This window comes from Mycobacterium celatum (genome assembly GCF_002101595.1).
GTDB classification, from domain to species: Bacteria; Actinomycetota; Actinomycetes; order Mycobacteriales; family Mycobacteriaceae; genus Mycobacterium; species Mycobacterium celatum.
On the sequence record NZ_LQOM01000011.1, the window covers coordinates 55,993 to 112,638 of the forward strand.

The 56,646-nt window shown below is 67.4% G+C and carries 53 protein-coding genes, 3 pseudogenes and 1 riboswitch (2 of these 57 cut by a window edge); of the genes and pseudogenes, 27 read left to right on the top strand and 29 right to left on the bottom strand.

The window, feature by feature from the left end; genetic code table 11:
- Positions 1-100: the start of a PaaI family thioesterase gene (locus AWB95_RS01700; protein ID WP_062539536.1), read on the bottom strand. Its footprint begins 335 nt before the window's first position; only the first 100 of its 435 coding nucleotides appear in the window; the start codon lies at positions 98-100; its stop codon lies off the left edge, out of view.
- A gap of 57 nt (positions 101-157) precedes the next feature.
- Here AWB95_RS01700 and AWB95_RS01705 point away from each other — a divergent pair, with 57 nt between their 5' ends.
- The 3 genes from AWB95_RS01705 (at position 158) to AWB95_RS01715 (ending at position 2,667) form a co-directional block, all read left to right on the top strand.
- On the top strand, positions 158-1,279 hold the full coding sequence (locus tag AWB95_RS01705; RefSeq protein WP_085167506.1) for an NAD(P)H-dependent flavin oxidoreductase: 1,122 nt from the start codon (positions 158-160) through the stop codon (positions 1,277-1,279).
- Entirely contained in the window at positions 1,276-1,902 is a 627-nt protein-coding gene (locus AWB95_RS01710) for a TetR/AcrR family transcriptional regulator (RefSeq protein WP_062541638.1), read from the top strand. Before AWB95_RS01705 ends, AWB95_RS01710 begins: the two co-directional genes overlap by 4 nt.
- Before the next feature lie 105 nt (positions 1,903-2,007).
- Positions 2,008-2,176: riboswitch (M-box (ykoK) riboswitch) on the top strand.
- 257 nt (positions 2,177-2,433) lie between these two features.
- Positions 2,434-2,667 carry an Rv1535 family protein gene (locus AWB95_RS01715; RefSeq protein ID WP_085167508.1) on the top strand — a complete coding sequence of 78 codons (234 nt, stop codon included), beginning with the start codon at positions 2,434-2,436 and terminating at the stop codon, positions 2,665-2,667.
- Positions 2,668-2,719: 52 nt separating this feature from the next.
- Here the strand turns inward: AWB95_RS01715 and AWB95_RS01720 are convergent, their stop codons facing one another.
- The gene (locus AWB95_RS01720) at positions 2,720-3,409 is read right to left on the bottom strand and encodes a TetR/AcrR family transcriptional regulator (protein ID WP_062541050.1); all 690 of its coding nucleotides are present in this window, start codon (positions 3,407-3,409) and stop codon (positions 2,720-2,722) included.
- Between the two features lie 120 nt (positions 3,410-3,529).
- Here AWB95_RS01720 and AWB95_RS01725 point away from each other — a divergent pair, with 120 nt between their 5' ends.
- Positions 3,530-3,808, top strand: coding sequence for a hypothetical protein (locus AWB95_RS01725; protein WP_062541051.1), 279 nt, complete (start codon positions 3,530-3,532; stop codon positions 3,806-3,808).
- On the opposite strand, the gene AWB95_RS01730 is transcribed toward AWB95_RS01725, so the two are convergent.
- Positions 3,799-4,560, bottom strand: a complete 762-nt coding sequence (locus tag AWB95_RS01730) for a lipase family protein (RefSeq protein ID WP_062541052.1) — start codon at positions 4,558-4,560, stop codon at positions 3,799-3,801. The genes AWB95_RS01725 and AWB95_RS01730 overlap by 10 nt on opposite strands.
- Before the next feature lie 63 nt (positions 4,561-4,623).
- On the opposite strand from AWB95_RS01730, the gene AWB95_RS01735 reads away from it, so the two are divergent.
- Complete coding sequence (locus AWB95_RS01735) at positions 4,624-4,998, top strand: amino acid-binding protein (protein WP_062541053.1); 375 nt, start codon at positions 4,624-4,626, stop codon at positions 4,996-4,998.
- Positions 4,999-5,005: 7 nt separating this feature from the next.
- Here AWB95_RS01735 and AWB95_RS01740 read toward each other — a convergent pair whose 3' ends face one another.
- Complete coding sequence (locus tag AWB95_RS01740) at positions 5,006-5,854, bottom strand: class I SAM-dependent methyltransferase (protein ID WP_062541054.1); 849 nt, start codon at positions 5,852-5,854, stop codon at positions 5,006-5,008.
- Between the two features lie 61 nt (positions 5,855-5,915).
- Between AWB95_RS01740 and AWB95_RS01745 the strand changes: the two genes are divergently transcribed.
- The 3 genes from AWB95_RS01745 (at position 5,916) to AWB95_RS01755 (ending at position 10,601) form a co-directional block, all read left to right on the top strand.
- Positions 5,916-6,374, top strand: a complete 459-nt coding sequence (locus AWB95_RS01745; RefSeq protein ID WP_062541055.1) for a winged helix-turn-helix transcriptional regulator — start codon at positions 5,916-5,918, stop codon at positions 6,372-6,374.
- Positions 6,375-6,578: 204 nt separating this feature from the next.
- A complete protein-coding gene (gene ileS, locus AWB95_RS01750) occupies positions 6,579-9,686 on the top strand; it encodes an isoleucine--tRNA ligase (RefSeq protein WP_085167537.1) in 3,108 nt (1,035 codons plus the stop codon).
- A gap of 72 nt (positions 9,687-9,758) precedes the next feature.
- Positions 9,759-10,601 carry a DUF559 domain-containing protein gene (locus AWB95_RS01755; RefSeq protein WP_062541056.1) on the top strand — a complete coding sequence of 281 codons (843 nt, stop codon included), beginning with the start codon at positions 9,759-9,761 and terminating at the stop codon, positions 10,599-10,601.
- 65 nt (positions 10,602-10,666) lie between these two features.
- Here AWB95_RS01755 and AWB95_RS01760 read toward each other — a convergent pair whose 3' ends face one another.
- Complete coding sequence (locus tag AWB95_RS01760; protein WP_062541057.1) at positions 10,667-11,233, bottom strand: class I SAM-dependent methyltransferase; 567 nt, start codon at positions 11,231-11,233, stop codon at positions 10,667-10,669.
- 34 nt (positions 11,234-11,267) lie between these two features.
- Here AWB95_RS01760 and AWB95_RS01765 point away from each other — a divergent pair, with 34 nt between their 5' ends.
- Positions 11,268-12,644: a DNA polymerase IV gene (locus AWB95_RS01765; RefSeq protein ID WP_085167510.1), complete on the top strand. Its 1,377-nt coding sequence runs from the start codon at positions 11,268-11,270 to the stop codon at positions 12,642-12,644.
- Here the strand turns inward: AWB95_RS01765 and AWB95_RS01770 are convergent.
- Entirely contained in the window at positions 12,609-13,514 is a 906-nt protein-coding gene (locus AWB95_RS01770) for an asparaginase (RefSeq protein WP_085167512.1), read from the bottom strand. The two genes, AWB95_RS01765 and AWB95_RS01770, sit on opposite strands and share 36 nt — an antisense overlap.
- 6 nt (positions 13,515-13,520) lie before the next feature.
- Here AWB95_RS01770 and lspA point away from each other — a divergent pair, with 6 nt between their 5' ends.
- Positions 13,521-14,111, top strand: coding sequence for a signal peptidase II (lspA, locus tag AWB95_RS01775; protein ID WP_062541893.1), 591 nt, complete (start codon positions 13,521-13,523; stop codon positions 14,109-14,111).
- Positions 14,111-15,037, top strand: coding sequence for an RluA family pseudouridine synthase (locus AWB95_RS01780; protein WP_085167514.1), 927 nt, complete (start codon positions 14,111-14,113; stop codon positions 15,035-15,037). The genes lspA and AWB95_RS01780 overlap by 1 nt, the downstream gene beginning before the upstream one ends.
- Positions 15,038-15,168: 131 nt before the next feature.
- Here AWB95_RS01780 and AWB95_RS01785 read toward each other — a convergent pair whose 3' ends face one another.
- On the bottom strand, positions 15,169-15,576 hold the full coding sequence (locus AWB95_RS01785; protein WP_062539352.1) for a group I truncated hemoglobin: 408 nt from the start codon (positions 15,574-15,576) through the stop codon (positions 15,169-15,171).
- 120 nt (positions 15,577-15,696) lie between these two features.
- Between AWB95_RS01785 and AWB95_RS01790 the strand changes: the two genes are divergently transcribed.
- Both AWB95_RS01790 and AWB95_RS01795 read left to right on the top strand, forming a co-directional pair.
- Entirely contained in the window at positions 15,697-16,713 is a 1,017-nt protein-coding gene (locus AWB95_RS01790) for an SDR family NAD(P)-dependent oxidoreductase (protein ID WP_062539351.1), read from the top strand.
- A 6-nt stretch (positions 16,714-16,719) separates the two neighbouring features.
- Entirely contained in the window at positions 16,720-17,511 is a 792-nt protein-coding gene (locus tag AWB95_RS01795) for an SDR family NAD(P)-dependent oxidoreductase (protein WP_062539350.1), read from the top strand.
- On the opposite strand, the gene AWB95_RS01800 is transcribed toward AWB95_RS01795, so the two are convergent.
- Positions 17,508-17,723 (bottom strand): dodecin family protein, encoded by a 216-nt coding sequence (locus AWB95_RS01800; protein ID WP_062539349.1) that lies wholly within the window; start codon positions 17,721-17,723, stop codon positions 17,508-17,510. The two genes, AWB95_RS01795 and AWB95_RS01800, sit on opposite strands and share 4 nt — an antisense overlap.
- A 111-nt stretch (positions 17,724-17,834) precedes the next feature.
- On the opposite strand from AWB95_RS01800, the gene dnaE reads away from it, so the two are divergent.
- A complete protein-coding gene (dnaE, locus tag AWB95_RS01805) occupies positions 17,835-21,374 on the top strand; it encodes a DNA polymerase III subunit alpha (protein WP_062539348.1) in 3,540 nt (1,179 codons plus the stop codon).
- Positions 21,375-21,457: 83 nt separating this feature from the next.
- Here the strand turns inward: dnaE and AWB95_RS01810 are convergent, their stop codons facing one another.
- Positions 21,458-21,898, bottom strand: a complete 441-nt coding sequence (locus AWB95_RS01810) for a PPOX class F420-dependent oxidoreductase (RefSeq protein ID WP_084707023.1) — start codon at positions 21,896-21,898, stop codon at positions 21,458-21,460.
- Between the two features lie 51 nt (positions 21,899-21,949).
- On the opposite strand from AWB95_RS01810, the pseudogene AWB95_RS01815 reads away from it, so the two are divergent.
- Positions 21,950-22,334 (top strand): annotated as a pseudogene (locus tag AWB95_RS01815) (MerR family transcriptional regulator).
- Here the strand turns inward: AWB95_RS01815 and AWB95_RS01820 are convergent.
- Complete coding sequence (locus AWB95_RS01820) at positions 22,313-23,551, bottom strand: metal-dependent hydrolase family protein (protein ID WP_062539346.1); 1,239 nt, start codon at positions 23,549-23,551, stop codon at positions 22,313-22,315. The pseudogene AWB95_RS01815 and the gene AWB95_RS01820 sit on opposite strands and share 22 nt — an antisense overlap.
- A 66-nt stretch (positions 23,552-23,617) precedes the next feature.
- Here AWB95_RS01820 and fadD11 point away from each other — a divergent pair, with 66 nt between their 5' ends.
- Complete coding sequence (fadD11, locus tag AWB95_RS01825) at positions 23,618-25,432, top strand: fatty acid--CoA ligase FadD11 (RefSeq protein WP_062539345.1); 1,815 nt, start codon at positions 23,618-23,620, stop codon at positions 25,430-25,432.
- Here fadD11 and AWB95_RS01830 read toward each other — a convergent pair.
- The gene (locus tag AWB95_RS01830) at positions 25,429-25,620 is read right to left on the bottom strand and encodes a hypothetical protein (protein WP_180276009.1); all 192 of its coding nucleotides are present in this window, start codon (positions 25,618-25,620) and stop codon (positions 25,429-25,431) included. The two genes, fadD11 and AWB95_RS01830, sit on opposite strands and share 4 nt — an antisense overlap.
- Before the next feature lie 90 nt (positions 25,621-25,710).
- On the opposite strand from AWB95_RS01830, the gene AWB95_RS01835 reads away from it, so the two are divergent.
- Entirely contained in the window at positions 25,711-26,148 is a 438-nt protein-coding gene (locus tag AWB95_RS01835; RefSeq protein WP_062539343.1) for a nitroreductase family deazaflavin-dependent oxidoreductase, read from the top strand.
- Positions 26,149-26,176: 28 nt separating this feature from the next.
- Complete coding sequence (gene ilvA / locus AWB95_RS01840; RefSeq protein ID WP_062539342.1) at positions 26,177-27,466, top strand: threonine ammonia-lyase; 1,290 nt, start codon at positions 26,177-26,179, stop codon at positions 27,464-27,466.
- On the opposite strand, the gene AWB95_RS01845 is transcribed toward ilvA, so the two are convergent.
- The 9 genes from AWB95_RS01845 to AWB95_RS01885 all read right to left on the bottom strand — a co-directional run bounded on the left by AWB95_RS01845 (position 27,467) and on the right by AWB95_RS01885 (position 38,211).
- Complete coding sequence (locus tag AWB95_RS01845) at positions 27,467-27,877, bottom strand: PIN domain-containing protein (protein WP_062539341.1); 411 nt, start codon at positions 27,875-27,877, stop codon at positions 27,467-27,469. It lies immediately after the preceding gene.
- Positions 27,864-28,103, bottom strand: coding sequence for a hypothetical protein (locus tag AWB95_RS01850; protein WP_062539353.1), 240 nt, complete (start codon positions 28,101-28,103; stop codon positions 27,864-27,866). The genes AWB95_RS01845 and AWB95_RS01850 overlap by 14 nt, the downstream gene beginning before the upstream one ends.
- Positions 28,104-28,139: 36 nt before the next feature.
- The gene (locus AWB95_RS01855; protein ID WP_062539340.1) at positions 28,140-28,565 is read right to left on the bottom strand and encodes a hypothetical protein; all 426 of its coding nucleotides are present in this window, start codon (positions 28,563-28,565) and stop codon (positions 28,140-28,142) included.
- 36 nt (positions 28,566-28,601) lie between these two features.
- Positions 28,602-30,332: a malto-oligosyltrehalose trehalohydrolase gene (gene treZ / locus AWB95_RS01860; RefSeq protein ID WP_062539339.1), complete on the bottom strand. Its 1,731-nt coding sequence runs from the start codon at positions 30,330-30,332 to the stop codon at positions 28,602-28,604.
- The gene (gene treY, locus AWB95_RS01865) at positions 30,325-32,622 is read right to left on the bottom strand and encodes a malto-oligosyltrehalose synthase (protein ID WP_062539338.1); all 2,298 of its coding nucleotides are present in this window, start codon (positions 32,620-32,622) and stop codon (positions 30,325-30,327) included. Before treY ends, treZ begins: the two co-directional genes overlap by 8 nt.
- Positions 32,623-32,625: 3 nt before the next feature.
- Positions 32,626-34,803 (bottom strand): glycogen debranching protein GlgX, encoded by a 2,178-nt coding sequence (gene glgX, locus AWB95_RS01870; RefSeq protein WP_062539337.1) that lies wholly within the window; start codon positions 34,801-34,803, stop codon positions 32,626-32,628.
- Positions 34,804-34,832: 29 nt separating this feature from the next.
- Complete coding sequence (locus tag AWB95_RS01875; protein WP_062539336.1) at positions 34,833-36,998, bottom strand: acyltransferase family protein; 2,166 nt, start codon at positions 36,996-36,998, stop codon at positions 34,833-34,835.
- Positions 36,999-37,056: 58 nt separating this feature from the next.
- The gene (gene ripD / locus AWB95_RS01880; protein WP_062539335.1) at positions 37,057-37,638 is read right to left on the bottom strand and encodes an NlpC/P60 family peptidoglycan-binding protein RipD; all 582 of its coding nucleotides are present in this window, start codon (positions 37,636-37,638) and stop codon (positions 37,057-37,059) included.
- 192 nt (positions 37,639-37,830) lie between these two features.
- On the bottom strand, positions 37,831-38,211 hold the full coding sequence (locus AWB95_RS01885; protein ID WP_085167516.1) for a hypothetical protein: 381 nt from the start codon (positions 38,209-38,211) through the stop codon (positions 37,831-37,833).
- Positions 38,212-38,332: 121 nt separating this feature from the next.
- On the opposite strand from AWB95_RS01885, the gene AWB95_RS01890 reads away from it, so the two are divergent.
- The 4 genes from AWB95_RS01890 to AWB95_RS01905 are packed head-to-tail and all read left to right on the top strand — an operon-like array spanning position 38,333 to position 41,963.
- On the top strand, positions 38,333-39,625 hold the full coding sequence (locus AWB95_RS01890) for an adenosylmethionine--8-amino-7-oxononanoate transaminase (protein ID WP_085167518.1): 1,293 nt from the start codon (positions 38,333-38,335) through the stop codon (positions 39,623-39,625).
- Positions 39,626-39,631: 6 nt separating this feature from the next.
- Positions 39,632-40,777 carry an 8-amino-7-oxononanoate synthase gene (locus tag AWB95_RS01895; protein WP_085167520.1) on the top strand — a complete coding sequence of 382 codons (1,146 nt, stop codon included), beginning with the start codon at positions 39,632-39,634 and terminating at the stop codon, positions 40,775-40,777.
- Positions 40,774-41,454 carry a dethiobiotin synthase gene (gene bioD / locus AWB95_RS01900; RefSeq protein WP_062538202.1) on the top strand — a complete coding sequence of 227 codons (681 nt, stop codon included), beginning with the start codon at positions 40,774-40,776 and terminating at the stop codon, positions 41,452-41,454. Before AWB95_RS01895 ends, bioD begins: the two co-directional genes overlap by 4 nt.
- A complete protein-coding gene (locus tag AWB95_RS01905) occupies positions 41,454-41,963 on the top strand; it encodes a 2'-5' RNA ligase family protein (protein ID WP_062538203.1) in 510 nt (169 codons plus the stop codon). Before bioD ends, AWB95_RS01905 begins: the two co-directional genes overlap by 1 nt.
- Position 41,964: 1 nt before the next feature.
- Here the strand turns inward: AWB95_RS01905 and AWB95_RS01910 are convergent.
- From AWB95_RS01910 to AWB95_RS01935, 7 genes and pseudogenes are all read right to left on the bottom strand, one after another.
- Positions 41,965-43,358, bottom strand: a pseudogene (locus AWB95_RS01910) (mechanosensitive ion channel family protein).
- Positions 43,355-45,528, bottom strand: a pseudogene (locus tag AWB95_RS01915) (adenylate/guanylate cyclase domain-containing protein). Before AWB95_RS01915 ends, AWB95_RS01910 begins: the two co-directional pseudogenes overlap by 4 nt.
- 51 nt (positions 45,529-45,579) lie before the next feature.
- The gene (locus AWB95_RS01920) at positions 45,580-46,911 is read right to left on the bottom strand and encodes a hypothetical protein (protein ID WP_062538204.1); all 1,332 of its coding nucleotides are present in this window, start codon (positions 46,909-46,911) and stop codon (positions 45,580-45,582) included.
- A 46-nt stretch (positions 46,912-46,957) separates the two neighbouring features.
- The gene (locus tag AWB95_RS01925) at positions 46,958-47,320 is read right to left on the bottom strand and encodes a cupredoxin domain-containing protein (protein ID WP_062538205.1); all 363 of its coding nucleotides are present in this window, start codon (positions 47,318-47,320) and stop codon (positions 46,958-46,960) included.
- An 8-nt stretch (positions 47,321-47,328) separates the two neighbouring features.
- Entirely contained in the window at positions 47,329-49,137 is a 1,809-nt protein-coding gene (locus AWB95_RS01930) for a hypothetical protein (protein WP_062538209.1), read from the bottom strand.
- A 154-nt stretch (positions 49,138-49,291) separates the two neighbouring features.
- Positions 49,292-49,468 carry a hypothetical protein gene (locus AWB95_RS23180; protein WP_169714622.1) on the bottom strand — a complete coding sequence of 59 codons (177 nt, stop codon included), beginning with the start codon at positions 49,466-49,468 and terminating at the stop codon, positions 49,292-49,294.
- A 17-nt stretch (positions 49,469-49,485) separates the two neighbouring features.
- On the bottom strand, positions 49,486-50,103 hold the full coding sequence (locus AWB95_RS01935) for a TetR family transcriptional regulator (RefSeq protein ID WP_062538206.1): 618 nt from the start codon (positions 50,101-50,103) through the stop codon (positions 49,486-49,488).
- Positions 50,104-50,146: 43 nt separating this feature from the next.
- Here AWB95_RS01935 and bioB point away from each other — a divergent pair, with 43 nt between their 5' ends.
- From bioB to AWB95_RS01950, 3 genes are read left to right on the top strand one after another with little or no spacing between them, the layout of a single operon-like run.
- Entirely contained in the window at positions 50,147-51,181 is a 1,035-nt protein-coding gene (bioB, locus tag AWB95_RS01940) for a biotin synthase BioB (RefSeq protein ID WP_062538207.1), read from the top strand.
- A gap of 13 nt (positions 51,182-51,194) precedes the next feature.
- Complete coding sequence (gene bsaP / locus AWB95_RS01945; RefSeq protein ID WP_062538208.1) at positions 51,195-51,422, top strand: biotin synthase auxiliary protein BsaP; 228 nt, start codon at positions 51,195-51,197, stop codon at positions 51,420-51,422.
- Positions 51,419-52,045: a DUF2567 domain-containing protein gene (locus AWB95_RS01950; protein ID WP_180276008.1), complete on the top strand. Its 627-nt coding sequence runs from the start codon at positions 51,419-51,421 to the stop codon at positions 52,043-52,045. Before bsaP ends, AWB95_RS01950 begins: the two co-directional genes overlap by 4 nt.
- Here AWB95_RS01950 and AWB95_RS01955 read toward each other — a convergent pair.
- Positions 52,011-53,348 carry a lipase family protein gene (locus tag AWB95_RS01955; RefSeq protein WP_062541835.1) on the bottom strand — a complete coding sequence of 446 codons (1,338 nt, stop codon included), beginning with the start codon at positions 53,346-53,348 and terminating at the stop codon, positions 52,011-52,013. The genes AWB95_RS01950 and AWB95_RS01955 overlap by 35 nt on opposite strands.
- 42 nt (positions 53,349-53,390) lie before the next feature.
- A complete protein-coding gene (locus tag AWB95_RS01960; protein WP_062541834.1) occupies positions 53,391-54,083 on the bottom strand; it encodes an NUDIX hydrolase in 693 nt (230 codons plus the stop codon).
- A gap of 50 nt (positions 54,084-54,133) precedes the next feature.
- Between AWB95_RS01960 and nadA the strand changes: the two genes are divergently transcribed.
- Both nadA and AWB95_RS01970 read left to right on the top strand, forming a co-directional pair.
- The gene (gene nadA / locus AWB95_RS01965) at positions 54,134-55,186 is read left to right on the top strand and encodes a quinolinate synthase NadA (RefSeq protein ID WP_062541833.1); all 1,053 of its coding nucleotides are present in this window, start codon (positions 54,134-54,136) and stop codon (positions 55,184-55,186) included.
- Positions 55,183-56,646, top strand: the 5' portion of a protein-coding gene (locus AWB95_RS01970; protein ID WP_085167524.1) for an L-aspartate oxidase. 105 nt of this gene lie beyond the right edge of the window; the window shows 1,464 of its 1,569 coding nt (coding positions 1-1,464); it begins with the start codon at positions 55,183-55,185; its stop codon lies beyond the right edge, outside the window. The genes nadA and AWB95_RS01970 overlap by 4 nt, the downstream gene beginning before the upstream one ends.

Here is a 56,646-nt window from a genome sequence, read left to right on the forward strand (position 1 = left end):
ACACGATGCCCAACCCGGCCAGAAACGGCGTCGTGGGCATCAGATCCCGGACCGCCAGACGGTGCTTATGCTGCTGCTCGTCGGTCAGCTGGTCCGCCATGACCCGCACCCTACGTGTGATTGACACGTCAATCAATAACTCGGTAGCGTCATCGCCGTGCGAACCAGAGTCGCCGAACTGCTCGGCGTGGAGTTCCCGATCTGCGCGTTCAGCCACTGCCGTGACGTGGTGGCCGCGGTGACCAATGCGGGCGGCTTCGGTGTCCTCGGCGCCGTCGCACACAGCCCGCAGCGGCTGGACACCGAGTTGGCGTGGATCGAAGAACAAACCGGCGGCAAGCCCTACGGTGTCGACCTGCTGCTGCCGCCCAAATACGTCGGCGCCGAATCCGGCGGCATCGACGCGCAGCAGGTGCGGGAGCTGCTTCCCGACGAACATCGCGCCTTCCTCGACGAGCTACTGGACCGCTACGGAATTCACGGTCCCGCAGGGTCTTTGCCGCCCACCGCGGGCCTCAACGTCTCGCCGAAGGGCTACCAGCCGCTGCTCGACGTCGCCTTCGACCACGACATCCGCCTGGTCGCCAGCGCACTGGGCCCGCCGCCACCCGACCTGGTCACGCGCGCCCACGACAACGACGTGCTGGTGGCCGCGCTGGCCGGCACCACCGAGCATGCCCGGCGGCACGCTGCCGCGGGGGTCGACCTGGTCGTCGCGCAGGGCACCGAGGCCGGTGGCCACACCGGCGAGGTGGCGACGATGGTGCTGGTCCCCGAAATTGTGGACGCCGTTGCGCCGACGCCCGTTCTGGCCGCCGGCGGGATCGCCCGCGGGCGGCAGATCGCCGCGGCGCTGGCGCTGGGCGCCGAGGGGGTGTGGTGCGGATCGGTGTGGCTGACCACCGAGGAGGCCGAGACGCTGCCGGTGGTGAAAGACAAATTCCTGGCCGCCTCGTCGTCGGACACCGTGCGGTCGCGGTCGCTGACCGGCAAGCCCGCCCGCATGCTGCGCACCGCGTGGACCGACGAATGGGAGCGGCCTGAAAGCCCTGCGCCCCTTGGCATGCCATTGCAAAGCGCGCTGGTCGCCGAGCCGCAGCTGCGGATCAACCAGGCCGCCACCCAGCCCGACGCCAAGGCACGCGAGCTGGCGACGTATTTCGTCGGCCAGGTCGTCGGCTCGCTGGACAAGGTGCGTCCGGCGCGGTCGGTGGTGCTCGACATGGTGTCGGAATTCATCGATGCCGTCGCGCGCCTCGACGAGTTGGTCGATCGGTGAGCCCGGCCGTCACCCGCACCCGCCGGCGCCGTGCGGTCAGTGATGAGGACAAGTCGGCCAGGCGCGACGAGATCATGGCCGCGGCCAAGAAAGTCTTCGCGCGCAAGGGTTTTCATGCCACCACGATCGCCGACATCGCCAAGCAGGCGGGACTGGCGTACGGGTCGGTGTACTGGTACTTCGACTCCAAAGACGAGTTGTTCCATGCGTTGATGGCCGTCGAGGAGCAGGCTTTGCGCGCTCACGTGTCGGCCGCGGTGGCGGCCCCCGCCGACGGCGTGGAGCCGTTTCGCACCGCCGTGCAGGCCACGCTGGAGTTCTTCGAAGCCGACAAGGCCACCGTCAGGCTGCTGTTCCGCGACGCCTACGCGCTGGGCGACCGGTTCGAGAAGCACCTCGGCGGCATCTACGAGCGGTTCATCGACGACATCGAAACCTTCATCGTCGTCGCCCAGGAGCGCGGCGAGGTGGTGCCCGCGCCGCCGAGGATGGTGGCCTACACGCTGGCGGCGCTGATCGGTCAGCTGGCGCATCGACGGCTGTCGACGGACGACGGCGTCACCGCGGCCGAAGTCGCGGATTTCGTTGTCGCGCTTGTCCTCGACGGGCTGCGCCCGCGCTAGCCGTATGCCTTGCGTTGCCCGCTGGTAAACCTACAGCGGCCGTTCAGTGAATTCACAGGTGTGGTGAATTGACCCGTTCCAGTTCTTCGTGCATCATCGGTTTCGTAAGCACCTCGTTAGGCGAGGCGTCTACACGGATACAGGCCACTGACCCCGAACGTCGAGAGACGCCCAGGGTCAGGACAGCTCCTCCCGGCTTAAGGGTTGAGCCCAAGTGGCTTCCGGGTTCCGGATACGCCGTGTAGTGCCGAAGCTCTGACGAGTGGGGTGCGGCTTCCCGAATCTATTCGGGTTCTGTACTCCTGCTTGCGTGCAACCAGCGCGGACAACCGCGCGTGACGTAGCCGTGAGGAGGTGAGGGACGCATGAGTTCCAGTGACAGTCCGGACCGATATCCGGGCTCTGTTTCGTCCCGATCCGGCCTCCGGCACGCCGCTCTTCGCTGAGCCAGCGCCTACGCCCCGACGGTCCGGTTCGGACGGGACATACGAATCCTGTTGTGCCCGTTTGATTTCCGCCTAGGAGGCGACCATGACCGCTGTACTGTACGACGACGTGGTAACCGCGACGCCGACGCCGAAGCTGCGGGTAGTTCCTGCCCCCAAGCCGGCGGCCGCGCCGGCGTCGAAGCAGGCCTCCCGGCGGCCCGATCGCCCGTTCGGCGGCGACCCGCTGGTCGACGGGGCTGCCCGGCTGTTGTGTGTTCCGCTGCGGCAGCTCTACGCCGCGCTGTGGCGGGCGGGCATCCTGGAAGTCAGCGCCTGACGACTCTCGCTCCCGGGTACCGAGGTGATTTCACCTCGGTCCCGGGAGCGTTCTATGTCCGGGCCGCGGCGATCTCCGCCGGTTTCGCCAGCGGCTCGTGGGGGTCGAGGTGCACTCCGCCGGCCTTCAGCGTGGTGTCCAGCAACAGCCAGACCCACTCGGCCAGCTGGCCGATCAACTCCTCCTGCGAATACGCCCCCGGCTGCTGTAACCACTGCCGTGCGGCCGAATCGACGAAGCCGACGATCCCGAACCCCAACGGCTCCGCCGGCCGCGGGTCGAGCCCGAAGGCGTTCAGATAGTCGGCCAATAGCTGGGCCAGCAGAGCGCCGACGGCGGTTCGGATGTACGTGATCGCGTCGGGAGCATCGGCCTCGTCGGTCAACAAGTGGCAGGCCAAATACAGATACAGGTTGGTGTGGGTTGTCAGCCAGCGGATATGCGCCCCGACACCGATCGACACCATTTCGAGCGGGCTGCCGCTGGGCTTCCACACCGGTTCCAGCTCGGTGATCAGCATCCCCGCCGCCCGTCGCGCCACCTCGCGATGCAGGTCGCCGGCGCCGTCGAAGTAGCGGTACAGCTTGGTCCGGGTGACCCCCACCTGCGCGGCGATCTGCTCGATGGACGTCGCGGGCCCGCATTCCGCGATCGTGTGCAGTGCCGCCTCCACGAATTCGGCGCGACGCCGCTCCCGTTGCCCGGCCCAGCGAACCGCCCGGCCGTCGACGGCTTCAGACACTGAACGGCTCACCTTAAAGCCCAGTCTTTACAGGGACGTGATGTACCCCTATTCTACCTGGTACGCCGCGTACCGCGAACCAGAGGATCCGAGGATGCATCAGCTGGGGGTGGGTCTGCAATGACCGATACGACGCCGACACTGTGTTCTCTGCTCGCCTCCGACGTCGGTGACCCTACCGTCGCGGCTGACGTCGCCCTGGCAAGGACTCACCTTCAGGGCCCCGGCCTTGCGGTGATGACCGACACCGACGGTGCATACGTCCACCGCTGCGACGGCAACGCGTTGGTTCAGGACCTCTCGGACGTGGGTTACCTTGGCATGCAAGGCATTCAGGCGTTGCTGGCGCTGGCGGAAGACTGTGCGAGGGCCGGCGTGGGGTGGCTGCGTCACGCCTGAGCCGCGATGAGCGCGGATAACCCGTCTTTGTAGGCGGCGAGGCTGTGCCGCCAGCCGATGTCGATCGGGCCGCCGCTGTCGACCATGATCTCGGTGCCCACGTGCACGTAGGGCGACGGTGGCACGTGCGGCACGATGTCGAGGAAATTGACCACCCGAAAACAGCTTTCGATGGCGGCGTTGAACGCGGCGGCGAAGTCGGACAGGCCGACGCGCGGGCTGGCGAACGTGATGAGCCGCGGTTCGATCGTGTTCGGCGGCATGCCGCGGAAGATGTCCGGCGCGGCGAGCACGGCCAGCGCCGCGCCGAGGCTGTGCCCGGTGATCAGGATCTGGTCGCAGCCGCTGCTTACGGCGGCGAGGTTCGCGGCGATGCTGGCGCGGACGAGCTCGTAGACCTCCTGAAAGCCGCTGTGCACCTGCCCGAATCCGCTGACCGGGCGGTAGTCCTCGGGAACCGCGTCGAAGTCGGCCACCCAGTCGGCAACATCGGAGCTTCCGCGAAACGACACAAACGCGGTGCGCGTGGCCGCGCTGTGGCCCATCAACCCGAAGATGTTGGTGTCCTTGGTCATTGCCTTGACGGCGGGATGCGGGTCGGTCATCGCGGCAAGCACGGCGGTCTGGACCTGGATCAGCGCGCTCTGGGTGAATCCCGATGGCAGCACGGCGGGGCTGCCGTCCATCACGGTGTAAGCCGCCGCCGCCAGCGGCAGGGCCACGTCGCGAGCAAACGACGCATCGAATGCCACAGCCGCAGTCTAGGGACGACATCGCAGGTTCCGTGTGGCTTTCACGACGGCTAGCGTTAGCCCATGGCGACCGATCTGACGCTGTATGTCGACGACGACCCAGGCGAGCTCGCCCGGGTCGGCGACGTGCTGGGCGAGGCAGGAGTGAACATCGCCGGTCTGTGCGCCGTCACCAGCGGCGGGGGACAGGCCAAGATCCACATCCTGGTGCAGGACGCGACGCCCGCGTTCGAAGCGCTGCAGGGCGCGGGGATTGAAATCGCCGAGGAGCAAGAGGTGATCGTGCTCGACGTGGAGGACCGGCCCGGCGGGCTGGCCGAGGTGGTCCACAAATTAGGCGCCGCGCAAGTCAACCTGGAGACCGTGTATCTCGCGACCAACACCCGGCTTGTGCTGGCCGCCGACAACCTCGCCGACGCCAAGGCCGCACTCGGCTGAGCGGCTGCTACGGAGCCAGCCGGGTGACGGCACTCCAGCGCTTGTTTCCCGGGTTACGGGGGTCAGGCGCGGGCATGCACGCGGCGAAGCGATATGGAAAAGGCAGCCTGCCGAAGCGGTACGCGGCCTGCAATATCGGCTCGGTCTCGACGGGGTTCCAGCCGAGGTCTTCGAAGTAAGCCAGCCCGTTTTCGGGACCGAATCGAAACGGCGCGTTGGCCATGATGCCCCTGGTCTTCCTGCCCATCCACTTCTTCAGGCCCGCACCCCAGAATTCGAGCACCCACCAGGCGATCTCGGGACGCCTCAACGCCCGTGCCAACGCGGCGACGTCGTCGGGCTCCAGGTACATCAACAGCCCCTCCGTCAAGACCATCGCCTTGTGGGTACCCTCGAGCGCCTCCGTCAAGAACTCGTCGCGGGCTGCGGGGTCGGCGAGGTCGACCGCCCGTCGGCTCAGTTGGCACCGCGGTGTCTGGTCGGCGAGCAACTGCTCCTTCTCCGCCAGCAGCGCCGGCAGGTCCGCTTCTATCCAGGTGAAATCCGGCGGCAGGTCCAGGCGGTACGGCCGGGTGTCCAGTCCGGCGGCCAAATTGAGTACGCGATCGCAGCCTTCGCCGATGGTCTTGGCGACGATGTCGTCGATCAGCTTGGTGCGGGCCACCAGCGCCCAGCTGACTCGCGGGGCTGCGGCCACGATGGCATGGCCGCGCTCACCGGCGAGCCGCTCGGCGAGGTGGTCGTGGAACAGCGCGTCGGGGCGGACGGACTCGGTGGCTCGATAGGCCGCGATCCAGCGGGCGGTGTCGGAGACATTGGCGATCAGGGTGTCGGCCCCCGCCTCGGGTCGTGTCATGCAACCGACCTTACGGTGGTCAGTCGCATCACACAACTAACGGGGCTAGCATGGACTGATCATGCTGGACCGCGACTACCCCGACCAGGTCTGCTCCATTGCGCGCGCCCTCGAGGTCATCGGGCAGCGATGGTCAGTGCTCATCGTCCGCGACGTCTTCCTGGGCCGGCACCGGTTCGACGACCTGTGCGCCGGCACCGGTATCACCCGCAGCATGCTCGCCGCACGGCTCGCGCACCTGGTCGACGAGGGCGTGCTGGAGCGGCGGCGCTACCAGAGCCGGCCCGAGCGATTCGAGTACCACCTCACCGAGAAGGGTCGGGCGCTGTTGCCGGTGCTCACGCAGCTGATGCTGTGGGGTGACCGCTATTACGGCGAACCCGGTGGACCGCCGCTGACGCTGGAACACCACGACTGCGGAGGCCATCCGCAGGATGGCCTGCAGTGCGACCGCTGTGGTGCCGCGCTCACCGTCGACGATGTGCGGGCTCGCCCGGCTGGATTTGCGCGCCGCCCGTAGAATCGACCCAACGGCGTCGATCCGGCCATCACCGGGGAGCCTTCGGAAGAACGGCCACTGGCTCAGTAGAACCGAACGGGCAGGCCCGTCACAGCCTGTAATGAGCGGCCACGCCTCGGCGTGGCAAGCGGGGTGGTACCGCGGCGCTCGCGCACAGCGCGTTCGTCGTCCCCGGCCAGAGCAGTGGCACAGGGAGACGACGCTTTGACTTACCCGAAGTCGGCCGGCGGGGCGCCCGACTTTCCAGGGCTGGAGCTCGAGGTCCTCGAGTACTGGGACCGCGACGACACCTTCCGTGCCAGCATCGCGCGCCGCGCCGAGGCGCCGGAGTACGTGTTCTACGACGGGCCGCCGTTCGCCAACGGCCTGCCGCACTATGGGCATCTGCTCACCGGCTACGTCAAGGACATCGTGCCGCGGTATCGGACGATGCGCGGCTACAAGGTGGAGCGCCGCTTCGGCTGGGACACTCACGGGTTGCCGGCCGAACTCGAAGTGGAGCGCCAACTCGGCATCACCGACAAGTCGCAGATCGACGCGATGGGCATCGCGGCGTTCAACGAGGCGTGCCGCGAATCGGTGTTGCGCTACACCGACGAGTGGCAGGCCTATGTCACCCGCCAGGCCCGCTGGGTCGACTTCGAGCACGACTACAAGACGCTCGACTTGTCTTACATGGAGTCGGTGATCTGGGCGTTCAAGCAGTTGTGGGACAAGGGTTTAGCCTACGAGGGCTACCGGGTGCTGCCGTATTGCTGGCGCGACGAGACACCGCTGTCCAACCATGAGCTGCGGATGGACGACGACATCTACCAGAGCCGCCAGGATCCTGCGATCACGGTCGGATTCGTTGTGCCCGAGGGGGAATTGGCCGGCGCGCATCTGTTGGTGTGGACGACGACGCCGTGGACGCTGCCGTCCAACCAGGCGGTCGCTGTCAACCCGGACGTGACGTATGTGCAGGTGCGGGCGGGGGATCGGCGTTATGTGTTGGCGGAGGCCCGGCTGGGTGCCTACGCCCGTGAGCTCGGCGACGAGCCGGAGGTGCTGGGCCGCTACCCTGGCGCGGATCTGCTGGGGCTGCGGTACGTGCCGCCGTTCCCATATTTTATGGACTCCGCCAACGCTTTTCAGGTGCTGCCCGGCGAGTTCGTGACCACCGAGGACGGTACCGGGATTGTGCACATGGCGCCGGCCTACGGCGAAGACGACAAGGACACCGGCGACCGGGCGGGCATCGTGCCGGTCACCCCGGTCGACGCCAAGGGCCGCTTCGACGCCACCGTTCCGGACTACGCGGGTCAGCACGTCTTCGACGCGAACCCCCACATCATCCGCGACCTGAAGAACGGCACCGGTCCCGCGGCGGCCAACGGCGCGGTGCTGCTGCGGCATGAAACCTACGAGCACCCGTATCCGCACTGCTGGCGCTGCCGAAACCCGTTGATCTATCGGGCGGTGTCGTCGTGGTTCGTCAAGGTCACCGAATTCCGGGACCGCATGGTCGAACTCAACCAGCAGATCACCTGGTATCCCGAGCATGTCCGGGACGGGATCTTCGGCAAGTGGCTGACCAACGCGCGCGACTGGTCGATCTCGCGAAACCGCTACTGGGGCACACCGATTCCGGTGTGGGTATCCGACGACCCGGCATATCCGCGGATCGACGTCTACGGAAGTCTCGACGAGCTGGAGCGCGACTTCGGTGTGCGCCCGGACAACCTGCACCGGCCCTACATCGACGAGCTCACCCGGCCCAACCCGGACGACCCCACCGGCCGCTCGATGATGCGGCGCATCCCCGACGTGTTCGACGTGTGGTTCGACTCCGGGTCGATGCCGTACGCGCAGGTGCACTACCCGTTCGAGAACCGCGAGTGGTTCGACAGCCACTACCCGGGCGATTTCATCGTCGAATACATCGGGCAGACCCGCGGCTGGTTCTACACCCTGCACGTGCTGGCCACTGCTCTCTTCGACCGGCCGGCATTCAAAACCTGTGTGGCACACGGCATTGTGTTGGGCAGCGACGGGCAGAAGATGAGTAAGTCGCTGCGCAACTATCCCGACGTGACTGAGGTGTTCGACCGCGACGGCTCCGACGCCATGCGGTGGTTTTTGATGGCCTCGCCGATCCTGCGCGGCGGGAACCTGATCGTCACCGAGCCCGGGATCCGCGAGGGTGTGCGCCAGGTCATGCTGCCGTTCTGGAACGCCTACAGCTTTTTGGCGCTGTATGCGCCGAAAGTCGGTACCTGGCGCACGGATTCACCGCACGTGCTGGATCGCTACATTCTGGCCAAGCTGGCCGCGCTGCGGGAGGATCTCACCGCCGTGATGGACGTCTGCGACATCTCGGGTGCCTGCGAGCAGTTGCGCCAGTTCACCGAGGCGCTGACCAACTGGTATGTGCGACGTTCTCGCCAACGGTTCTGGGAGGAGGACGCCGACGCGATCGACACGCTGCATACCGTGCTGGAGGTGACGGCCAGGCTGGCGGCGCCGCTGCTGCCGTTGACCACCGAGATCATCTGGCGTGGCATCACCGGCGAGCGCTCGGTGCACCTGACCGACTGGCCTCAGTCCGGGGATGTGCCGGCCGACCCCGAGCTGGTGAACGCGATGGACCAGGTGCGCGAGGTGTGCTCGGCGGCGTCGTCGCTGCGCAAGGCGAAAAAGCTGCGGGTGCGCCTGCCGCTGCCGAAACTGACTGTCGCCGTGGACGACCCGGCGCAACTGGAACCGTTCACCGATCTGATCGCCGACGAGCTCAACGTCAAAAGCGTCGAGCTCACCGACGACATCCCCCGCTACGGCCGTTTCGAGTTGACAGTCAACGCCCGCCTCGCCGGACCGCGGCTGGGCAAGGACGTGCAAGCGGCCATCAAGGCGGTCAAGGCGGGCGAGGGCGTCGTCAACAACGACGGCACACTGACCGCCGGGCCCGCCGCGCTGCAGCCCGACGAGTACAGCTCGCGGCTGGTGGCCGCCGACCCGGAGTACACCGCGGCGCTGCCCGACGGCGCCGGCCTGGTGGTGCTCGATGGCACGGTCACACCTGAGCTGGAGGCCGAGGGCTGGGCCAAGGACCGCATCCGCGAGCTGCAGGAGCTGCGCAAGTCGACCGGGCTGGACGTCTCCGACCGGATCAGCGTGGTGATGTCGGTGCCCGCCGAGCGCGGCGCCTGGGCCGAAGCGCATCGCGACCTGATCGCCCGCGAAATCCTGGCTACCAGTTTCGAATTCGGTGAGCCGGGACCGGAGGCTGTGGAAATCGGTGACGGTGTGCGCGTGAGGATCGCTAAAGTCTGACCCGCGAAAGTGCATTCCGCGACGCATTTCTCGAGTACATGCGTCGCCAGTTGCACTTTCGCGGAGGGGGTTATGACGACAAGACCGTTCGTCGGCACCGAAGCGCTCATCGCGGGCGCGTTCACTGAGCGTGAGCTGCGTCGGTCGTGCACCCGCATCTACCGCAACGTCTACCAGCGCCGTGGCGCTGAGTTCACCGCAAAAGACCGTGCACTCGCCGCGTGGCTTTGGTCGGGTAAGCAAGCCGTCGTCGCGGGTAACTCCGCGGCTGCACTGCTCGGTGCGAAGTGGGTCGACCCGCAGGCGCCCGCCGAACTCATCTCCGATCGCAAACGTCCGCCACCATTGATCATCACTCGCAATGAGACGTTGCTTGCCGGCGAGACCACGACGGCCGCCGGTGTGCCGGTGACCTCGCCAGCTCGTACCGTGTTCGACCTCGGTCGGCGGCGGGGCCTGATAACCGCTGTCATCCGCATAGACGGATTGATGCAGGCGACGGGCGTGACGGTCGATGATGTTCAGCCGCTAATCGACGGCCACCGCGGCGCTCGCGGTATGAGGCAGCTGCGACGCGTGCTCCCACTGGTCGACGCCGGCGCCGAGTCACCGCAGGAGACCCGGACCAGGCTCGTGCTCATCGCGGGGGGTCTACCCAGACCGCAGACCCAGATCGTGGTGGGCAACTACCGCATCGACATGGGTTGGGAGAAATGGCTTGTCGGCATCGAATACGACGGTCCCCAACACTGGACCGATCCACGCATCCGTGCCGCTGACATTGAGCGCACCGCTGAGCTACAGCGCCGGGGGTGGATCCTGGTCAGGGTGAGCGCAGACCTGCTGCGTTATCGGCGTGACGTCATCGTGGCCCGAGCCGTCGATGCATTGCGCGCCCGAGGCTATCCGATGTAGGCCGCGAGAGTGCAACGGCCGACACATTTCCCGAGTGGACCCGTCGGCAGTTGCACTTTCGCGGGTTAGGGTTTGACGGCACGCCACCGCACGCGGGAGTCTCGCGCGTCGACTTCGATATCGCCAAAACCCGCTGCGCGCAACTTTTCTGGGAGCGTATTGGGCGACACAGGGTTACACGTGTCGCGGAAATGCACGAGCCGGAATCGAAGCGACCCCACACTGTCGCTGCCGGCGAATGTTCCGCCGCGCCGCAGCACCCGGAACGCCTCGGCGAACAGCTGGTCCTGCAGCGCCGGCGTGGGAACGTGATGCAGCATCGTGAAACACACCACGGAGCTGAACTCGTCGGAGGGCAGTCCGGTGGCGGTGCCGTCGCCGTTGATGATCTGCGCCCGGTCGCCGTAGCGGGCCCGCAGCCGCTGCGCCATCGGTGGGTCGATCTCGACGGCGGTGTAGTGCGGCGCCTTGTCGATCAGCACCCGGATGTTGGCGCCGTAGCCGGGCCCGATCTCGAGCACGTTGTCGCCCAGCTCTACATCGGCGAGTACCCATGGCAGCAGTTGGTTTTCGACCGTCTGCGCCCAGCGGTCCGAACTACAGCACAACCGGTGACACAGATTCATCGCCATGAATCAAGACATTAGCGCAATAGCATCTGCGGGTATGGACTCGCGGTGGGTGCTGCATTTCGACATGGACGCGTTCTTCGCGTCGGTCGAGCAGCTCACCCGGCCCACGTTGCGGGGCCGCCCGGTGCTGGTCGGCGGGCTGGGCGGGCGCGGCGTGGTGGCGGGCGCCAGCTACGAGTCGCGAGTGTTCGGCGCCCGGTCGGCGATGCCGATGCATCAGGCGCGCCGCCTGGTGGGCATCCACGCGGTGGTGCTGCCGCCGCGCGGCGTCGTCTACGGGGTGGCCAGCCGCCGGGTTTTCGACGTCATACGCGCCGTGGTGCCGGTCGTCGAACAACTGTCGTTCGACGAAGGATTCGCCGAGCCGGCGCAACTGGCCGGGGCCTCGGCGGCCGACGTCGAGCAGTTCTGCGAGCAGCTGCGGCGACGGGTGCGCGACGAGACCGGCCTAGTGGCCTCCGTCGGCGCCGGGTCGGGTAAGCAGATCGCCAAGATCGCCTCGGGCATGGCCAAACCCGACGGCATCCGGGTGGTCCGGCGCGTCGACGAAACACAGCTGCTCGCCGGCCTTCCGGTGCGAAGGCTGTGGGGGATAGGGCCGGTCGCCGAGGAAAAGCTGCATCGGCTCGGCATCGAGACCATCGGGCAGCTCGCGGCGCTGAACGAGGCCGAGGTGGCCAGCATCCTGGGCGGCACGATCGGGCCGGCGTTGCACCGGCTGGCCCGCGGGATCGACGAGCGCCCGGTTACCGAACGCGCCGAAGCCAAGCAGATCAGCGCCGAATCCACCTTCCCCGCCGACCTGACCACGCTGGAGGAACTGCAGGAGGCGGTCGGCCCGATCGCCGAGCACGCTCATCAGCGACTGACCCGTGACGGCCGCGGCGCCCGCACCGTCACGGTGAAATTGAAGAAGTCCGACATGAGCACGTTGACCCGCTCGGCGACGCTGCCGTATGCGACAGCAGACGCGGCCGCGCTGATCGCGCTGGCCCGCCGGCTGCTGCTCGACCCGCGCCAGATCGGGCCGATACGCCTACTGGGCGTGGGGTTTTCGGGTTTGTCCGATGTGCTTCAGGAGTCGCTGTTCCCCGATTTGGACCTCTCAGCCGAGACGTCGCAGGCCGACCACGCGGCAGAGGCACCAGCACAGCCGGACGCCGCGACGTGGCGGATCGGCGACGACGTCACCCACCGCGACTTCGGGCACGGCTGGGTGCAGGGCGCCGGCCACGGCGTGGTCACTGTGCGGTTCGAGACCCGCAGCACCGGGCCGGGTCCGGCGCGCACGTTCGCATCCGACACCGGCGACCTGGCCGCCGCCAACCCCGTCGACAGCCTCGACTGGCCGGATTACGTTGCCGGGCTTGTCGAATCAGCCCCAGCGGCCGACGACGTCGCCGACCGGTAGACCGGCCGCCAGCGCCGCCATCAGCAGCACCCGCACCTGGCTCGGCGGCAGCGTCGGCACCATCACCGCGCCCGCGTCAGCCAGCTCGCGGCCGGGGCCGTATCCCGGACTGACCCGCGCGCCCGCGACCCGGCTGGACACCGCGACCACCACGCCGTCGGCGCAATGCCGGCGCGCCCCGTCGATCACGGCGGCGCCGGCGTTGCCGGAGCCGAGCGCCTCCAGCACGATGCCGCGGGCGCCGGCGGCCACGCAGGCATCCAGTGCCACCGCGTCGCCGCCGGGATAGGTCGCGACGATGTCGACGCGCGGCGCCCGGCCCGCGCTCAGCTCGCCCAGGTAGGGCCGGGCTTTGTCGCGGACGACGTCATCGACCGTTCCCAGCGGCTCGCCGGCGAAGCCCGTCGCCACTTTGCGCAGGCCAAGCGGCTGTAACAGCCGACCGCCGAAACACACCAGCACGCCCAGCTCGCGGGCGTCGGCGCTGGCAGCGACCGACAGCGCGTCGCGCAGGTTGGCCGGACCGTCGGCGTCGGGCGCGTCGGCGCTGCGCAGGGCGCCGGTGATGACAACCGGAGCCGCGCCGTCGTAGGTGAGGTCGAGCCACAGCGCCGTCTCCTCGAGGGTGTCGGTGCCGTGTGTGACGACCACCCCACGCGCGCCCCGGTCCACTGCTGTGTGCACGGCCGCGCCGATCACGTCCCAGTCGGCGGGCGTCAGTTGCGAGCTGTCCAGGGACAACACGTCGACGACGTCCACGTCCAGACCAGCGGTCAGTTCGGCGCCGCCGCGGGTCGGCCGTCGCACCCCGTCGGCGTCGGTGCTGGTGGCGATTGTCCCGCCGGTGGTGACGACGGTGAGGCGGCCCATGGGTGGATGCTAGGGGATGATGTAGCTGTGACCGACGAATCTCCTGTGGGAACGAGCGAAGCTCCTGCCCCGCCGCGACGGCTGCGCCTGCTGCTCTCCGTCGCGGCGGTGGTGCTGGCGCTCGACATCGTCACCAAGGTGCTCGCCGTCAGGCTTTTGACTCCCGGCCAGCCAGTGTCGATCATCGGCGACACGGTCACCTGGACGCTGGTGCGCAATTCCGGGGCCGCGTTTTCGATGGCGACCGGATACACCTGGCTGCTGACCCTGATCGCGACCGGCGTGGTGGTCGGGATCTTCTGGATGGGACGCCGTCTGGTGTCGCCGTGGTGGGCGATCGGGCTGGGCATGATCCTGGGCGGCGCGATGGGCAACCTGGTCGACCGGTTCTTCCGGTCGCCGGGCCCGCTGCGCGGTCATGTCGTCGACTTCCTCTCGATCGGCTGGTGGCCGGTGTTCAACGTCGCCGACCCGTCGGTGGTGGGCGGGGCGATCCTGCTGGTCGCGCTGTCGGTGTTCGGCTTCGACTTCGACACCGTCGGCCGGCGCAAACCCGGCGACGAACTGTTGGCTCCCGGTAAGCCCGACCAGACCTGATGCCTGACCGGTCGATGCCCGTGCCTGAGGGCTTGGCGGGCATGCGTGTGGATGCCGGGCTGGCGCGGCTGCTGGGCCTGTCCCGCACCGCCGCCGCGGCGCTGGCCGAAGGTGGCGACGTCGAGTTGGACGGCGCGCCGGCCGGCAAGTCCGATCGGCTGACCCCGGGTGCCCTGCTGCATGTGCGGCTCCCCGATGCGCCGGCCCCGCTGGAGAACACGCCCGTCGAGATCGAGGGCATGAAAGTTCTCTACTCCGACGACGACATCGTCGCGGTCGACAAACCCGCGGGGGTGGCCGCGCACGCGTCGGTGGGCTGGACCGGGCCGACGGTGCTCGGCGGACTGGCCGGCGCCGGCTTCCGGATCACCACGTCCGGTGTGCACGAGCGCCAGGGCATCGTGCATCGCCTGGACGTCGGAACCTCAGGGGTGATGGTGGTGGCCATCTCCGAGAGGGCCTACACGGTCCTGAAGCGGGCATTCAAACAACGCACCGTCGACAAGCGTTATCACGCTCTGGTGCAAGGACATCCGGATCCGTCGAGCGGCACCATCGACGCGCCGATCGGCCGCCATCGTGGCCATGACTGGAAGTTCGCCGTCACCGCGAACGGCCGGCACAGCCTGACCCATTACGACACCATCGAAGCGTTCGTGGCGGCCAGCCTGCTCGATGTACACCTGGAAACCGGCCGCACCCACCAGATTCGAGTGCATTTCGCCGCGCTGCATCATCCCTGCTGCGGCGACCTGACCTACGGCGCCAACCCGAAGCTGGCGAAAAAGCTTGGGCTGGAACGGCAATGGCTGCACGCGCGGTCGCTGGCATTTGCTCATCCGGCGGACGGCCGACGCATCGAGATCGTCAGCCCCTACCCGCCGGATCTGCAGCACGCGCTGGACGTGCTGCGGGCCGAGGGCTGATCAGCCCGTTTTACGCGCCTCGACCAGCGTTCGGGTGGAATGCGCTCGGATGACGATGCGCCGAGCGTGTAACCAGGGCGCGAAATCGTCAAGAAAATCGCCGCCAGTACACGCTCGGTGAAGGTCGCGACTCAAACCTGCGCGGTCTCGGCGTCCGAGGCGATGTCGCCGGCCAGCGGCGCCAGCACGCCGAGTATCTCATTGACCGTCTCGGACGGCACTCCGGCCGCTGACAGCGAGTCGGTCAGATGCCCGGCCACCAGGTTGAATTGGTGCATGGTGATTCCGCGGCCCTGATGCACCTGCTTCATCGACGCACCGGCGTACGGCTCCGGCCCACCCAGCGCCGCGGCCAGAAACGCGGCCTGCTTGCCCTTCAGCCGACTCATGTTGGTTCCCGCGAAGAAGCCGGCGAGATCGTCGTCGGCGAGCACCCGCGCGTAGAAGTCCTCGACAACCACTTCCAGCGCCTCATGGCCGCCGATCTTGTCGTAGATGCTGGTCGCTTTGCGTTTGCGAAACGGTGAAAGCATGCCCATGCGTCTAGGGCATCATTTCCCGGTTGCATGCCCGTTAGACGGTCATCACGGGCGGATTACTCGACGTAACAACCCGATTGCCCGCGAATCACCCGCTGTGGTGTAGGACACTGTAAATCCATGAATCTCGGTGACCTCATCAACCTTGTCGAAAAGCCGATCGCCGCCGTCTCCAGCATCGTCAACACGCCCAATTCGGCCGGGCGATACCGGCCGTTCTATCTGCGGAACCTCCTCGACGCGGTCTCCGGCCGCACGCTGGCCGAGGCCGTCGACGGCACGATCACACTGATCACCGGGGGATCGTCGGGCATCGGGGAAGCAACCGCCAAGAACATCGCCCGCGCCGGCGGCGAGATGGTGCTGGTCGCCCGGACCCCCGAGAAGCTGGAGAAAGTCGCCGACGAAATCCGCGCCGACGGCGGTACCGCCCACGTCTATCCCTGCGATCTGTCCGACATGGACGCGGTTGCCGCGATGGCCGACCAGGTGCTGACCGATCTCGGCGGCATCGACATCCTGATCAACAATGCGGGCAAGTCGATTCGGCGCTCACTGGAGTTGTCCTACGACCGGATTCACGATTACCAGCGGACCATGCAACTGAACTACCTCGGTGCCGTACAGCTGATTCTCAAGTTCATCCCCGGCATGCGGGAACGCGGTTTCGGTCAGATCATCAACGTGTCGTCGGCCGGCGTGCAGACCCGCGCACCGCGCTTCGGCGCCTACATCGCCAGCAAGGCCGCGCTCGATACGCTGTGCGACGCGCTGCAGGCCGAAACCGTCAACGACAACGTCCGGTTCACCACTGTGCACATGGCGCTGGTCCGCACACCGATGATCAGCCCAACCACCATGTATGACCGGTTCCCGACGCTGACGCCCGATCAGGTGGCCGGTGTGCTCGCCGACGCGATCGTGCACCGACCGCGGCGAGTCAGCCCCCCGATCGGGCAGTTCGCCGCCGTCGCCGACGCGGTCCACCCGATGGTGATGGACTACGTCCGAAACCGAGCCATCGCCATGTTCGACGACTCCGCCGCGGCCCAGGGCGGCGAAAAAGCCGAGGAGGCAAAGGAATTCGACAAAGGCAGCGAGACGTTTGTGCGGGCCACCCGCGGAATTCACTGGTGAGCCATCATGAGCCTTCCGAAACCGAGCAACCAGGCAACCGTCGTCGTCACCGGCGCCTCCTCGGGCATCGGCACTGAATTGGCCCGCGGCCTGGCCTGTCGCGGTTACCCGCTGCTGCTGGTCGCGCGCCGTCGGGAACGCCTCGACGAGCTCGCCGCCGAACTGCGCAACCAATACTCCGTCCGCGTCGACGTGATGCCGCTCGACCTCGCCAAGAGCCGGGGACGGGCCGCGTTGGCCGACTTGATTCGCCAGGACCCGATCGCGGGGCTGTGCAACAGCGCCGGTTTCGGCACCAGCGGAGCGTTCCACGAGTTGCCGATCGAGCGGGAAACCGAGCAGGTCACGCTCAACGCGCTGGCACTGATGGAACTGACCCATGCCGCGCTGCCCGGCATGATCGAGCGCGGGGCCGGCGCCGTCCTCAACATCGCCTCGATCGCCGCGTTCCAGCCGCTGCCGGGCATGGCGGTCTATTCGGCCACGAAAGCCTTCGTCCAGACCTTCTCGGAGGCCGTGCACGAGGGACTACACGGCACCGGAGTTTCGTGCACCGTCTTGTGTCCGGGGCCGGTACCCACCGAGTGGGCCCAGATCGCCGACGCCGAACACGTGAATGTCGGCTTCGCCCAAGTCTCGCCGCACGACGTCGCCGAAGCCGCGATCGCCGGGATGCGCGACGGCAAGCGCAGCGTCGTGCCCGGGCTGGTGCCCAAAGTCGCCAGTATGGGCGGGCGGTTCGCGCCGCGCAGCGTGTTGCTGCCCGCACTGCGAATCGTCCGGGACCTGCGCCGCTAGGACGTCTTGCGCGGCCTGATCTTGAACGAGATCCGCAGCTTCGTGCGGTAGGTGATCCCCCCACCCGAGTCCAGGGCCAGGTCCTGCTCGACGACCTCGGCGACCCGGATGTCGTCGATGGTCTCCTGCGCCCGACGCACCGCCTCCGCCGCGGCGTCCTCCCAAGACACGGTGCTCGTCCCGATCAAGTCGGTGACCCGGTACACGCTCATGCCTGTCAAGCTAGAGCAGCCGAGCAGCAGCTGTGGCGAAAAACGGACTTTCCAGACACGCATGCCGACACGCCGAGACTCGTCGGTGCCCGGTCATAGACTGGCGTCTCTATGAACCAATCCTTCGTGCACCTGCATAACCACACCGAGTATTCGATGTTGGACGGTGCTGCGAAGATCACCCCGATGCTCGCCGAGGCGGAGCGGCTGGAAATGCCCGCGATCGGGATGACCGACCACGGAAACATGTTCGGCGCCAGCGAGTTCTACAACGCGGCCACCAAGGCCGGAATCAAGCCGATCATCGGCGTCGAGGCGTATATCGCGCCCGGCTCCCGGTTTGACACCCGCCGCATCTTCTGGGGAGACCCCGGGCAGAAGAGCGACGACGTCTCCGGCAGCGGGTCCTACACCCACCTGACCATGGTCGCCGAGAACGCCACCGGCCTGCGCAACCTGTTCAAGCTGTCGTCGCTGGCCTCGTTCGAGGGCCAGCTCAGCAAGTGGTCCCGGATGGACGCGGAGCTGATCGCCGAGCATGCCGAGGGCATCATCGCCACCACCGGCTGCCCGTCCGGTGAGGTGCAGACCCGGCTGCGGCTCGGGCAACGCCGCGAGGCGCTGGAAGCCGCGGCTCGGTGGCGGGAGATCTTCGGACCGGAGAACTACTTCCTGGAGCTGATGGACCACGGGCTCGACATCGAACGCCGGGTCCGCGACGGCCTGCTGGAAATCGGCCGCACCCTGAACATCCCGCCGCTGGCCACCAACGACTGCCACTACGTCACCCGCGACGCTGCACACAACCACGAGGCGCTGTTGTGCGTGCAGACCGGCAAGACGCTGTCGGACCCTAACCGGTTCAAGTTCGACGGCGACGGCTACTACCTCAAGTCGGCCGCCGAGATGCGCGAGATCTGGGACGACGAGGTTCCCGGCGCCTGCGACATGACGCTTTTGATCGCCGAGCGGGTGGGCTCCTACGCCGACGTGTGGGCGCCGCGCAACCGGATGCCGGTGTTCCCAGTGCCCGAGGGCCACGACCAGGCGTCCTGGCTGCGTCACGAGGTCGACGCCGGGCTGCGGCGACGCTTCCGCTGTTACTCCCAAGGGATACCCGACGTCTACGCGCAGCGGGCCGCCTACGAGATCGAAGTCATCTGCGACAAGGGATTTCCGTCGTACTTCCTGATCGTCGCCGACCTGATCAACTACGCCCGCTCGGTCGACATCCGGGTGGGGCCGGGCCGCGGCTCGGCGGCCGGCTCACTGGTCGCCTACGCGCTCGGCATCACCGACATCGACCCCATCCCGCACGGGCTGCTGTTCGAGCGCTTCCTCAACCCGGAGCGCACGTCGATGCCCGACATCGACATCGACTTCGACGACCGTCGCCGCGGCGAAATGGTGCGCTACGCCGCAGAGAAGTGGGGCCAGGACCGGGTCGCCCAGGTCATCACCTTCGGCACCATCAAAACCAAAGCAGCGCTGAAGGATTCGGCTCGTATCCACTACGGGCAGCCCGGCTTCGCGATCGCCGACCGGATCACCAAGGCGCTGCCGCCGGCGATCATGGCCAAAGACATTCCGCTGGCCGGCATCACCGACCCCAACCACGAGCGCTACAAGGAAGCCGCCGAGGTCCGCGGCCTGATCGACACCGACCCCGACGTACGCACCATTTACCAAACGGCCCGCGGCCTGGAGGGCCTGATCCGCAACGCGGGCGTGCACGCATGCGCGGTCATCATGAGCAGCGAGCCGTTGACCGAGTCGATTCCGTTGTGGAAGCGGCCGCAGGACGGCGCGATCATCACCGGCTGGGACTACCCGGCATGCGAGGCCATCGGCCTGCTGAAGATGGACTTCCTCGGGCTGCGCAACCTGACGATCATCGGCGACGCGATCGAGAACATCAAGGCCAACAGGGGAATTGACCTCGACCTGGAATCGGTGCCGTTGGACGACAAAGCGACGTACGAGCTGCTCGGCCGCGGCGACACTCTCGGGGTGTTCCAGCTCGACGGCGGGCCGATGCGTGACCTGCTGCGCCGCATGCAGCCCACCGGCTTCGAAGACGTAGTCGCCGTCATCGCGCTGTACCGGCCCGGCCCGATGGGGCAGAACGCCCACAACGATTACGCCGACCGCAAGAACGGCCGCCAAGCCGTCAAGCCCATCCATCCCGAGCTGGCCGAGCCGCTCAAGGAGATCCTGGCCGAGACCTACGGTCTGATCGTCTACCAAGAGCAGATCATGCGCATCGCGCAGAAGGTGGCCGGCTACTCGCTGGCCCAAGCCGACATCCTGCGCAAGGCGATGGGTAAGAAAAAGGCTGACGTGCTGGCCGCCGAGTACGAAAGCTTCTCGGCGGGGATGCAATCCAACGGTTTCTCGGCCGCTGCCATCAAGGCGCTGTGGAACACGATCCTGCCCTTCGCCGACTACGCGTTCAACAAGTCGCACGCCGCGGGCTACGGCATGGTGTCGTACTGGACCGCCTACCTGAAAGCCAACTACCCCGCCGAATACATGGCTGGGCTTTTGACGTCGGTGGGCGACGACAAGGACAAGGCCGCGGTGTATCTGGCCGACTGCCGCAAGCTCGGCATCACCGTGCTGCCGCCGGACGTCAACGAGTCCGGGCTCAACTTCGCCTCGGTGGGCGCCGACATCCGTTACGGGCTCGGCGCAGTTCGCAACGTCGGCGCCAATGTCGTTGCCTCCTTGATCAATACCCGTACCGAGAAGGGCAAGTTCACCGACTTCTCCGACTACCTCAACAAGGTCGACATTGCCGCCTGCAACAAGAAGGTCACCGAATCGCTGATCAAAGCGGGTGCGTTCGACTCGCTGGGCCATCCGCGCAAGGGCCTGTTCCTGGTGCACACCGACGCCGTCGACTCGGTGCTGGGCACCAAGAAAGCCGAGGCGATGGGCCAGTTCGACCTGTTCGGCGGCGACGACCCAAGCGCCAACGCCGTTTTCACGATCAAGGTGCCCGACGAAGAATGGGACGACAAGCACAAACTCGCCCTCGAGCGCGAGATGCTCGGCCTGTACGTGTCCGGGCATCCGCTCAACGGGGTCGCGCACCTGCTGGCCACCCAGGTCGACACACCCATCCCCGCGATTCTCGACGGCGATGTCCCCAACGACACCGCGGTCAAGGTGGGGGGCATCCTCGCATCGGTCAACCGGCGGGTGAACAAGAATGGGATGCCCTGGGCGTCAGCGCAATTGGAGGACCTCACCGGTGGCATCGAGGTGATGTTCTTCCCGCACACCTACTCCGCCTACGGCGCCGACATCGTCGACGACGCGGTGGTGCTGGTGAGCGCGCGGGTCAAGATCCAAGACGACAGGGTCTGCCTGATCGCCAACGAGCTTGTGGTGCCGGACTTTTCCAGCGCACAGGTGGACCGGCCGCTGGCGGTGAGCCTGCCCACTCGGCAATGCACCATCGACAAGGTCAGCGCGCTCAAGCAGGTGTTGGCGCGGCACCCCGGCACGTCGCAGGTGCATCTGCGGCTGATCAGCGGAGACCGGATCACCACCCTGGAGCTCGACTCGTCGCTGCGGGTGACGCCGTCGCCGGCGCTGATGGGCGACCTCAAGGCGCTATTGGGCCCCGGCTGCCTGGGCGGCTGAACCCAAAGCAGGCGCCGAATGGCCACTTAATGCACGCATCCGTCCAAAAGCCGTGCCACAATTGGCCACTCGGCGAGGGCGGATTAGTCCAACTCCACCCGGACGATGACACTGTCGGGCCACACGGTGCGCTGGCGACTGCGCCGTAGTTTCTCACGCCAGGACAGATCCTGGTGCACGTTGGTGACGCCCGGGACTTTGATCATCGGCACGGTGTTCCACTGCCAGCCATACCGCTGATGCAGTACGCGGTTGCCGGCTTCCGCGTCGGCACCGGACAAGACGGCGGCATGGCCGGTGAACGTCGTCGCGCCCGGACGGATCCGGCCGCGGTAGTCGCAGGCGGTGAGCTCGACGTGGGGGTGCGCCGTCAGGCGGCGTGTCTTCGGGCCCACCTTGGTTCGAAACAGCAGCGCGTTTCGGTCGAGGGCGAACCAGATCGGCGTGTCAACCGGCGTGCCATCGCGCCGGAATGTTCGGAGCAGGGCATAGCGAGAACGGCTCAGGTCGGGGAACGCGTGCATGGCCACAGTCAACGACTTAGAGTTGGCTCTAAGTCAAGCGGGGAGGTTGCGATGGCCCTGACGATCGGTGACGTTGCCCGCGAATCGGGCGTCGCCCCGACCACGCTGCGCTACTACGAGAAGATCGGCCTGGTGCCGGCGCCGGCGAGGATCGGCGGTCAGCGTCGCTACGACGACGCGGTGCTGGCCCGGCTGGAAGTCATCCGGCTGTGCAAATCGGCCGGCTTTCGCGCTGGATGAAATCCAGGTGTTGTTCGCCGACGACGCGCCCGGGCGCCCGGTCAGCCGGGCCCTGGCCGAGGCCAAACTCGCCGAGATCGACGCCCAGATGGCGTCGCTGGCGCGCGCCCGCGCGGTGATCGAGTGGGGAATGCGCTGCACCTGCCCGTCAATCGACGCCTGCACGTGTGGCATTCATGCCGCCTTGCCCTTGTAGACGACGCCCTCTTTCATCACGAAGTCCACCTGTCCGGTGACCTCGATGTCGGCGAACGGATCACCGGGCATCGCGACCAGATCGGCGACCTTGCCCTCGGCAATCACGCCGAGGGCGTCGAGCCGCAGCAGTTCGGCGGCAACGCTGGTGGCGGCTTGCAGGGCCCGCAACGGGCTGATGCCGGTGGACACCATCATCGGGAATTCGCGCCAATTCTCGTGATGGGGAAACATGCCTGCGTCGGTGCCGAACGCGATGCGCACGTTGCTGTCGGCCAGCCGCTCGGCGGCGTCCAGCAACGGCCCGCGGTACTTGCGGAACTTGCGCAGCGCGTACTCGGGAACGTCGGCCAGAAACGGGTCGTCGGCGGGGCGCCGGGCGCCGGAGAGGATGGCGTACTGCGTCGGGACCATGAAAACCCCAGCGTCCTCCATCATTCGCAATGTCTCGGCAGAGGCGAGGTTGCCGTGCTCGATGCTGCGCACGCCGGCGCGCACGGCGCGCTGGATGCCTTCGTCGCCGTAGCTGTGCGGGGTGACCGGGATGTCGAGGTCGGTGGCCGTGGCGACTAAGATGTCCATCTCATCCTGGCTGTAGGTGGGGCGGCCGGGATCGTCGGACGGCGAGGCGAACCCGCCGGTCGCCGCGAACTTGATCCAGTCGGCGCCGGCCCGGATCTCCTGCCTGACGCGCGAGCGGATCTCGTCACCGCCGTCGGCCGCGGCCAGCTCGAGCGGCCGCGTCGCTCCCTGATATTCGTCGGCGAGAAAACCGCTGAAGTCACCATGTCCGCCGCGGGCGGAGATCATGTGCGGCGCCACCACCATCCGCGGCCCCTCGATGATGCCTGCGGCCACCGCGTCGCGCAGGTCGATCGTCGGATAGTCGACGTCCCCGCAGCCCAAGTCGCGGACCGTGGTGAACCCGTTGTACAGCAAGGCTTTTAGCACCGGCAGGGATTTCAGCGCCTTGGCGGTGCTCGACTTCCCGGCCAGCTCCGGGCCCAGCGGCGGCGCTACGCTCACATGGGTATGGCAGTCGATGAATCCCGGTGTCAGCGTGTGCCCGGACAGATCGACCACCCGCGCGTCGGCTGGCGCTACGAGTGTGTCGGCGACCAGCTGGATCCGGTCGTCGACGACGAGCACCTGCCGCGGAGCGGCGAAGTCTGACATCCCGTCCCATACGTTGGCACCGGTGATCAGCGTCGCCGTCATGTCGGCGAACCTACTCCTGCGCCGATCCCGTTTGTGCTCTGATCGGAGTACCGAAGGGAGACGGACATGACCACCGCCCGAACGTTGCCCGAGGCATTCCAGCGCACCGTGGCGATCGATCCGGATGCCGTGGCGCTGCGCACGCCCGGTGACACGCAAACGTTGACGTGGCGCGAATACGCGGCGCAAGTGCGTCGGGTCGCGGCCGGGCTGGCCGGGCTCGGGGTGCGCCGCGGCGACACGGTGTCGCTGATGATGGCCAACCGGATCGAGTTCTACCCGCTCGAGGTGGGCGCACAACACGTCGGCGCCACGTCGTTCTCCGTGTACAACACGCTGCCCGCCGAGCAACTGACCTACCTGTTCGGCAACGCGGGCACCAGGGTGGTGATGTGCGAGGCGGCCTACGTCGACCGGATCCGCGCCAGCGGTGCGCCCATCGAGCACATTGTCTGCATCGACGGTTCACCGCCGGGGACGCTGTCGGTTGAAGATCTATACGCCGCCGCCCGCGAGGACTTCGACTTCGAATCCACTTGGCGGGCAGTACAACCCGATGATGTCGTCACCCTCATCTACACGTCGGGTACCACCGGCAACCCCAAAGGTGTGGAGATGACGCACACCAACCTGCTATTCGAAGGGGAAGCTCTCGATGCCGTTCTCGGTGTCGAATTCGGCGACCGGATAACCTCTTTCCTTCCCTCGGCGCACATCGCCGACCGGATGATGGCGCTGTACAACCAGGAAGTCTTCGGAACGCAGGTGACCGTGGTGTCCGACGCGCGCGCCATCGCGGCTGCCTTGCCGGATGTGCGGCCCACCATTTGGGGCGCGGTGCCCCGGGTATGGGAAAAGCTCAAGGCCGCAATCGAATTCGCGGTGGCGAACGAACCGGACGAGGAGCGCCGTCTCGCGTTGCAATGGGCATTGGCGCTCGCCGGGAAAAAGGCCGAGGCGTTGATCGCCGGTGAGCCGGTACCCGATGACGTGGCGGCGGAATGGGCGACGGCCGACGAGTTGGTGCTGTCCAAGCTGCGCGCCAGACTGGGGCTGGACCAGTTGCGGTGGGCGGTGTCCGGGGCGGCCCCGATTCCCAAGGAAACCCTCGGTTTCTTCGCCGGTATCGGCATCCCGATCTCCGAGGTGTGGGGCATGTCAGAGCTCAGTTGTGTTGCGAGCGTGGTGCATCCCCGTGAGGGACGCCTCGGGACGGTGGGCAGGCTGCTGCCGGGGCTTGCGAGCAAGATCGCCGACGACGGCGAGTTCCTGGTACGCGGGCCGCTGGTGATGAAGGGCTACCGCAAGGAGCCGGCCAAGACCGCCGAAGCGATCGACCCCGACGGCTGGCTGCACACCGGCGACATTCTCGACATCGATGCCGACGGCTACCTGCGAGTGGTCGACCGCAAAAAGGAGCTGATCATCAACGCGGCCGGAAAGAACATGTCGCCGGCCAACATCGAGAACGCGATCATGGCGGCCTGCCCGATGATCGGTGCGATGGTCACGATCGGTGACGGCCGGCCGTTCAACACCGCGTTGCTGGTCTTCGACGCCGACTCGGTGGCGCCCTACGCCGCCCAGCACGGTCTCGACCCGTCGGCCGCGGCGTTGGCGGCCGACCCGGAGGTGATCGCGCGGATCGCGGCGGGGGTGGCCGAGGGTAACGCCAAACTGTCGCGGGTCGAGCAGATCAAACGTTTCCGGGTGCTGCCCACACTATGGGAGCCCGGCGGCGACGAGATGACGCTGACGATGAAGCTCAAACGGCGCCCGATCGCGGAGAAGTACGCCGCCGAAATCGAAGAGCTTTACGCCAGCGAGCCGGGACCCGACGTACACGAACCCAAGGCCGCCTCGACAGTGCAACCCGCTTAGTCGCGCGACAGGGCCTTGAACCCCAGGCCGGACATGACAGCCACCGCAGCGGCGGCCAGCACCGACGGCGCAGCGCTCGTGGTCAGCAGCCCGACGATCAGGAAGGTAGCCAGGCCGGCAAGCAGCGCGACCAGCTTGTAACGCGGCCATGGCACACCGGCGAGCAGTACGGGTTGCGGGGCTGTCACAGAGTTCAGGATACCGGGCACTCGAGTTTTCGGCCAGCCGAAACACCGGATCCGGGGCGCCTCGGACGGGTGCCTTCTAAGGTGGGTGGCATGCCACTATCAGGTGAATACGCACCGAGCCCGCTCGACTGGTCGCGGGAGCAAGCCGAAAAGTACGCCGCCTCCGGCGGGACCGAAGGCACCGAGATGCAGGGAAAGCCCGTCATCCTGCTGACCACGATCGGAGCCAAAACCGGCAAACTCCGCAAGACGCCGCTGATGCGGGTCGAGCACAACGGCGAGTACGCGATCGTCGCCTCGTTGGGCGGTGCCCCGAAAAACCCCGTCTGGTACTACAACGTCAAGAAGAACCCGCGGGTCGAGTTGCAGGACGGCGCGGTCAGCGGCGACTACGAGGCGCGCGAGGTCTTCGGCGACGAGAAGGCCGTTTGGTGGGAGCGGGCCGTCGAGGCGTGGCCGGACTACGCCAAATACCAGACCAAGACCGACCGGCAAATTCCGGTGTTTGTGCTGACCCCTGTGCACTGAACTGCCTGTTAGGTGGCACCATTGACCGGTGTCCGCCGAACCGAGCCAAACGCCGAGCACCCCGGTCACGGGGCCGTTGACCGCGGCCGACATCGACGCGGCGGCTGACCGGATTGCCGGGGTGGTCACACCGACGCCGCTGCAGCTCTGTGAGCGGCTGTCTGAGATCACCGGCGCCAGGGTCTACCTCAAGCGAGAAGACCTGCAGTCGGTTCGTTCCTACAAGTTGCGGGGCGCCTACAACCTGCTGGTGCAGCTGTCGCCGGAGGAGGTCGCTGCGGGCGTGGTGTGCTCGTCGGCGGGCAACCACGCGCAGGGCTTCGCGTTCGCGTGCCGGGCATTGGGCATCCGCGGGCGGGTCTACGTGCCGGCCAAGACGCCCAAGCAGAAGCGTGACCGCATCCGCTACCACGGCGGGGATTTCATCGAGCTGATCGTGGGCGGCACGACCTACGACCTGGCCGCCCAGGCGGCGCTCGACGATGTGGCCAGGACCGGCGCCACCCTGGTCCCACCGTTCGACGACGTGCGGACCATTGCCGGGCAGGGCACCATCGCCGTCGAACTGCTCGACCAGCTCGGCGCCGAGCCGGATCTGGTGGTGGTGCCGGTCGGCGGCGGCGGCTGCATCGCAGGTATCACCACCTATCTGGCCGAGCGGACGACGAACACCTCGGTGCTGGGCGTCGAACCGGCGGGCGCGGCGGCGATGATGGCCGCGCTGGCCGCGGGGGAGCCGGTGACGCTGGACCACGTCGACCAGTTCGTCGACGGCGCCGCGGTGAACCGGGCCGGGACGCTGACGTACGCGGCGCTGGCCGCCGCCGGGGACATGGTGTCGATCACTGCGGTCGACGAGGGTGCTGTCTGCACTGCGATGCTGGATCTCTACCAGCACGAGGGCATCATCGCCGAGCCGGCCGGTGCGCTGTCGGTGGCGGGTCTGCTGGAGACCGACGTCGAGCCGGATTCGACTGTGGTGTGCCTGATTTCGGGCGGCAACAACGACGTGTCGCGTTACGGGGAAGTGCTGGAGCGCTCGCTGGTTCATCTGGGCCTCAAGCACTACTTCCTGGTCGACTTCCCGCAGGAGCCGGGTGCACTGCGCCGATTCCTCGACGACGTGCTCGGCCCCAACGACGACATCACGCTGTTCGAGTACGTCAAACGCAACAACCGGGAGACCGGCGAAGCGCTGGTTGGCATCGAACTGGGATCAGCGGCCGACCTTGACGGGCTGCTGGAGCGGATGCGGGCCACCGAGATTCACGTCGAGGCTCTCGAGCCGGGCTCGCCGGCCTACCGCTACTTGCTGTAACTAAAGCGAAAAGGGATTCTCCACCCGCACGCCGGCGTAGTCCTCACGGTCGCTTAGATCCTCAGAGAGGACGACATCGCAGCCCAGCGAGCGCCCGGCTTCGATGATCGCGGCGTCCCAATAAGAGATGCCGCACCGCCGACGTGTTGCAAGGGCGGCTTGCATCAACCCGGCTGTGATGGGTGCAACCGGAAACCGCATGAACGATTCCACCAACTCGACGGCCTGCTCATGCGTGATGGGATCCGGCCTGTTGCTTCGGGTCGCTTGGACGTAAAACTCCTGCAGCACTTGGACGGAGAGCGCCACGTCGCGTGAAGCCAGGATCTCGTTGGCGCGTTTCGCCTTGTCCCGCTCCTGCCGATCGCGTGATATCGCGTACAGCAGAACGTTGGCGTCAACGAACCGCACGTTCGTGGACGTCGTCGCGGCTCACGCGATCACTCGCGCGGAACCGTCGGATTTCACTCTGGACTCGCCGCTGCTTTGCCTCAAGGCGGGCGAACTCCGTCTCACGCTCCGAAAGCGAGTGCAGGAACTCCGCGACGAGCGCGCTGAGGGACTTGCCGAGCTCGGCGGCCCGAATCCGCGCCTGGCGATACACATCGTCCGACACCGAGACGGTGATATTCTTCACAGATTCACAGTAACACATTTTCTGTGATCCTCGGGTCTAGACGACCTGGACCAGCGATTCATCGTTGGCGCGAAAGATCGGTTCGAGCGGCACGGCGAATTGCGCGGCCATCGCCGTCAGCTCTTTCGACCAGACCTGGTCGGCCGGTGAAACCGGGCCCCGGCCCGGCCGGGTCAGCAGTAATGCCACCGTGCTGCCCGAAGCGACGTCGTCTAGCAGCGTGCGCAGTGCTGACATCAAATTGTTCAGGATTTCGGGATGCGGTCGCGGCCGGATCGGCAGGTGGCTGAGCACCTTGGTCAAGCAACGATCCGGACCGACGAAAGCGAACCACAGCATCCGCTCGCCAAATCCCAGTGGTCCCATAAGCGCACGCCACCGCTGACGCAGATCCTCAGCTGAATACACCGGGTCGGTTGCGGACTCGACGGGCGGAATTGGCAGCAGTTCGCGATGACTCATGTGCGAATCATGGGCGGGTCGGGGACTGGCCGGTAGTCAGCGATCCACAACCCGCAAAATCGCAAAAGAGTGGCCGGGCAGTTCCGTGGACGTGTCGCCGACGTGCGGCGGGTCCCACTCCAACATCACCTCACCGGTGACCGGAATCGCTGCGGCGTCGGCACCGAGGTTGCAGGCGATGCGAAACCGGCCGCGGCGCATCACGATCCAGCGCTGGTCCTCGTCGTAGTCGATGGCCAGGTCGTCAAGCCACGGATCGGCCAGGTCGGGTTCGTTGTGCCGCAACCTGATCAGATCTCGGTAGACCTGGAGCAGCCGTAAGTGTTCGCCGGCATCGACCTCGTCCCAGTCGAGTTTGGAACGCTGGAATGTCTGCGGGTCCTGGGGATCGGGGATGTCGTCGGCGTCCCAGCCGTGCTCGGCGAACTCTTTTTTGCGGCCCTCGGCGGTCGCGCGGGCCAGCTCGGGTTCGGGGTGCGAGCTGAAGAACTGGAACGGGGTGGACGCGCCCCACTCCTCGCCCATGAAAAGCATTGCCGTGTACGGAGACCCGAGCACCAGCGCGGCTTTGACGGCGAGCTGGCCGGGGGACAGGCTCTGTGATGGGCGATCCCCGAGAGCCCGGTTGCCGACCTGATCGTGGGTACAGGTGTAGGCAAGCAGCCGAGTGGCCGGAATCTTCGACGTGTCGAGCGGTCGGCCGTGGCGCCGGCGCCGAAATGACGAGTAGGTGCCGGCATGGAAAAAACCGGTGCGCAGCGTCTTGGCCAATGTGGCGAGCGACCCGAAATCGGCGTAATAGCCCTGCCGTTCGCCGGAGACCGCGGTGTGGATCGCGTGGTGGATGTCGTCGTCCCACTGCGCGGTGAGTCCATAGCCATTTTCGCTACGCGGGGTGATCAGCCGCGGGTCGTTGAGGTCGCTTTCGGCGACCAGCGAGAGCGGGCGGCCGAGTTGCGCTGCGAGCGCATCGGTTTCGGCCGCGAGTTCCTCGAGGATGTGGATCGCGGTGGTGTCCACCAGCGCGTGCACGGCGTCGAGCCGCAGCCCGTCGGCGTGGAAGTCGCGCATCCAGCGCAGTGCACAGTCGATGATGTAGCGGCGCACCTCGTCGGAGTCGGCGTCGGCGATGTTGATGCCCTCGCCCCACGGGTTGCTGCCCGACGACAGGTACGGGCCGAAGCGAGGCAGGTAGTTGCCCGACGGCCCGAGGTGGTTGAACACGGCGTCGATCAACACCCCAAGGCCCCGGCGATGGCAGGCGTCGACGAACCCCACTAGCCCGTCCGGGCCGCCGTACGGCTCGTGCACCGCGTACCACAGAACCCCGTCGTATCCCCAGCCATGCGTGCCGGAGAACGCGTTGACCGGCATCAGCTCGACGAAGTCGACGCCGAGATCGACCAGGTAGTCCAGCTTTTCGATCGCCGAGTCGAAAGTGCCGGCCGCGGTGAAGGTTCCGAGATGCAGCTCGTAAATCACCGCTCCCTCTACCGACCGGCCGGCCCAGTCTTCGTCGGTCCAGGTCGCTGCCGACGGGTCCCACAGCTGCGACCGCTCGTGCACCCCGTCGGGCTGTCGGGCCGAGCGTGGATCGGGCAGGACGGTCGGGTCGTCGTCGAGCAGGTAGCCATAGCGGGCGGCGGGCGCCGCGTCTACGGTGGCGCGCCACCACCCGTCGGCCGAGCGGCTCATCGCGTGCACCGCGCCGTCGACGTCGAGGCGCACCCGTTCGGGTTTCGGCGCCCACACCGCGAATTCAGGCATCGGTGCGCTCCAGCAGAACAACGGGCAGTTCGGCGAACAAGTCGGCGGCCGCGGCCGGTCCGCTCCATCGCCTGCCGGTCAGCGTGTCGGTCCAGGAGCCGTCCGGTACCGGCACCACAGTGTCGCCCCAGCCGGTATCTTCGAGGCGAAATGTCCAGCGGGTGATCGCGACTACGACGTCGTCGCCGCGCCGGAAGGCCACCACATGATCGGCGGCGTCCCCGGCGGCCAGCACCGGATGGTAACCGCCGCGTAGGAAGGTGTCCGGGCGGGCGTGCCGCAGCCGCAGCGCCGCCGCGACCACCCGGATCTTGGGGTGCGCCAACGTTTTCAGCGCCTCACGACGCGCGGCGTAGTCGACCGGGCGCCGATTGTCTGGGTCGACCAGGCTGTCGTCCCACAGCTCGGTGCCCTGGTAGATGTCCGGGATGCCGGGGACGGTCAACGCCAGCAACTTCTGCCCCAACGCATCGCTTTCGGCGTGCGGACGCAGCTCGGCCACCAAGCTGGTCAGCTCGCGGGCCGCGGGCCCGTCGAGCACTTTGTCGAGCCAGCGGTGCACGGCGCCCTCGAAGTCGCTGTCCGGGTCGTGCCAGGAGGTGTGCCAGGCCGCTTCGCGGATCGCCTTTTCGGTATAGCCGTGCAGCCGCTCGCGCAGCTCCGCGGTGACCTGGCCATCGACGGGCCACACCCCGAAGATGTTCTGCCACAAGAACAATCCGGTCGCCGGGTCGGGAGACGGTGAACGGGTTTCCCAGCGGGCGACGAATTCGGCCCACAGCGACGGCACTTGCGACAGCACACCGATACGCGCCCGGACGTCCTCGCCGCGTTTGGTGTCATGGGTGGTCAGCGTCGTCATGGACTGCGGCCACAGCCGGGCCCGGGTGGCGGCGCTGTGGTGGAACTCCGCGGCGCCGACGCCGAACCGCTGCGGGTCGCCGCCGACCTCGTTAAGAGATACCAGCCGGGCGTCGCGGTAGAACAGGCAGTCCTCGACCGCCTTGGCGGTCACCGCACCGCACAGTTGCTGCAGCCGAACCGCCGGCTCGCCGCCGCCGGCGAGCGCGGCGGCGATCAGCTGTAGCGGCGGTCCGAGTTCCGGTGCGCCCGCTTGGGTTTCGGCCAGAGCAGTCGGCAATATCGCCGCCAGCCCGCGGTAGTCGCTGCGGTACACGCCGATGTGGCCCAGCAATGCCGCCACCGCCTCGGCCAGCAGCGGATGGTCGGCACCGGCAGCGGCCACAACCGAGCGACGCAGCCTGGCCAGCTCGCTGGCCAGCGTGACGGTGGTGGCGACACCCTTGAGTTCACCGAGCAGCGTAGGCATCGCGTGGTAGTCGACGCCGGCGGATTCGAACAGCGCCGTCAAAGCCGGCGCTCCGCCAGGATCGACGAAAAGGCCGCCGACTTCCCGCAATACGTCGTAGCCGGTGGTGCCGGCGACCGGCAGCGTCGGCTCCAGCGCCTCGTCGACCGCCAAAATCTTCTCGATCACGATCCACGTGTCCGGCCCGAGCAGCGCGCGCAGCCACGCCAAATACCCAGCGGGATCGGACAACCCGTCGGGATGGTCGATGCGCACGCCGTCGACGAGTCCCTGGCCGACCCAGCGGGCCACTTCGGCATGCCAGGCGTCGAACACCGCGCGGTCTTCCTGACGCAGCCCGGCCAGCGACGTGATCGAAAAGAACCGGCGGTACCCGCATACTCCGTTACGCCACCCGACCAGCCGATAATGCTGGCGGTCGTGGACCTCGGCCCCGGTGCCGCCGCCCGTGCCCGGGGCGATCGGAAACGCCAGGTCGCCGAGCCGCAGCAGGTCGCCGTCCACGGTCAGGTCGGCGACGTCGTCGTCGGAACCCAACACCGGCAAGATGATTCGGCCCTCACCGACATCCCAGTCGATGTCGAAAAACGCCGCGTAGGCCGACGACTGGCCGTGCCGCAGCACATCCCACCACCACGGGTTCTGCTCGGGTTTGTCGATGCCGACGTGGTTGGGCACGATGTCTACGACCAGACCCATGCCGCGGGCACGCGCCGCCGCGGACAGCCGGGCCAGGCCGTCCGCGCCGCCGAGTTCTGTCGACACGGTGGTCGGATCGGTGACGTCGTAACCGTGCGTAGACCCGCTCACCGCGGTCATGATCGGCGACAGGTACACGTGTGACACCCCGAGCTCGTCGAGGTAATCCAACAGGTCCTCGGCGTCGGCGAAGGTGAACGCGAACCCGCTCGATGCGCCGCGTAGTTGCAACCGGTAAGTCGCCAATACCGGATAAGCCATGCGTTACAACGTCTTACGCAGCACGAGCAGAGCACGGCCCGGCAGCGAGATCTCGTCGCCGTCGTTGACCACCAGTTCCACTTCACCGCATGCGTCGGTGGTGTCGAGCACCGCCGTCCACTCGTGGGCGTAGTCGTCGGGAGGCATGACGAAGTCGACTTCGTGGTCGTGCGCGTTGAAGCACAACAAAAACGAGTCGTCGACAATTCGCTCGCCCCGGCGGTCGGGTTCGGGGATCGCGTCGCCGTTGAGGAACACCGCGATGCCCCTGCCGAAGTCGCTGTCCCAGTCCTCGGGCGTCATCTCCTGGCCGGCCGGTGTCAGCCAGGCGATGTCGCGGACCTCCTCGCCGCGGCGAATCGGCTGGCCGGCGAAGAACCGCCGGCGGCGAAACACCGGGTGCTCGGCGCGCAGGCCGGTCACCTTGCGGGTGAAGGCCAGCAGGTCGGCGTTCTTGTCGGCCAATGACCAGTCCATCCAAGACAATTCGGAGTCCTGGCAGTAGACGTTGTTGTTGCCTTGTTGGGTACGGCCCATCTCGTCGCCGTGCGCGATCATCGGCGTGCCCTGCGACACCATCAGCGTGGCCATGATGTTGCGCATCTGCCGGGCCCGCAGCGCCAGGATGTCGGGGTCATCGGTGGGTCCCTCGACGCCGCAGTTCCACGACCGGTTATAGCTCTCCCCGTCGCGGTTGTCCTCGCCGTTGGCCTCGTTGTGTTTCTCGTTGTAGGACACCAAGTCGTGCAGGGTGAACCCGTCGTGGGCGACGACGAAGTTGATGCTGGCGGACGGCCGCCGCCCGGTTGCTTCATAGAGGTCGCTCGACCCGGTCAGCCGGGACGCGAACTCGCCCAGGGTTGCGGGTTCCCCCCGCCAGTAGTCACGCACAGTGTCCCGATATTTCCCGTTCCACTCAGTCCACAAACCTGGGAAGTTGCCAACTTGATAGCCGCCCTCGCCGACATCCCACGGCTCGGCGATCAGCTTGACCTGGCTGACCACCGGGTCCTGCTGCACCAGATCGAAGAACGCGCTCAATCGGTCGACGTCGTAGAACTCGCGGGCCAGCGTGGAGGCCAAGTCGAAGCGGAATCCGTCGACGTGCATCTCGGTCACCCAGTACCGCAGCGAGTCCATAATCAGCTGCAGGGTGTGCGGGTTACGGGCGTTGAGGCTGTTGCCGGTGCCGGTGAAATCCTTGTAGAACCTCAGGTCTTCGTCTTCCAGCCGGTAGTAGGCGGCGTTGTCGATGCCGCGGAAGTTGATCGTGGGACCCAGATGGTTGCCTTCGGCGGTGTGGTTGTAGACCACGTCGAGGATCACCTCGATGCCGGCCTCGTGGAAAGTGCGGACCATGGTTTTGAATTCGGCAACCGCGCCCCCGGCCTGCCGGTTCGCCGCGTACTGGTGGTGCGGCGCGAAGAACCCGAACGTGTTGTAGCCCCAGTAGTTTCGCAGCCCCAGCTCCACCAACCGGTGGTCGTGCAGGAACTGGTGCACCGGCATCAGTTCGATCGCAGTGACATTCAGCGACTTGAGGTGATCGATGATCGCCGGGTGAGCCAGGCCCGCGTAGGTGCCGCGCAGCTCTTCGGGGATACCGGGATGGGTCTGCGTCATCCCCTTCACGTGCGCTTCGTAGATGATCGTTTCGTTGTAGGGCGTGCGCGGCGCCCGGTCCGAAGCCCAGTCGAAATACGGATTGATCACCACACTGGTCATCGTGTGGCCGAGCGAGTCGACCCTCGGGGGATTGCCGGTGTCGGCGGGATCCTTAGCCGCGACCGCCATGTCGTAGGAGAACAGCGCCTGGCCGAACTTGAAGTCACCGTCGAACGCCTTGCCGTACGGGTCGAGCAACAGCTTGCTGGAGTCGCAGCGATGCCCGGCGGCCGGCTCGAACGGCCCGTGCACCCGAAAGCCATAGCGCTGACCGGGACCGACGTTCGGCAGGTAGGCGTGCCACACGTAGCCGTCGACCTCTTCGAGGTTGACGCGGGTCTCGGCACCGTCCTCGTCGATCAGGCACAGCTCGACCTTTTCGGCGACCTCGGAGAACAACGCGAAGTTCGTCCCGCCGCCGTCGTAGGTTGCCCCGAGCGGATAGCTGTTGCCCGGCCATACCGTGGTCAGGGTGGGCACGCTGTCCGATTGCAGGGCCGAGCTATTCGATGCCATCAGTCAAACCTATCCGTGCCGCGGACGGGTCACCACCAGCCGGTCGCCGCGGCGATCTGCCGGCCCAGTTCGCCCGCCAGCGTCCGCATGTAGGTCGCGGACAGGTGATGAGCGTCGTGGTAGATCAGCACATTTCCCTCTACCGCGCGGCAGATGTCGGGCCGGCAGATCGCATCGCTCATGTCCAGTGGCTTCAGTAGCGGAAACTGCCCGACGAAATCGAGAGTCGGGTTGCGCTCGGACAGCACATCGGAGCGCTTGATCCCGCACGACTGCGGATTGCCGCCCTTGGCCAGGCAGTCGGCCGGCTGGAATGGGTTGCCCTCCTTGACCAGCCACGGCGTGTCGCGCATGGCCAGTACCGGAATGTTGTTGTCGGAGAACGTCTGCCAGATACCGATGTAGGTTGCCGGCATCACGTCCCCGGGTTTGATGTTCCACGGCCGGGTGGACGTGGTGAACACATAGTCGGGACGGTCGGCGACCAACTTTGCCATGGTCTTGCCTACCCACTCATGGCACTGCGGATACGCCGCATTGTTGCCCATGATCAGCGGGACTTCCTCGGTGGACAGCGGGCAACCCATCTTCAGGTAGGTCACCACCTTGAAGTTGTGCATGCGGCCCAGCAGGTCGAGTGCGGTGAGCCAGTGTTCGGCGTGCGACCCGCCGGCCAGCGCGATGGTGCGGGTGGCGTCGTGGTCACCGTAGGTGCAGTTGATCAGCGCCGGGTTGTTGAAGTCGCTGATGCAGCCGTCCCGGGTCGACGGCGGCACGTCCTTCTCGGCCTCCAGCACGGTCGGCCGCATCCGCAGCTTGGGCACCCGCACGTGCTTGACCAGCGCACGCGCTCCCGGATAGTCGCGTGCGCTGAGCCCGCTGAGCTCCTTGCCGTCGGCGCGCTGCACGGTGACATGCTCGCGCCAGGTGAACGATGTGGCGGTGAGGGTGACGCCCAGCAGCGCCACCACCGAACCGAGCGCGATCGTCGGCCGGCGCAGCCGTTGCCGCCACGGAATCACCGGCTGCGGAGCCGCGTGCACCGGCGCCCGGTAGCGCAGCGGATCCTCGACATGGCGCAGGGTCAGGTAGGCCAGCACACCGGAGATCAGCAACACCGCGGTGCCCTCGATGAAGTTGGCCCGCCGGTGGCCGGTATAGGACAGCCAGAAGATCAGCAGCGGCCAGTGCCACAGGTACAGCGAATAGGCCATCGCCCCGAGGGTCACGAGCGGCCCGGTCGCCAGCATCCGGTTGGGCAGTGGCAGCCGGTCGCGGGTGCCGGGATCCGCCTGGCGGTTGGCCCCGGCCAGGATGAACAGCACCGTCGCGCCGACCGGGACCAGTGTCCACGGCCCGGGGAATTCCCGGACGCCGTCGATGAGCGCACCGCAGGACACGATCGCCGCCAGGGCGACGGTCGCGACCAGCGTGCGCAGCCACATCGGCCAGCGGATGTAGGGGACCAGCGCGCCGGCCAGAGCGCCCAGCAGCAGCTCCCAGCCCCGGGCGAAGCTGTTGTAGTAGGCGGTCGCCTGGTTGGCCTGGTGCGCGAAGATCGCGAAGACGAACGACGCCGTCGTCAGCGCGCTCAGCACCACGATGAACGTCGTCCGCAGTCGGTGGCCGAACCGGCGCCGGCACACATACGCCACACCGAAGACGAGCGCCAGGAACGCGACATAGAACTGGCCCTGCACCGACATCGACCAGATGTGCTGCAGCGGGCTGACCGCCTCGCCCGCGCGCAGGTAGTCGGCGACGGTGTGGGCCAGCTCCCAGTTCTGGTAGTAGCCCAGGCTGGCCAGGCTCTGGTTGGCGAACGTCTCCCAGCGGGTCTGCGGCTGCACAAGGATCGTCAGCACGGCGCATCCGGCGAGCACCACCACCAGCGCCGGCAGCAGCCGGCGCACCAGCCGGGTCACTTCGGGCAGCAGCGACAACGACGACGCGGGGTTGAGCGCGGTGCGAAGGACCTTGCCGCCGAAGAAGAATCCGGACAGTGCGAGGAATACGTCGACGCCGCCGGAGACCCGGCCGAACCAGACGTGGAACATCGCGACCAACGCGATCGCGATACCGCGCAGGCCGTCGAGGTCGTGGCGGTAGAAACCTGTCTTGCGGTTCCCCATCGCGGCCGGTGCGGAATCCGACACGGCCGCGGGCGCCGGGCGGGTCGGGGACAGGGCAATCATGATCGACAGTCAATTTACCTAACCTGTCGACCGTTCCCCGGCGCGCTCGTGGCGCCGATTACTCGATGATCCGGGTCAGGTAGGGCGTCATGTTGGTGGTGCGTGCGGCCGAGACCGTGACGGCGGGCTCGGTCGCCTCGATCATCTGCCCGTTGCCCAGGTAGATCGCGACGCTCTGGCTGCCGCCGGGGCCGTAGCAGATCAGGTCGCCGCGACGGGCCTGCGCGGGCGGCACCTTGCGCCCGACATTGCATTGCTGGCCGGAGGTCCGCGGCATCTTGATTCCGGCACCGGCGAAGGCGTACTGGACCAGCCCGGACGCGTCGAAGCCGACGGTAGCCGCATTAGGGACGGTTGCAGCGCCCGGCAGCGTGGGGGTACCCGGGTAGGCGCCGGCCCGTGGAACCGTGCTGACACCCGGGACCGAGTTTCCGCTCTGGCGGACGCCGTTGGTGGGCCCGGAGGCGTCGCCGCCGCCGTAGACGTAAGGCACTCCACGCTGAGACAGGGCACGCTGGATCACGATGTCGATGGGTTGCCCATACCCTGTTCGCTGGTCGGCGGCCGCGATGCCGGCGTTGACGACCGCGGGGGCCGCCAACACCGCCAGGCTGGCCGCGACGGCGTAGACGCGTTTCATGGGATTCCACCCCTTCTCGACGGCTGCATTCACAACAGTCACTTGAGTCACTCTTGTAACAGAGCGTACCGGCAGCCGATGCGCCGGCTACGCCGGCGAGGAGAAATTTGTCGGACCGTGACCCAACGGTGACCGCATTTCGGCGAAACCTCGAATATCGTGCGGCCCGTTGTGATTTGGCTCTCAATCGCGTCAGTGCCAATAGGGTTCGCTGAAGGCGGTTATCGCCGCGCCGGCCAACGAGCTGAGCATGACAATGGCAACCGCCAGCAGCGGCCAGAAGAACAGGTACCAGCCCTTCACTAGGGACACGAACGGGCCGATCACCGCCGCGGCCGCCGCTGCGCCGATGCCGCCCCACACCACCGGGTAGATCCATTGGTCGATCCCGAACGGCACCGGCGGGCAACTGTCCGCCGGACACACGGCGGCGAGGAAGCCGAACAGCGCCGAGGGCAAGCCCGTGGTGGCGGCCACGACCACGACAACCACCCAGATCGCGGCGGTGCAGATCAGGTCCCAGACAGCCAGGCGTACCCGGGGCCTCGGCGGTTGGTCGGGGTCGGTGGTCATGCCGCCAAGTGTTGACGAGCAGACGCAAAATGCCCCAATTTCGTGCGGAAAATGGGGATTTTGCGTCTGGTGGCCGGGCAGGGCCCGGCGAACACTTCTGGACGATCTACCCTCTGTCTCCATGCCTGCGTTGACTCCTGAGCAGATCAGCGCGATCGACGCCGCGCACCTGTGGCACCCCTACAGCACGATCGGCGCGGAAGCCGTGGCCCCGGTGGTCGCAGTCGGCGCCCGCGGCGCGTGGTTGACGCTGATCCGCGACGGCCAACCGGTCGAGGCGCTGGACGCGATGAGCTCCTGGTGGACCGCGATCCACGGTCACGGCCATCCGGTGCTGGACAAGGCGCTGGCCGCCCAGCTGGACACGATGAACCACGTCATGTTCGGCGGGCTGACCCACGAGCCCGCCGCCCGGCTGGCCCAGCTGCTGGTCGACCTGACGCCCACGGGGCTGGAGACCGTGTTCTTTTCCGACTCCGGGTCGGTGTCGGTGGAGGTCGCGGTCAAGATGACGCTGCAGTACTGGCGCAGCCGCGGCCAGTACGGCAAGCGGCGGCTGATGACCTGGCGCGGCGGCTACCACGGCGACACCTTCACCCCGATGAGCATCTGCGACCCGGACGGCGGCATGCACTCGCTGTGGACCGACGTGCTGGCCAGCCAGCTGTTCGCCCCGCAGGTGCCCCGCGACTACGACCCGAACTACACCGCCGCGTTCGAGGCGCAATTGGCCGAGCATGCCGCCGAATTGGCTGCGGTGGTGGTCGAGCCCGTCGTGCAGGGCGCCGGCGGCATGCGCTTCCACGACCCGCGCTACCTGGCCGACCTGCGCGATATCTGCAGCCGGTACGGGGTGCTGCTGGTTTTCGACGAGATCGCCACCGGCTTCGGGCGCACTGGCGAGTTGTTCGCCGCCGACCACGCCGGCGTCAGCCCGGACATCATGTGCGTCGGCAAGGCGCTCACCGGCGGCTACCTCAGCCTGGCGGCCACGCTGTGCACCGCCGAGATCGCGCGCACGATCAGCTCCGGGGCTGCCGGGGCGCTGATGCACGGGCCCACGTTCATGGCCAACCCGCTGGCCTGCGCGGTGTCGGTGGCCAGCGTGGAACTGTTGCTCGGGCAGGACTGGCAGACGACAGTCGGCGACATCAGTGCCGGGCTGACCATCGGGCTCGAGCCCGCCCGCAGTTTGCCCGCGGTGACCGATGTGCGGGTGTGCGGCGCGATCGGCGTCATCGAATGCGACCGGCCCGTCGACCTGGCCGTGGCCACCCCCGCGGCGCTGGACCGCGCGGTGTGGCTGCGGCCGTTCCGCAACCTGATTTACGCGATGCCGCCGTTCATCTGTACGCCCGCCGAGATCGCGCAGGTCACCTCGGCCATGGTCGACGTTGCGGGCCTCGTAGGCTAAGCGCCGATGGAAGCACCGATCGACACGTCGCCGCTGGCCTGGCTGGAGGCGGTGGAACAGCAGCGCCGCGCGGCCGGATTGCGGCGCTCGTTGCGGCCGCGCCCGCCGGTGGCCACTGAGCTGGACCTGGCGTCCAACGACTACCTAGGTCTCTCGCAGCATCCCGCCGTCATCGAGGGCGGCGTCGACGCGCTGCGCACCTGGGGGACCGGCGCCACCGGGTCGCGGCTGGTCACCGGTGACACCGAACTGCACCAGGAATTCGAGACTTCGCTCGCCGAATTCGTCGGCGCCGCAGCGGGTTTGGTGTTCTCCTCGGGATACACCGCCAACCTCGGCGCGGTGGTCGGGCTGTCCGGCCCGGGTTCGCTGCTGGTATCGGACGCCTACTCGCACGCGTCGCTGGTCGACGCGTGCCGGCTGTCGCGGGCGCGGGTGGTGGTGACCCCGCACCGCGACGTCGACGCCGTCGACGCGGCGTTGGCGGCGCGCGACGAGGAGCGCGCCGTCGTCGTCACCGACTCGGTGTTCTCCACCGACGGCGCGCTGGCACCGTTGCGGGAGCTGCACGGGGCGTGCCGGCGACACCGCGCGCTGCTGATCGTCGACGAGGCGCACGGCCTCGGGGTGCGCAGCGGCGACGGTCGTGGGCTGCTGCACGAGCTCGGGCTGGCCGGCGCGCCGGACGTGGTGATGACGACGACGCTGTCCAAGGCGCTCGGCAGCCAGGGCGGGGCGGTGCTCGGCTCGACCGCCGTACGCGACCACCTGATCGACGCCGCCCGGCCGTTCATCTTCGACACCGGTCTGGCGCCGGCGGCGGTGGGCGCGGCGCTGGCGGCGCTGCGGGTGCTGGCCGCCGAGCCGTGGCGGCCGAAGGCGGTGCTGCAGCACGCGCGCACGCTGGCGCAGATCTGCGACGTCCCCGAGGTCCCGGAGTCGGCCGTCGTCTCGGTGATTTTGGGGGACCCCGAGGTGGCGCTGGCCGCCGCGACCGCTTGCCTGGAGGCGGGGGTTCGGGTCGGGTGTTTCCGGCCCCCGACGGTACCTGCGGGCACCTCGCGGCTGCGGCTGACCGCGCGGGCGTCGCTGGACGCCGAAGAGCTCGACCTGGCCCGCAAAGTGCTGACCGACGTGCTGTCAGGTCGTTGACGGTCCTGGTCGTCACCGGCACCGGAACGGGCGTCGGCAAGACGGTCGCCACCGCGGCGCTGGCCTGCCATGCCCGCCAGGCCGGCCTTGACGTCGCGGTGTGCAAACCGGTGCAGACCGGCACCGACACCGGTGACGACGACCTAGCCGACGTGGCCCGGTTGTCGGGGGTCACCAAAGTGGTTGGGTTGGCGCGCTATCCGCAACCGCTGGCGCCGGTGGCCGCCGCCGAGCTGGCCGGGAGGAGTCTGCCCACCCGCGACGACATACTGGGCGCGATCCGCGGCGTCGACCGGGCGGGCCGGTTGACCCTGGTCGAGGGTGCGGGCGGGTTACTGGTCGAGCTGGCGCGGGACCAAATCACCTTGCGCGACATCGCCGTTGGCCTGTGCGCAGCGGTGCTGGTGGTGGCGACCACTGAGCTCGGCACCCTCAACCATACCGCGCTCACATTGGAAGCGCTTAGTGCGCAACAGCTTTCGTGCGCGGGGCTAGTGATCGGCAGCTGGCCGCGGCAACCGGGGGAGGTAGAAACAACCAACCGCTGCGCGCTGGAGCGGCTCGCGCCGGTGCGGGCCGCGCTGCCGGAGGGGGCCGGATCAATGACGCCTGCGGAATTCTCCGCAATGAGCGCGCAGGCTTTCGACCCTGACTGGGTGAGCGCATTGGTCGGCTGATGGTTCATTCGATCGAGCTGGTCTTTGACCCCGACAGCGAGACGGCCATCCGCCGGATCTGGGAAAGCCTGGCCGCCGCCGGGATCCCCAGCCAGGCACCGGCGTCGCGCCCGCACGTGACGCTGGTGGTGGCCGACCACATCGCGCCAGACGTCGACGCGCTGTTGGCGCCCGTCGCGCAGCGGCTACCGCTCCCGTGCACCGTGGGGGCGTCGCTGCTGTTCGGCAAGAGGGCTGCGATTCTGACGCGGCTCGTCGTTCCGACGGCCGACCTGCTGGCACTGCATGCGGAGGTCTACCGGCGCTGCCTTCCGCACATGACACCGGCGCCCATGCCCAATTGCCTGCCCGGGCAGTGGACCGCGCACACCACGCTGGCGCGCCGGGTCGGCGGACATCAACTGGCCGGGGCGTTGCGCATCGCGGGGCGCCCGGCGCAGCTCGACGGCCGCTTCGTCGCGCTGCGCCGCTGGGACGGCAACAAGCGCGCCGAACACCCGATCGGCTAAGCTAAGCGGGCACTCGCGCCTGTTGTACCCAGGCGCGGCGCTCATCGATCGTGCGACAAAGGTCCTGCAGCAGCAGCGGTTTGTGCATCACCAACTCGACGAGGTGATCGCGGTCGATTTCGAGCGCCGTCACTTCCGCCGCGGCATACGCATCGGCCAGGTTGGGTTGGCGGGTCAGCGCGGTCACGCCGAGGAACGAGCCATCATCCAGGGTGCCGACCACGACAACCGACCCGTCCTGGGCGACCGCGGTCAACCGGACGCTCCCGGCGATCAAGAAGGTCATCTTGTCGGGCACGCGGCCGGCCTGCTCGACGATCTCGCTCTCCCCGTAGCGGACGATTTTCGCGTGCGACCGCAGCGCCTGCTGATCCGTTTGGCTGAGCCGCAATACCGACCCGCAACCATTCGCAGCGCTTGTTCGATGCGCTCGGTCGTCGAAATGTCGTCTTCGGCGCCGTCGAGATGAAGGCCTTCACGCCGTGCGCCATACCAGAGCCAACGCAAAAACGTGGCCTGTGCGGCGGAGTCGTCCGCCGGCGACTTCAACCCGATGGTGACGCGATACTCGGTGCCGCCGACGGGCGTCGCCGTCGCGACGACCTCGGTTCTGCGCTGCGGCAAAGCGGTCGCGACCCGGGTCAGCAGCGCGCACACCCGGTCAGGCGGGTCGGCTTCGGAAAACGTGGTCGTGATCACCAAGTGGTGTCCGCCGGGGGGACGGCTGAGATTGGTGAACGAGGTGGTGGCGAGCACCGAGTTCGGGGTGATCTGCAGTCCGCGGCCCGTCTGGATGTGGACCGAACGCCAGTTGGCCTCCACAATTTGCCCTCGGGCGGCCGGGGTGGCCAGCCAGTCGCCGATCCGGAACGGCTGCTCGAACAACATGAACAGGCCCGAGACGATCTGCCCGACGGAATTTTGCAGCATCAGGCCGATAACCACCGAAGTCACACCCAACGCGGTGAAAAGGCCGCCGACCCGCACGCCCCAGACATAGGACAAGATGACCGCCAGGCCCGCGCCGATCAGCAAGAACCGGGTCACGTCGAGGAAGATGCCGGGGATTCGCTGGCGCCAGGACCCCTGCGGTGCGCCCTCGAACACCGTTGCATTCAGCCCGGACAGCAACAGCACAAGCACCACAAAGCCGAACACCGTCGCAAGGACACGTACCGACGTGAACTGAGCGGGCATCTTCGCCACCTGCACGAGCAGCACCAAAAGCGCACCCAACGGGACAAGATAAGTGCGGAGCAGCATGACGGGCCGGGCGAGATGACTGTTCTTGCGGGTAAGGCTCTGATGCCACTCGGTAAGGCCGATCAGCAGCAGCGGCAAGCCGAACACGACGCTCGCGGCCCAGTAAAGCGTTGACGAGCCAATGCTGTTCACTGTTCCTCCGACAATCGCCAGATCTGCTGTTCGGCGTCGCCGACGGTGATGGTGCCTGCCGGCACGAACTGGCGGATGTCGCGCGTCGCCTCGTACACGTCTGCGGTGACATAGATTCCCGACTGCCCGGATTGCGTTGTGCCGCTGCGCATCTGGTATGCCAGGTTGACCGCCGCCCCCCACATGTCGTAAACCATGCTGGATCGTCCAACCAGTCCGCTGATGACGTTGCCGCTGTTGATACCGGCTCGGAGGGCCAGATGGTAGCCCGTTCGACTGTTGAAACGCCGGACGATTCCTTGCATTTCGACGGCGAACTCGACGGTGCGGTGGATGCTGTCGAGGCGGGGGACGTTCAGCGCACAGCTGGCGAGGTAACCGTTGTGCAACGTGCGAATCGGCTCGATACCAAGTGCTTCCGCGGCGGAATCGAGCTCCTGGATGAGCTCGTCGACGATCCCCACCAGTTCGTGGCCCGATAGCCGGTTGGATATATCGTCCAGGCCGATGATGTCGGCGAAGATGACGGTGACGTCTTGGTGTTCTTGAGCAATCTGTTCGCCCTCGCGGTAACGCTGCGCGACCGGCTCGGGCATCAATGACCCCAGCAGGCGGTCATTCTCCTTTCGCTGTTCGGTCAGCAGGTCTTCTTTGAGCTGCAAATTCCGGCTCATCTCATTGAAAGCGCCAGTGAGTTCACCGATTTCATCGCGTGAGGTCACTGGGATCGTGACGTCGTAGTTCCCGGCGCTGATCTCCTGCGTGCCGGCTTGGAGCCGTCGAATGGGCCGCACGAATATCTGGGCGACCAGTAATGCTGCCACACAGACGACGAAAACCATTGCCGTAGTCGTCACCACCAGTGTTCGCGTCAGCGCCACTATCCTGGCGTCGGCCTCGGCGGTTTCCCTGGTCGCCAGGATCGACCAATGCAGATCGGAATTCGGCACGGCCAGCGGAGCGTAGGCCACCAATTCCCGGCGGCCGAGATAGCTGGTGTCGATAACGGTTCCGGTCTGGCCGCGTTGCGCGGCGCTCACAGCTGCTGTCGCGACGGGCTGCACCAGTGTGGTGCCACCCCACCTGATCGCTTTGTCGGCAATATCGGGTCGGGTCCCTGTCGATACCACGTCACTCTTGTATCGCTGGGGGTCTTCGAGGAATAGCCGCGAATCGGACCGCATCGCGTTGTCGGGGCCGGCGAGATAAGTTTCGGCGGTCCGGCCCATACCGGCGGCCTTCCATTGCCTGTCGGCCGTCATGATGCGATTGACCTTGGCGATCGGCAACGGCAGCGCCAGCACTCCCGCCGCTTTACCGGGTGGGCCGATCGGCGCAACCAAACACGCGATGGGCGCGCCGAGTTGAGGCTGATACGGCTGAAAATCGGTGATCCAGACGAAATCTGTGGAGTTCGCGGCCATTGCCTTCTCATAGGCGCCACGCAGGTTCGATTGCCGATACGGGCCGGTGAGGATGTTGGTGCCGAGCGAGGGGCTTTTCCGCACGCTGTAAACCACGTTGCCGCGGGTGTCGAGCAGCAATGCGTCGCGATATTCGAAGCGCACCGCAATCTCTCGGAAGTAATCGTTGAAGCGGGCATTCGCTGCCGACCAAGCGCTGCCGTCGCCGGCGTCGCCGGGCGCGGACGACGCCGGCGCGACGGTGTAGTGGGCCTGCAGATATTTCTGCGAATTGCTGCTGGGCAGTAGGGCGTTGAGGTCCAGCTTGGTGCCGGTGTAGCGTTCGACGGGTTTGATCACTTTGTCGGTGTAATAGTTCACCAGTGCCTGTTGCTGTCCGGGGTCGACCGTCGCGTTGGACAGTTAATCGAAGCCGGCGGTGAACGCCTGGACCGCCTCCATTGCGGTCGACCCGCGGCTGTAAATGACCACCGAATTGGACAGGTCGGAGAACAGCGTCTCCACCGCCCGCTTTTGCGACTCGCGCATCTGCGTCATCCGCTCGGAAGCGGCGGGCAGCAGCGCGTTACGGGCGGCGACGTATTCGACGACGCCGATCACGCCCAATGATGTCAGGCTGGACAGCAGCAGCATCACATGACCTTGGACTGAATGCTGATCCGAGATAGCGCGCGGGCGACGCTTGCGTTTGTAGGCCGGTATCTTTTGCTCCGGGGGACCGGGTCGGTCGAGTGCCGCGACGTCAATTCGCTTCCTTTCGCCCCCGGTCCAGTGCACCAGCGGCTACGCAGGCTCGCCTACCCGCCGAACAGCAGATACAAACCGGTGAATGTGTAGCCAACCATGACCAGCATCATGGTGAGCTGGCCGGTGAGCTGATGGCCGGCCGGCAGCAACCGCAGCGCTTTGTCATGGGCCGCGATCACCGCCACGATGTGGCCGGTCACCACACAGGTCACCTTGACCGCGGCCAGCACCGAGGGATGCATCGACAGCACATACGCCACGTGTAAATGGGCCAGCCCCAACAGGTTCCAGCCCCAGCCGAGCGGATCGGCCAGCGCGAAGACGGCCTGCTGGCCGCGCTCCACGAGGTAGGACAGGTAGTGGGCAAAGATGTAGCCCACCACGATCGGGATCAACGAGTGCGCCATCTGCCCGGGCAGGGCGCGACGCTGCTCGCGGTCCACCCCGCCGGTTGCCCTCGCGGCGAACGAAAACGTCAGCGCCACAACGGAAATAAACACCAGAAGCCCGATGGTTCGCAGCGCCGGCGACGGCAGGGTCGGCGCGAGCCGGTCGGCAAAATTGCGCCAGGTCGGCGACGCCGAGTAGCTGTCGAATGCCGTCGACCCCAGCAGCACCGCCACGATCGCGACTACGCCCGGGCGGACCGGCAGCGACGGCAGATGGTCGAACGGGTTGCCGATCACTATCTGCCCCGAGACGGTGTTTCGGCGAAACGGCGAAAGCCGCGACACCGCCATGCTGTACACCCCGAACGGGTCGACCCGGGCCAGCCAGCGCTGGCCGCACAGCCAGGCCCCGCCCAGCAACACCACGGCGTAGGTCAGCACCCACCACCTGATCCACGGCAGCGACGCCGGGTTGGGGCTGGCCAATTCCATCCACACGAACGCGAACAACCCCGCTGCGGCGGGTCGATAACCCCAGCTTTCGGGATAGGACAGCCGCGGTCGGCCGAGCCGTTCCGGTGTGACGCGCCGCAGCAGTAGATACAGCGTGCGCACCGGCGAGATCACTCGCCACACCGGACCGAACAGCAGCGAAACCGCCACCAGGCCGACCCACAGCAGCACGTAGAACACCCCGAGCAGCGCGTTGTTCGGGGTTTGCGGGCCCCACAGCCCGGCCATCACCACCCACGCGGTGAACAGCAGCGCCGCCACGGCCACCGTCGCGCGCGTCACCCGGGCGTCCACCAGCGCGGTGACCACTTCCGGCAACGGGTGTCCAGGCTTGTCCGGATCGAATCTCGGCTTGCGCCAGGCGAAAGCGACCAACGCGAAGGTGAACGTCAACGCCCAGGCGGCGCCGACCATCGCGTACGCGTAGGGGACCGGAAGGTCGCTCGAGCCGCCCAGGCCGTGCGCCAGAACCGACGTCACGGCCGCTCCTCCTCATCGCTTCGCTCTGCATCGTCGCCGGCGCGCGTCACGGCCGCACTTGGATGGTCGCGACCGTCCGGTCCAGGTGATGCAGTTCGACGTCGACGTTGCCCGGGACGTCGACGCTGAACTGGAACGTCTGGTTGGGCGCGGCCGCGACCTGGAACTCGTGGTCCGGCACCGAGTGGACGTGCAGCTCGTCGGCGGCGTCGCTGGTGACCCGGAACGTGATCGGCTGGTGAACTTTGGCCTGCAGCGTGGCATTAGCCGGGCTGACCTGACCATGCGCGATGGTGACGTCGACGACGAGCGCCTTCGTCGACGAGTCCTTGCCCGGCGAACCGCCGCAGCCGACAAGACCGCAGATCAACATCGCAGCAACCGTGATCAGCGCACTGCGAGCGCTCATCGGCCCCGTCACGCCGCTTGCGGTGGGGACCGGTCGGCTGCTGCTTCTTCGGGTTGGGTGGGGGCGGTGTCGGCGGCGTTGATCCGCCCGGCGCCCCAGGTCAGCGCCGAGATGACCATCAGCGTGAAGATCAGCACCACGATGCCGCCGGCGGTGAACAGCCACGCCGGCACGTTGGGGTCGCGTTCGCGCTGCAGGATCGACACCTCGAGCACGAAAGGCCGCGTGCTGGTGCCCAGCGCGGGAATCTCCGGCGCGGGGATGGCGTCGTCGGCCGGGGCGTAGATCGGCACTGCGGTCATCGTGTAGCCGTCTTGGATGCGCAGCAGGGTTTTCCAGCTGCCCCACACCGGGACGGGCTGGGTGGTGGTGTAGTGCCCGGGCCCGACTTTGTCGAGTCGGTCGATGTACAGGCCGCGGTGATGTTGCATGCGCCCCTGCCAGGACAAGATCGTCAGCCAATCCGGGTGGTCGCTGACGAGGGTGGGCGGATTGATCTGCACGTCGGCGGCCACCATGCGTTGTCCGGGCGGGCTGGGCACGTCGGTCAAGGTGATGGTGGCCGTGTCGTGTTGGGGCACCCGGATATGTAGTCCGTTGGCCACCGCACCGCCGATCACCAGCACGGTCAGCGCCACCACCGCGATGCCGATTCCACGCCCGGGCAGGCGTTGACCGGTCAGCACCATGCCCAGCATGGCCCCGCAGGTTCCGGTCAGCACCGCCGCCGGCGCCGCCATCGTCAGCGCTTGGCCCCACAGGCTGACCGGCCACGGGTAGTGATACACCGCGCCGATCCACAGCGACTCCAGCCACAACCCGATCGTGCCCACCGCCAAGCCAGCCACGGCGCCGAAGAGGATCGGGCGTCGGATAAGCGGTGTGAGGGCCAGCAATTCGACGACTACTGCCGGGCCCAGATACAGCGGAAACCAGTTGATCGGCGCGCCCAGGATCGGGCCGACCACCAGTGCCACCGCACCGCGCAAGGCGATCGCGAACAGTGCGGCGATGATCGCGCCGCCGCGGCCCATGGTCAACCGCGCGGCCACCGTACCCACCGCGGCCGCCGCCGCGATCAGCATCGGCTGAAACACCAGCCGAAACTGCGGCACACCGAAATCGAACTCGATCTGCCACACCGACATCCCGATCAACAACCCACCGAATGACAAATACCGCAGGAAATTGATGAGCCGACGCTCGTCTCGCGCGTAAGTACCTTCAGCAGGTGTGTCCGGCAGCGCCCGTCCGCCTTCGTACTCCAGCATCAGCACCGCGAACAGGGAGAAGCCGGCGCCGCCGATCATCATCAGATGGGTTGGGCCCCACAGTGTTACGTCTTGGCCGAAGATGCGATGCCAGATGTCATCAAGCGGGAAACCGAGCAGCGCATACAGCCCGCAGCCGGCCATCAGCACCCCACCGACCGGGGCGTACCAGTCGCGGGTGATGCGCACCGCCGCCGGGCCCGGCTTGTCGAACGGCACGACGACCGCGATCGCGCCGGCCAAAAAGATGCCGAACAGACCGATCACGATGAAATAGTGCGCGGGGTTGGCCAGCGGACCGGGATCGCGGCCATTGCCGATGTGCCAGCTGACATCCCAGATGAACCCGAACAGCGCACAGATGATCGACGTGGTGAACACCAACACCGGCAACGCCACCCACGACGGCCGGTTGAACTTCTCTGCCAACCGATCCGCAATCCGGGCCAACCAGCTGATGCGACGGGTGCGGTGCGCGTAGCCCACCCAAAGCATGAGCAGCGCTATCAGCATTGCGGCGATCGACAGGCCGATCACCTGGTTCAGCCCGGCACCACGCGCCGGCGCCTCCGCAACAACCGCTAGTCCCACAGTTATCCCCTCCAGGGCCGGGAGATCCGATCGCGAGCGTCAACCTACTTCACCGTAGGTTGCCGATCGGTAACGAGTTCAAACTTCGGCGGAATTGGTTGCGGAGCGCTCAATCCCGCTTGTCGCCGACCGGGGTGCGCTCGCCCTGGGCGGCGCTGCGCCTGTCCCGCAGCGCGACGTAGAGCACGACTGCGGCCACGATCACCGCGGGCAGGAACGCTGGCAGCGCCAGCAGCAGATAGTGGTGCGCCACATAGTCGACGTGTGCAGTGCTGAGTGTGTTCATGTCCGCTACCACTCAAGCTACCTCGACAGCTGCACTGCGCCCGGCTGACGCGGGTGGGTGGACTGGGCTGCTATGCCGTCGATGAGCAACTGCAGCCCGAAGTGGAATCCGCTGCCGGGGTCGGCGGACAGCTCGATCACCGACTGCGTTTCGGGTATCGCGCCCGCCGCGTCCCACTGCATGCGGGACTGCTCGTCGACGGTGGCGCCCAGTACGTAGTAGACGATGGTGCGGGCTGCCAGCTCCGACTGTTCCGGGGGCAGCCCGGCTTCCGCGGCCGCCTCGGCCAGCGACGTCAGGATGTGGGTGACTGCTCGGGACTGTCCGGCGGCGAAGCTCGCCGAGACCAGCTCGGCTCCGTCGGTGTGCGAGAGCAGGGCGTCGCGCAGACGTGAGCAGATCGTGCGCACCCGCAGCGGCCAAGCGGCGTCCGGCCCGGTTCCGGTGCCGGCCGACTGCAATACCCGGTCGGCGACGGCGCCGAGCAGCTCTTGTTTGCTGGGGAAATGCCAGTACAGCGCGCCGGGTGTGATGCCGAGTTCGCGTGCCAGCCGGCGCATGGTCAGATCGGCGATCCCGTACTGGTCCAGGATCGCGGCCGCCGCTTCGACGACATCGGGTTTGTGCAGTTGCACGCCGTTACCCTAACCTGAACACCGTTCAAGAAGGGAGCACCACGTGACTCAGGCGGCGACTCGGCCCGGCACCGACACCGACGGCACGGACATCCTCGCAGTCGCTCGTCGGCAAGTCCTGGAGCGCGGCGAGGGACTGACCCAGGACCAGGTGCTGGCTGTGCTGCAGCTGCCCGGCGACCGCCTCGAGGAACTGCTGGCACTCGCCCACGAGGTGCGGATGGCCTGGTGCGGACCCGAGGTCGAGGTCGAGGGCATCATCAGCCTCAAGACCGGCGGTTGTCCGGAGGACTGCCACTTCTGCTCGCAGTCGGGGCTGTTCGCGTCGCCGGTGCGCAGCGCCTGGCTGGACATTCCGAGCCTGGTGGAGGCGGCCAAGCAGACCGCCAAGACCGGCGCCACCGAGTTCTGCATCGTGGCCGCGGTGCGCGGACCCGACGACCGGTTGCTGGCCCAGGTCGCGGCCGGCATCGAGGCGGTCCGCGACGAGGTCGACATCCAGATCGCCTGCTCGCTGGGAATGCTGACCCAAGAGCAGGTGGAGCGGTTGTCGGCGATGGGTGTGCACCGCTACAACCACAACCTGGAGACCGCCCGCTCGTTCTTCCCCAACGTCGTCACCACCCACACCTGGGAAGAGCGCTGGGAGACGTTGTCGATGGTGCGCGACGTCGGCATGGAGGTGTGCTGTGGCGGCATCCTCGGCATGGGCGAAACCCTCGAGCAGCGCGCCGAATTCGCGGCGAACCTGGCTGAGCTCAATCCCGACGAGGTGCCGTTGAACTTCCTGAACCCGCGCCCGGGCACGCCGTTCGGTGATCTGGAGGTGCTGCCAGCCAGCGAGGCGCTCAAGGCGGTCGCCGCGTTCCGGCTGGCCTTGCCGCGGACCATGCTGCGCTTCGCCGGCGGCCGAGAGATCACCCTCGGCGACCTGGGCGCAAAGCAGGGCATCCTGGGCGGAATCAACGCCGTGATCGTCGGCAACTACCTGACCACGCTGGGCCGCCCGGCCGAGGCTGACCTGGAGTTGCTCGACGATCTGCAGATGCCGATCAAGGCACTGAACGCCAGCCTGTAGAAACACTGGTGTGATGGTCGCCGAGCTGCCGGCCCCGATCGGAGCCGGTGTGTACAACGTTTACACCGGCGCGCCGGCGGGCTCGTCGTCGCCGACTGCCGCCCAGTTGGGTCTCGAGCCGCCGCGGTTCTGCGCCGAATGCGGCCGCCGCATGGTGGTGCAAGTCCGCCCGGACGGCTGGTGGGCGAAGTGTTCGCGGCACGGGCGGGTGGATTCGGCCGACCTGGAGGCGCAGCGATGACCACGACTACCCCGCGCTACTCGCGCGGACGGGCGACCATCGCGGTGATCGCGGGCCTGGTGGCCACGGGTGTGCCGGTGGGCGCGCTGTGGGCGTGGCTGGCCCCGGCGGTGCACGGCGTGGTGGCGCTGACCCGCGACGGCGACCGCGTGCACGACTACCTCGGCAACGAATCCGAGCACTTCTTCGTCGCCGCTTTCCTGATGCTGGGGTTGCTGAATGTCGTTGCCGTGGTGGCGGCGGTTTTGGTGTGGCAGTGGCGCGCACACCGCGGGCCGGCCATGGTGTTCGGGGTCTGCGTCGGCATGGTGGGCGCCGCGTCCGTCGCCGCTACGGTGGGCGCGCTCTTGGTGCATTGGCATTACGGCACAATGGATTTCGACGCGGCACCGGTGAGCGAGCAGAACCGCGTCTACTACTTCACCCAGGCGCCGCCGGTGTTCTTCGGTCAGGCGCCGCTGCAGGCCGCCTGCACACTGCTGCTGCCGACCGCCACCGCCGCGCTAATCTACGCCGTGCTGGCGGCGGCGACGGCGCGCGACGATCTCGGCGGTCATCCGACCGTCGAACCGCCCGCGCCGGAGTCGGTCACAGCGGGCGTCGGTGCACCGTCCGTCCGGTGATCACCTTCGCTGCGATCACTGCCAGCCGGGCCATGCCGGTGTAGGTCGCGGGATTGAACATGGTCGGCCATTTGGTCCGGGCGCGACGACTGCTCGGCGGGCGCCCGGCGAACCGGTCATGCAGCCAGCGCAGCGTCATCGGCGCCGAAAGCGGGTGCAGCAGCAGGTGCTCGCAGAACGCGTCGCGGTGATAGGTGACGTCGGCGCCGCCGGCCGAATAGGCGTCGGCCAGCTCGTCGATGTCCTCGACGGCGATCAGGTAATCGTGGACCGCCTGCACGATCAGCACCGGCGGTGTCGGCACGGTGGTGCCGAGCTTGATGTTGTCGAAGACGTACTGGACTTCGGGCATCGCCAGGACTTCGTCCAGCGGGCGGTCGAGGTAGTCTCCCATGTCTTTGCGGGCCATCCGGATCACCGCGCCCGCCGTCGTCATGGTCTCCAGCTCGCACAGCAGGGCGCGGCCCTCGTCGCTGGTGTGCTCCTTGATGACCCGGTCCAGGTCGGGGTAGAGGTGCGCCAGGGCGGCCACCACCAGCGCCGGCAACCCGGAGAACAGGCTGCTGTTGAGCCGGCGGAAGGTGTGGCCGAGGTCGCCGACAGGTGAACCGAGCACCGCGCCGACGATGTTCAGCTCCGGTGCGTAGTCGGCGTACACCTCGGCGGCCCAGGCGCTGGCCAGCCCGCCGCCGGAATAGCCCCACAGCCCGACCGGCGATGACGCAGACAACCCGAGGCGCTCGGAGTTGAAGGCCGCCCGGACGCCGTCCAGGATGCAGTAGCCCGGCTGGTACGGGGCGCCCCAGATGCCCTGCGGGCCTTCGTGGTCGGGCACCGAGACCGCCCAGCCTTCGGCGAGCGCGGCGTTGATCAGCAGGAACTCCAGCTGGGCCAACGCGCCGAGGGCTTTTGCGCCGCGCCGCAGCGCGTACGACGGGAAACAGCGGGACGCGACGGCGTCGATGGCGCACTGGTACGACAGCAGCGGGCACGCCTTGAGGTCCGCGTCCGGCGGCACGATCACCGTGGTCACCGTCGCCTCGGGCTGTCCGTTCATGTCCGTCGTGCGGTAGAGCAGCTGGGTCGCGGTGACGCGCTGGGGGATCAGGCCCAGATACGCCAGCTCGACGTCGCGGGACCGCAGCACGGTTCCCGGCACGGCGTGCTCGAATCCCGGCGGCGGTTGGTAGAACGGGTCCTCCGACGGCAGGACGGGACGGGCCTTGCGTTGCAGTTCCTCGTGAGGCGGGCGACCGATCCATTCGGCGCCGGTCGAGGTCGTCGCGAGGCTGGCAATGTCCATCGGGGCATTGTTACTTAAGAAGGCCCTAAGAATCCAGTCGACTCACCCGGGGGGTCGCAGCGCGGCGAACTCGTCGGTGACCCGCAGCTGCGAGTCGGTGAAGCGGTACAGCGCCGCCGGGCGCCCGCCGCTGCGCCCGGACTGCGCGATGGTGCCGGTCTGCGTGATGACGCGGCGGCGGGACAGCACCCGCTGCAGGTTGGTCGCGTCGACCTGGTAGCCGAGCGCGGCGCTGTAAATGTCCCGCAGCGTCGAGACCGCGAATTCCCTTGGTGCAAGCGCGAATCCGATGTTGGTGTAAGACATCTTGGCGACCAGCCGGGTCCGGGCGTGGGCCACCATCGGGCCGTGGTCGAAGGCCATTGCCGGCAGCGCGGTCACCGGATGCCAGCGGGTGTCGGGCGGTAGCTCGGGGGTGGCGGGGGAGGGCACCAGGCCCAGGAAGGTCGAGGCGATCGTGCGGATGCCGGGCACCCTCGCCGGGTCGGAGAACACGGCGAGCTGCTCGAGGTGAGCGACCTCACGTAGGTCCACCTTTTCGGCGAGCTGCCGTCGGACCGACGTGGTCATGTCCTCGTCGTGGCGCAGCTGTCCGCCGGGCAGCGACCACGCGCCGCGGTACGGATCGCGTGCGCGCTGCCACAGCAGCGCGCTGAGCTGCGGTTTCCCGCTTTCAAGCTCGCGAACTTGGAACACGACGGCAAGCACCTCGTGAGCGGTGCTACCATGAATCACGTTTTCGATTGTAAGTCGAAAACCCGCCCGGGGCGAAAGGAACGGCGTTCATGACCGAAATCCTGAATCGCACGGATGCGCCGGCGGACGACCTGATCGCCCGTATCAGCGACTCACCCACCGGTTACACCGGCGTTGACGGCGACGAACAGTGGGCGGCCGAAATCCGCCGGCTGGCCGAGCTGCGCGGCGCCACGATCCTGGCGCACAACTACCAGCTGCCCGCGATTCAGGACGTCGCCGACCACGTCGGCGACTCGCTGGCGCTCTCGCGGATCGCCGCCGCCGCGCCCGAGGACACCATCGTGTTCTGCGGCGTGCATTTCATGGCCGAGACCGCCAAGATCCTGAGCCCGGACAAGACCGTGCTGATCCCGGACCAGCGGGCCGGCTGCTCGCTGGCCGACTCGATCACCCCTGAGGAATTGCAGGCCTGGAAGGACGAGCACCCCGGCGCGGTGGTCGTGTCCTACGTCAACACCACCGCGGCGGTGAAGGCGCTCACCGACATCTGCTGCACCTCGTCGAACGCCGTCGACGTGGTCGCCTCGATTCCTGCCGACCGCGACGTGCTGTTCTGCCCCGACCAGTTCCTCGGCGCGCATGTGCGACGGGTGACCGGGCGGGAGAACCTGCACGTGTGGGCCGGCGAATGCCATGTGCACGCCGGGATCAACGGCGACGAGCTCGCCGACCAGGCCCGCCAGCATCCCGATGCCGAACTGTTCGTCCACCCCGAATGCGGTTGCGCCACTTCGGCTTTGTACCTTGCCGGGGAGGGCGCCGTGCCGGCGGACCGGGTGAAGATCCTGTCCACCGGCGGCATGCTCGACGCCGCCCGCGCCACCCACGCCCGCGAGGTGCTGGTGGCCACCGAGGTCGGGATGCTCTATCAGCTGCGTAATGCGGCGCCGGGCACCAACTTCCAGGCGGTCAACGACCGGGCGTCGTGCAAGTTCATGAAGATGATCACACCGGCGGCGCTGCTGCGCTGCCTGGTCGAGGGCGCCGACGAAGTCCACGTCGACGCCGAGACGGCACGGTTGGCGCGTCAAAGCGTGCAGCGGATGATCGCGATCGGCCAACCGGGCGGCGGCGAATGACGACGAACTGGCAGCAGCGGGCCGACGTCGTTGTCGTCGGCACCGGGGTGGCCGGGCTGGCCGCCGCTCTGGCGGTACATCGCGCCGGGCGCCGGGTCGTGGTGCTGAGCAAGGCCGACCGCAGGCCCGGCGCCACGGCCACCCACTACGCGCAGGGCGGCATCGCGGTGGTGTTGCCCGGCAACGACGACTCCGTGGACGCCCACGTCGCCGACACGCTGGCCGCGGGTGCCGGCCTGTGCGATCCCGACGCGGTCGAGTCGATCGTCTCCGACGGCTACCGTGCGGTCACCGAATTGGTCGGCGACGGAGCACGATTCGACGAATCACAACCCGGCCGATGGGCACTGACCCGGGAAGGCGGACACTCGCGGCGGCGGATCGTGCACGCCGGCGGGGATGCCACCGGTGCCGAGGTGCAGCGAGCGCTCGACCGTGCGGCGGCCGCGCTGGACATCCGCACCAACCACGTCGCGCTGCGGGTGCTGCACGACGAGGTTGGCGTAACCGGGGTGCTGGTGAGCAACGCCGGCGGAATCGGTGTCATTCACGCGCCGTCGGTGATCTTGGCCACCGGCGGGCTGGGGCATCTTTACAGCGCTACCACCAATCCCGACGGCTCCACCGGCGACGGTATCGCCCTGGCGCTGTGGGCCGGCGTCCCGATCAGCGACATCGAATTCATCCAGTTCCATCCGACCATGCTGTTCGACGGCGGGGCCGGGGGACGACGACCGCTGGTCACCGAGGCTCTTCGTGGCGAGGGCGCGACACTGGTTGACGGCCAAGGTAATTCGGTTACCGCGGGTGTGCATCCGATGGGGGATCTGGCGCCGCGCGACGTCGTGGCTGCCGCCATCGACACACGGTTGCGGCTGACCGGCGCCCGGTGCGTGTATCTCGACGCACGCGGCATCACCGACGTGGCGACCCGGTTCCCTACGGTCACCGCGGCATGCCGGGCCGCCGGGATCGACCCGGTGCGCCAGCCGATTCCGGTTTTGCCCGGCGCGCACTACAGCTGCGGCGGCGTCGTCACCGATGCCCGGGGGCAAACCGAGCTGCCCGGGCTGTACGCCGCGGGCGAGGTGGCGCGTACCGGGATGCACGGCGCCAACCGGTTGGCGTCCAACAGCCTGCTGGAAGGGCTGGTGGTCGGCGGCCGCGCCGGGAAGGCGGCAGCCGCACACGCGGCCGCGGCCGGGCATCCGCACGCCGCCTTGTCCGACCTGCCGCCCGCAACGGCGTTGGTGCGCAACGACTTACAGGAACTCATGAGCCGCGATGCGTCGGTGGTCCGCGGCGGTGACGGCCTGCGGCTGCTGGCCGAGACGCTCTCGACGGCACCGGTCCGGAACTTAGCGCGCCGGGCCGACCTCGAGGACGCGGCGTTGACCATGACCGCGCGCGCGGTGGCCACCGCCGCGCTGGCCCGCGAGGAAAGCCGTGGCTGCCATCAC

Coding starts and splice junctions, on each gene's coding strand:
- AWB95_RS01715 (WP_085167508.1), top strand. CDS start 2,434: ATGACCGCTGTACTGTACGACGACGTGGTAACCGCGACGCCGACGCCG.
- AWB95_RS01725 (WP_062541051.1), top strand. CDS start 3,530: ATGACCGATACGACGCCGACACTGTGTTCTCTGCTCGCCTCCGACGTC.
- AWB95_RS01735 (WP_062541053.1), top strand. CDS start 4,624: ATGGCGACCGATCTGACGCTGTATGTCGACGACGACCCAGGCGAGCTC.
- AWB95_RS01740 (WP_062541054.1), bottom strand. CDS start 5,854: ATGACACGACCCGAGGCGGGGGCCGACACCCTGATCGCCAATGTCTCC.
- AWB95_RS01745 (WP_062541055.1), top strand. CDS start 5,916: ATGCTGGACCGCGACTACCCCGACCAGGTCTGCTCCATTGCGCGCGCC.
- AWB95_RS01755 (WP_062541056.1), top strand. CDS start 9,759: ATGACGACAAGACCGTTCGTCGGCACCGAAGCGCTCATCGCGGGCGCG.
- AWB95_RS01760 (WP_062541057.1), bottom strand. CDS start 11,233: ATGGCGATGAATCTGTGTCACCGGTTGTGCTGTAGTTCGGACCGCTGG.
- AWB95_RS01765 (WP_085167510.1), top strand. CDS start 11,268: ATGGACTCGCGGTGGGTGCTGCATTTCGACATGGACGCGTTCTTCGCG.
- AWB95_RS01770 (WP_085167512.1), bottom strand. CDS start 13,514: ATGGGCCGCCTCACCGTCGTCACCACCGGCGGGACAATCGCCACCAGC.
- lspA (WP_062541893.1), top strand. CDS start 13,521: ATGCTAGGGGATGATGTAGCTGTGACCGACGAATCTCCTGTGGGAACG.
- AWB95_RS01780 (WP_085167514.1), top strand. CDS start 14,111: ATGCCTGACCGGTCGATGCCCGTGCCTGAGGGCTTGGCGGGCATGCGT.
- AWB95_RS01785 (WP_062539352.1), bottom strand. CDS start 15,576: ATGGGCATGCTTTCACCGTTTCGCAAACGCAAAGCGACCAGCATCTAC.
- AWB95_RS01790 (WP_062539351.1), top strand. CDS start 15,697: ATGAATCTCGGTGACCTCATCAACCTTGTCGAAAAGCCGATCGCCGCC.
- AWB95_RS01795 (WP_062539350.1), top strand. CDS start 16,720: ATGAGCCTTCCGAAACCGAGCAACCAGGCAACCGTCGTCGTCACCGGC.
- AWB95_RS01800 (WP_062539349.1), bottom strand. CDS start 17,723: ATGAGCGTGTACCGGGTCACCGACTTGATCGGGACGAGCACCGTGTCT.
- dnaE (WP_062539348.1), top strand. CDS start 17,835: ATGAACCAATCCTTCGTGCACCTGCATAACCACACCGAGTATTCGATG.
- AWB95_RS01810 (WP_084707023.1), bottom strand. CDS start 21,898: ATGCACGCGTTCCCCGACCTGAGCCGTTCTCGCTATGCCCTGCTCCGA.
- AWB95_RS01820 (WP_062539346.1), bottom strand. CDS start 23,551: ATGACGGCGACGCTGATCACCGGTGCCAACGTATGGGACGGGATGTCA.
- fadD11 (WP_062539345.1), top strand. CDS start 23,618: ATGACCACCGCCCGAACGTTGCCCGAGGCATTCCAGCGCACCGTGGCG.
- AWB95_RS01835 (WP_062539343.1), top strand. CDS start 25,711: ATGCCACTATCAGGTGAATACGCACCGAGCCCGCTCGACTGGTCGCGG.
- AWB95_RS01855 (WP_062539340.1), bottom strand. CDS start 28,565: ATGAGTCATCGCGAACTGCTGCCAATTCCGCCCGTCGAGTCCGCAACC.
- treZ (WP_062539339.1), bottom strand. CDS start 30,332: ATGCCTGAATTCGCGGTGTGGGCGCCGAAACCCGAACGGGTGCGCCTC.
- treY (WP_062539338.1), bottom strand. CDS start 32,622: ATGGCTTATCCGGTATTGGCGACTTACCGGTTGCAACTACGCGGCGCA.
- glgX (WP_062539337.1), bottom strand. CDS start 34,803: ATGGCATCGAATAGCTCGGCCCTGCAATCGGACAGCGTGCCCACCCTG.
- AWB95_RS01875 (WP_062539336.1), bottom strand. CDS start 36,998: ATGATTGCCCTGTCCCCGACCCGCCCGGCGCCCGCGGCCGTGTCGGAT.
- ripD (WP_062539335.1), bottom strand. CDS start 37,638: ATGAAACGCGTCTACGCCGTCGCGGCCAGCCTGGCGGTGTTGGCGGCC.
- AWB95_RS01885 (WP_085167516.1), bottom strand. CDS start 38,211: ATGACCACCGACCCCGACCAACCGCCGAGGCCCCGGGTACGCCTGGCT.
- AWB95_RS01890 (WP_085167518.1), top strand. CDS start 38,333: ATGCCTGCGTTGACTCCTGAGCAGATCAGCGCGATCGACGCCGCGCAC.
- AWB95_RS01895 (WP_085167520.1), top strand. CDS start 39,632: ATGGAAGCACCGATCGACACGTCGCCGCTGGCCTGGCTGGAGGCGGTG.
- AWB95_RS01905 (WP_062538203.1), top strand. CDS start 41,454: ATGGTTCATTCGATCGAGCTGGTCTTTGACCCCGACAGCGAGACGGCC.
- AWB95_RS01925 (WP_062538205.1), bottom strand. CDS start 47,320: ATGAGCGCTCGCAGTGCGCTGATCACGGTTGCTGCGATGTTGATCTGC.
- AWB95_RS23180 (WP_169714622.1), bottom strand. CDS start 49,468: ATGAACACACTCAGCACTGCACACGTCGACTATGTGGCGCACCACTAT.
- bsaP (WP_062538208.1), top strand. CDS start 51,195: ATGGTCGCCGAGCTGCCGGCCCCGATCGGAGCCGGTGTGTACAACGTT.
- AWB95_RS01950 (WP_180276008.1), top strand. CDS start 51,419: ATGACCACGACTACCCCGCGCTACTCGCGCGGACGGGCGACCATCGCG.
- AWB95_RS01955 (WP_062541835.1), bottom strand. CDS start 53,348: ATGGACATTGCCAGCCTCGCGACGACCTCGACCGGCGCCGAATGGATC.
- nadA (WP_062541833.1), top strand. CDS start 54,134: ATGACCGAAATCCTGAATCGCACGGATGCGCCGGCGGACGACCTGATC.